Source organism: Streptomyces sp. NPDC036984 (genome assembly GCF_055607665.1).
In genome coordinates this window covers 111,913-167,614 of the sequence record NZ_JBVJRL010000016.1, presented here as the reverse complement: position 1 = coordinate 167,614, position 55,702 = coordinate 111,913, and the positions used below count along the sequence as shown (strand labels likewise).

The following is a 55,702-nucleotide window of genomic DNA, read 5'->3' as shown; positions in this document are numbered from 1 at the left end:
CCCGGCCGCGACCCTCTCGCCGGGCGAACGCACCCGCGCCGCGCTCGCCCTGCTCCAGGGCCGGGGCGTCAACCTCCTCGTCCTGGACGAGCCGACGAACCACCTGGACCTGCCGGCCATCGAGCAACTGGAGTCGGCCCTCGACGCCTACGAGGGCACCCTGCTGCTGGTCACCCATGACCGGCGCATGCTGGACGCGGTCCGGGTGACCCGGCGCCTGGAGGTGGCGGACGGCAAGGTGACGGAGTGCTAGTCCCCGCGCGCGGCGGCTTCCTGCGCGGCCCGTTCGACCCGGCCGAGGTGTTCCGGGTCGTGGGGCGCCACATTCAGGCCGTCCGGCCGCTGCCCCACGGCCCCGTCGACGAGCTCGCGCACGATGTCCGCGTGTCCCGCGTGCCGCTGCGTCTCGGCGACCATGTGGGTGAGGATCCGGTGCAGCGTCGTCTCGCCCGGCGCGCCCGGCACCCGGCCCACCGCGTCCAGGGGAAGCGCCGCGATGGTCTCGTCGGCGTGGGCCCATGCCCGCCGGTACCGCCCGACGATGTCCTCCCGGGTCTCGTCGCCCCGCGCCCACAGGTCCGCGTCCGGTTCGGCGTCGCCGGTGATCCACAGGGGCGTACCGGGGAAGGGCCGGCCGAAGGTCGCGCCGAAGTACAGCGCCTCGGCGCCCGCCAGGTGCTTGACCAGGCCCAGCAGGTTGGTGCCGGTGGGCGTCAGGGGACGCCGGATGTCGTACTCCGGCAGGCCGTCGAGCTTCCAGAGCAGTACATCGCGGGCGTCCTGGAGATACACCTGCAGGTCGGCTTTGGGATCTGATCGCGTCATCCGACGAGTCTGACGATCAGGTGACCTTTTGGCACGGCTTTTTCGGCCACGCGCTTTCGTCCACGAACCTTGACCAGGTGCTTTGTCCACGGGCGTCCGTCCAGGGACCTTTGCCACAGGCTTTCGTCCCCCGGCTTCACGGGGCCGGGCCGGGCCCGGTGAGTCGCCCGGCCCGGCCCCGCTCGTCAGCGCTTCTTCGGGTCCAGCAGGCCCGCGCGGCGCAGCGCGTCCGCCATCGCGCTGTTGGCCGGCGCCGGGGCCTGCCGTCCGCCGCGGTCACCGCCACGGTCACCGCCGCGGCCCTGCCGCTGGCCACCGCCCTGCCGCTGGCCACCGCCCTGCCGCTGGCCACCGCCCTGCCGCTGCTGGGGCGGCCGGGCACCGCCGCCGCGCTGCTGCCGGCCGCCGCCCTCGCCCTGCGGGGCCGCCTCGTCGTCCAGACGCAGCGTCAGCGCGATCCGCTTGCGCGGGATGTCGATGTCCAGGACCTTCACCTTGACGATGTCACCGGGCTTCGCGACATCGCGCGGGTCCTTGACGAAGGACTTGGACATCGCCGACACGTGCACCAGACCGTCCTGGTGGACGCCGATGTCCACGAACGCGCCGAAGGCGGCCACATTGGTGACCACGCCCTCCAGGATCATCCCGGCGGACAGGTCGGAGATCTTCTCCACGCCCTCCTTGAAGGTGGCCGTCTTGAAGGCGGGACGCGGGTCGCGGCCCGGCTTCTCCAGCTCCTTGAGGATGTCCGTGACGGTCGGCAGACCGAAGGTGTCGTCCACGAAGTCGGCCGGGCGCAGCGAGCGCAGCGCGCCCGTGTTGCCGATCAGCGACGCCACCTCCTGGCCCGTGGTCTTCACCATGCGGCGGACCACCGGGTACGCCTCCGGGTGCACGCTGGAGGCGTCCAGCGGGTCGTCGCCGCCCCGGATGCGCAGGAAGCCCGCGCACTGCTCGTACGCCTTCGGGCCGAGCCGCGCCACCTTCTTCAGCTCGGAGCGCGACCTGAACGGCCCGTTCGCGTCCCGGTGCGTCACGATGTTCTCGGCGAGGCCGGCGGAGATGCCGGACACCCGCGCAAGCAGCGGGACGGACGCCGTGTTGACGTCCACCCCGACGCCGTTCACACAGTCCTCGACCACGGCGTCCAGCGAGCGGGACAGCTTCACCTCGGACAGGTCGTGCTGGTACTGGCCGACGCCGATCGACTTCGGGTCGATCTTCACCAGCTCGGCCAGCGGGTCCTGAAGGCGCCGGGCGATGGAGACCGCGCCGCGCAGCGACACGTCCATCTCGGGCAGTTCCTGCGAGGCGTACTGCGAGGCCGAGTACACCGACGCACCCGCCTCGGACACCATCACCTTGGTGAGCTTCAGCTCCGGGTGCTTCGCGATGAGTTCACCGGCCAGCTTGTCGGTCTCCCGGGACGCCGTGCCGTTGCCGATCGCGACCAGCTCGACCGCGTGCTCCTTGGCCAGCCGGGCCAGCTTCGCGAGGGCCTCGTCCCACTTGTTGGCCGGGACGTGCGGGTAGATCACGTCGGTGGCCACCACCTTGCCGGTGGCGTCGACCACGGCCACCTTCACGCCCGTACGGAAACCCGGGTCCAGGCCGAGTGTCGCGCGCGTGCCCGCCGGAGCGGCGAGCAGCAGGTCGCGCAGGTTCGCCGCGAACACGTTCACCGCCTCGTCCTCGGCGGCCGTGCGCAGCCTGAGGCGCAGATCGATGCCCAGGTGCACCAGGATCCGGGTGCGCCAGGCCCAGCGGACCGTGTCCGTCAGCCACTTGTCGGCCGGCCGGCCCCGGTCGGCGATCCCGAACCGGGCGGCGACGATCCCCTCGTACGAGGACGGCCCCTGCGTGGGTTCCTCCGGCTCCAGGACGAGGTCCAGGACCTCCTCCTTCTCGCCGCGCAGCATCGCCAGGATGCGGTGCGAGGGCAGCTCGGTGAACGGCTCGGCGAAGTCGAAGTAGTCGGCGAACTTGGCACCCGCCTCCTCCTTGCCCTCCCGCACCTTCGCGGCCAGCCGCCCGCGCACCCACATGCGCTCGCGCAGCTCGCCGATCAGGTCGGCGTCCTCGGAGAACCGCTCGGTGAGGATCGCCCGCGCGCCCTCCAGCGCGGCCTGCGGATCGGCGACGCCCTTGTCCGCGTCCACGAACGCGGCGGCCGCGGCCGGCGGTTCGACCGTCGGGTCGGCCAGCAGCCCCTCCGCGAGCGGCTCCAGACCCGCCTCCCGCGCGATCTGCGCCTTGGTGCGCCGCTTGGGCTTGTACGGCAGGTAGATGTCCTCCAGGCGCGCCTTCGTCTCGGCGCCCCGGATCCGGGCCTCCAGCTCCTCGGTGAGCTTGCCCTGCTCGCGTACCGACTCCAGGATCGCGGTCCGCCGCTCCTCCAGCTCCCGCAGATAGCGCAGCCGCTCCTCGATCGTGCGCAGTTGCGCGTCGTCGAGCATCTCGGTCGCTTCCTTGCGGTAGCGAGCGATGAAGGGCACCGTCGAGCCGCCGTCGAGCAACTCCACCGCGGCCTTCACCTGCCGCTCCCGTACGCCGAGCTCCTCGGCGATCCTGCCTTCGATGGACCCTGCTCCGAGGGACCCAGGTGTCGTCACGATCCGGTACCGCCTTCTCCACTCAAGGTTGCGCGGCAATTGTGGCAGGTGACACCGACAACCGGGGATCAGGGCGGCGCCCGGCGGGCCGCCGGGCCCGGCGTCAGGCCCGGCTCCCGCGCGTGGCGGAGGACGCTCCGCCGAACAACCGGGCGACCGCCCGGAACGGCAGCGTGACCACCGTGGCCACGGCCCCGCCGATTTGCCGCAGTACGTCTGCGATGGCACGGAACACGGATCCCTCTCCTCTCCGCCCGATCCCGGTGACCGGGCCGGAACCCGGGTACCTCGGCGCGCCGGCGTGGAACCCCGGATGGCCGAAAAGGTGGGAAGGGCGTCATTGCGGCCATCCCCGGGCCCGCGAACAATCGAGGCCATGGCACAGCGAACCGTGCTCATCACCGTCTTCGACGGCCTCCAGAGCCTCGACGTCACCGGACCCATGGAAGTCTTCGCCGGTGCCGAACAGCACACCCCCGGCTCGTACCGCATCCGGACGGCCTCCCTGGACGGCGGACCCGTACGCAGCTCCAGCGGACTGACCCTCGTACCGGACGGATCCCTGGCCGACGCGGCCGATCCCGACACCCTGCTGGTCCCCGGCGGGGCGGGCACCCTCGACCCGGACCCGCGGCTGGTGGAGTGGCTGCGGGTGCACGGCCCGCGGGCCCGGCGCCTGGTCTCCGTCTGCACCGGCGCCATCCCGCTGGCCCGGGCCGGACTCCTGGACGGCCGACGCGTCACCACCCACTGGGCGTACGGCGAGCAACTCGCCCGGGACCACCCCGCCGTCCGGGTCGACCCCGACCCGATCTTCGTCCGGGACGGACACGTGGCCACCTCGGCCGGGGTCACCGCGGGCATCGACCTCGCCCTCGCGCTGGTGGAGGAGGACCTGGGCCGCCAGGCAGCGCTGAGCGTCGCCCGCCACCTCGTGGTGTTCCTGCGCAGGCCGGGCAACCAGGCCCAGTTCAGCGCCCAGCTCGCCGCCCAGACGGCCCGGCGCGAACCCCTCCGGGACGTCCAGCAGTGGATCACCGAGCACCCGGACGCGGACCTCGGCGTCGAGGCGCTGGCCGCCCGCGCCGCGCTCTCCCCGCGCCACTTCGCCCGCGCCTTCCAGGCCGAGACCGGGATGACACCCGGCCGGTACGTCGACCGGGTCCGCCTCGAACACGCGCGCCGCCTGCTGGAGGACACCGGCGACGGCGTCGAGCGGATCGCCCGCGCCAGCGGCTACGGCACGCCGGAGGCCATGCGCCGCGCCTTCCTGCGCACCCTCGGCGCCTCCCCGGCCGAGTACCGCCGGCGCTTTCGCCCCGCACCCGTGACCTGATCCGCCGTCAGCGCCGCCCTGAGGAAAGGGAATCCCATGCAGATCGCCGTCGTCCTCTACGACCGCTTCACCGCCCTCGACGCCGTCGGCCCCTACGAGACGCTCGGCCGGCTTCCGGATTCCGAGACCGTGTTCGTCGCCGAGCGCACCGGGCCCGTCCGCACCGACACCGGGAACCTGGCGCTCACCGCCGACCGGACCCTTGCCGACGTACCGTCCCCGGACATCGTGATCGTGCCCGGCGGCCCCGGCCAGGCGCAGCAGATGGACAACCCCGTCCTGCTGGACTGGGTGCGCGCGGCCGACGCCACCAGCGTGTGGACCACCTCGGTCTGCACGGGCTCACTGCTGCTGGCCGCCGCCGGGCTGCTGCGGGGCCGCCGTGCCACCTCGCACTGGCTGGCCCTGGAGCAACTGCGCGGCTTCGGGGCCGAGCCGACGGGGGAGCGGGTGGTCGTGGACGGCAAGTACGTCACCGCGGCGGGCGTGTCGTCCGGCATCGACATGGGACTCACGCTGCTCGGCACCATCGCCGGGGACGACGTCGCCCAGTCCGTCCAGCTGTTGACCGAGTACGACCCCCAACCGCCGTACGACGCCGGTTCTCCGCGGAAGGCACCGGCGCACCTGGTCGAGAAGTGGCGTGCCGGGGCCGCTTCAGCCTGACGCGGTCACGGTCCAGGTGAAGCGTGGCTGCCTGCGCTCCAGGAACGCGGCGACTCCCTCCGCGGCGTCGCCGCTGCCGCGCGCCTGAGCGGTCCAGTGGGCGTCCCGGTCGGTGCGGCCGGCCGCGAACTCCTTGGCGGCGGCCTGGGTGAGCTGCGAGCGGGACACGAGGACCCGGGCCAGCTCCACGATCCGCTTGTCCAGTTCTCCCCCGGGCAGCACCTCGTCCACGAGGCCGGTGCGCAGCGCCCGCCCGGTGTCGATCAACTCGGCCGTGAACAGCAGGTACTTGGCCGTGGCCGGGCCGACCAGGGACACCAGCCGGCGGGTCGAGGAGGCCGGATAGACGATGCCGAGCCGTGCCGGCGTCACCCCGAACAGCGCCCCGTCCTCCGCCAGGCGCAGATCGCAGGCCGCCGCGAGCTGCGCCCCACCGCCGACGCAGTGCCCGCGCACCGCGGCGACGGTCGGCTTGGGGAACGCGGCCAGGGCCTCCTCGGCCGCCACCGCGAGGCTCTGTGCCTCCTCCGGCGAGCCCCGGAGCGTGGAGATGTCGGCGCCCGCGCAGAACGTGTCGCCCTCACCGGTCAGCACCAGCGCGCGTACGCCCGGGTCGGCTGCCAGCGTCTCCAGCAGCGGAGGCAGGGCCCGCCACATGGCCGCCGTCATGGCGTTGCGCTTGGCGGGATGACGGATGACCACGGTGGCGACGGAGTCGGTGACCTGGTGGGACAGCTGGGGCTCCATGCGGCGGATCGTATCGGAGGGCGTCTTCGCGGCCCGGGGCGGAGGGGCGAGGTGCGTCACGGCGTCCCGTGCTCCGGGGAGGCCGAACCCGTACAACCCGACTAGTTCGCGAACCGGCGCCCGGGCAACAGGAACAGTCCCGACCGCGACCGGGTCATACGCATTCGGTCAGAAACCGCTCGATACCCGCTGACTTGTGTTCAGGCATGCGGAACCGAGCGGATCGTTACCAACACTCGACGTGTGGTGACAATCGAGCGTGAGGGTGGCGACCGGACGATGGACAACCACGGGCGCGGGGACGACCCGAGCCCAGCGGGGAGCGGCGAACGGCCGCCGGATCCACTGCCGTACGAAGGCGTCTGGCGGTTCACCGCGGCGGCGGTGGACGCCTCTGTCCCGCAGGCCCGGCACGCGGTCCGGGACCTGCTGCTGCGCCAGGGCGTGCCGGTCTCCGACGACCTGGTCCACGGCCTGCTGCTGATCGTCTCCGAACTGGTCACCAACGCGGTCCGGCACGCGGCGCTGCTGTCGCCGACGCTGGCCCTCGAGGTCGCCGTCGGAGCCGAGTGGGTGCGGGTGTCCGTGGAGGACAGCCACCCCTACCGCCCCACCGCACTGGAGGCCGACCACGGTCAGACCGGCGGCCGGGGACTGCTCCTGGTCCGCGAGGTGGCCCGGGAGGCGGGCGGAGTGGTCGATGTGGAGCACACCGCGAGCGGCGGCAAGGTGATCTGGGCCGCCCTGCCGCTCAAGCCCGCGGCGCTCTCGTAACCGGACCGGGAAAGGGTCACCAGCCCGCGGACGGGCCCGTCAGCTCGCGGACCGCCGGGCGGGCCGCGTCCAGCACGGTCATGAACCAGGACGAGAACGGCTCCCGGGCGTGCCGCTCGGCCAGCTCGGCCGCCGTCACGAAGACGGTCGAGGCGACCTCCTCCGGGTCCGGCGTGAGCGGCGCCTGCACCAGACCGACGAACAGGTGGTTGTACTCCTGCTCCACCAGGCCCGAGACCGGGTCCGGGTGGTTGTAGCGGACCGTGCCGGCCTCGGCGAGCAGCGACGGCGACACGCCCAGCTCCTCGAAGGTGCGCCGGGCCGCCGCCGCGAACGGCGCCTCACCGGGGTACGGGTGACCACAGCACGTGTTGGACCACACACCGGGGGAGTGGTATTTGCCGAGCGCCCGCTGCTGGAGCAGCAGCCGGCCCTGCTCGTCGAAGAGGAAGACGGAGAACGCCCGGTGGAGCTGCCCGGGCGGCTGATGGGCGGCGAGCTTCTCCGCCGTACCGATCGTCACACCCTTCTCGTCGACCAGTTCCAGCAAAATCGCCTCTGCGGTGCCCTCCGACGAGCTGTGCGTCGCGGTGGCAGGTGTGATCGGCATACCCATCCTTCGCCTCGGTCTTCGCACCCCAAGTCTGCCGTACGGATCCGGCACTCCCGGCACGTCCACATGCCCGCGCGGCGCGGCACCGGAAGTCGGACCCGGTAGATCATCGTGCCCGGCGACCGCGGCCGGGAACCGTCCGAGGGTGCGCCGAACGGGAGTGCGTACGGTCAGTGGCACAGCCGCGCTTCGTGCTCCGCGTGGCCGCCCGGCTCCAGCTGGAACGTGCAGTGCTCCACGTCGAAGTGGTCGCCCAGGCAGCCCTGGAGCTCGTGCAGCATCTTCTCGTTGCCTATGGCGTTCAGCACCTCGGAGCTGACCACCACGTGCGCCGACAGCACCGGCATGCCCGAGGTGATCGTCCAGGCGTGCAGGTCGTGTACGTCCTCCACGCCGTCCAACTCCAGGATGTGCGCCCGGACCTCGGCCATGTCGACGCCCTTGGGCGCCGCCTCCAGCAGCACGTCCAGCGTCTCGCGCAGCAGCTTCAGGGTCCGCGGCACGATCATCACCCCGATGACCAGCGAGGCGACCGGGTCCGCCGCCTGCCAGCCGGTGGTCAGGATCACCGCCGCCGAGATCAGCACCGCCACCGAGCCCAGCGCGTCGGCCGCCACCTCCAGGAAGGCGCCGCGCACGTTCAGGCTCTCCTTCTGGCCGCGCATCAGCAGCACCAGGGAGACACAGTTCGCGACCAGGCCGACCAGGCCGAACCCGACCATCAGGGCGCCCCGGGTGGGCACCGGCTCGACGAACCGCTGGACCGCCTCGTACAGCACGTATCCGCCGACGCCGAGCAGCAGCAGACAGTTGGCCAGGGCCGCGAGTATCTCGGCGCGGGCGTAGCCGAAGGTGCGGTTGGTGCTCGGCGGCCGGTTCGCGAAGTGGATCGCCAGCAGGGCCATGCCGAGGCCCACCGCGTCGGTCGCCATGTGGGCCGCGTCCGCGATCAGCGCGAGCGACTCCGCGACCAGACCGCCGACGATCTCCACCACCATGACCGTGAGCGTGATGCCCAACGCGATCCGCAGCCGGCCCCGGTACGCGGCCGTGGCCGTACCCGTGGCCGGCGCGTGGGAGTGCGCGTGCCCGTGGTCGTGCCCTGCCCCCATGACTACCGCCTTCCGTGTGCCCTCCGGAAGGCCAGTCAACTACGGGCGGGGGGTATGGGGCAACGCGGTACTGAACACCGTTGTCATCTGCCCTGACCTGCGGAAACGTTCCGCAGGTCAGGGGTGGTCGGCCTGTTCGGTCAGCCGCCGTGGTGCAGCCGCCAGCCCGCCCAGGCCGACTCGACCATCTCCCGCACCCCGCGCCCGGCCCGCCAGCCGAGCGTCTGCGCGGCCCGCTCGGCCGAGGCCACCGCGCGCGGCGCGTCCCCCGGGCGGCGGCCCTCCACCACGGGCGCCCGGTGATCCCCGGTGACCTCCCCGATCACCGTGATCAGCTCGCGCACCGAGACGCCCTCGCCCCGGCCGATGTTCAGCGTCAGATCGCCCGCGGAGTCCTGGCCGGCGAGCCGCCGGGCCGCCGCCAGGTGGGCCTCCGCGAGATCGGCGACGTGGATGTAGTCCCGGATGCAGGTGCCGTCCGGCGTCGGATAGTCGTCGCCGAAGATCCGCGGGGCCTCGTCGCGGGTGAGCCGGTCGAAGACCATCGGCACGATGTTGAACACACCCGTGTCCGCCAGCTCCGGCGCCGCCGCCCCCGCCACGTTGAAATAGCGCAGGCAAACCGTGGAGATTCCGTGCGCCCGCCCGGCCGCCCGCACCAGCCACTCCCCGGCCAGCTTGGTCTCGCCGTACGGGTTCACCGGGGCGCACGGGGTGTCCTCGGTGATCAGGTCCACGTCCGGGTTGCCGTACACCGCCGCCGACGAGGAGAACAGCAGCCGGCCGATGCCCGCCTCCCCGACCGCGTCCAGCAGCGTGGCCAGGCCGCCCACGTTCTCCCGGTAGTAGCGGGTGGGCTGGGCCACCGACTCCGCGACCTGCTTGCGCGCGGCGAGGTGGACGACGCCCGTCACGTCGTACTCCGCGAAGACCCGCTTCAGCAGCGGCCCGTCGAGCGTCGAGCCCTGGACGAGCGGGACGTCCGCCGGGAGCCGCGCGGGCACGGCGGCCGACAGGTCGTCCAGCGCCACCACGCTCTCCCCGGCGCCCGCCATGGCCCGTGCCACATGCGCCCCGATGTATCCGGCTCCGCCGGTGATCAGCCACGTCATGGTCGCCCACCCTATGCCGAGCCGCCCGCTGTCCCGGTTGCCCGGGTCTGCCCCCATGGGTTTGTGGGCCGGGCCCCGGATCCCCGATGATGATCGCGGCAAAGGCCGGGGCAGCCCCCGTGGGCCGGGCCGTGAACGGCCGGTGAACACGGGCTCCGGCCCATCCGATAGCCTCTGCCGACATGCCGCCCGGGTGCCGCAGGCAGGGGCGCCCCACCACGCAGAAGACCGGCGCCCGCGCGCCGGCACCCAGGGAGTGAGTTCGGTTGTCGACCGCCATCGTCACCGGTCAGCCGGTGCCCGGATCGTCACTCGAGAACGATCTGCGGTCCCTCGGCTTCGACGTGCGTGTGGCCGCCGACGCCGCCGAGACGGAGGCCCAGCTCGCGGCCGTGCCGGCCGACCGGCGCGTGGCCCTGGTGGACGCCCGCTTCGTCGGGCACGTGCACGCGCTGCGCCTCGGCCTGACCGACCCGCGCTTCCCGCTCGCCGCCGTCCCGGGCGCCGTCACCGCTCAGCCGGCCGCCCGGCAGGCCCTCACCCGGGCCGTGGCCCGCGAGACCTCCGCGAGCGGCGGTACGGCCGCGGCCCGCGGAGCCGAGGGCGGCGCCCCCGCGCTCGCCGTGGACAGCCTCGCCGACCACGTCGCCGCCGCTCTCGACGCCGACGCCGACGGCGGCGCGGTGCACCGGCCCGAGCTGGGCAGCCTGGTCGCCACCGTGCCCGCCGACCCGCAGGCCCGCAACGAGGCCCGGCAGGCCGTCTCCGCCGTCGACGACGAGGCCGTACGCCTGAAGTCGGCCGTGAAGGCCCGCGACGGCTTCTTCACGACGTTCTTCATCAGCCCCTACTCGCGCTACATCGCGCGCTGGTGCGCCCGCCGCGGCCTCACCCCGAACCAGGTCACCACGGCCTCGCTGCTCACGGCCCTGATCGCGGCCGGCTGCGCGGCCACCGGCACCCGGGGCGGCTTCATCGCGGCCGGTGTGCTGCTCATCGCGTCCTTCGTCCTGGACTGCACCGACGGCCAGCTCGCCCGCTACGCCCTGAAGTACTCCACCCTCGGCGCCTGGCTGGACGCCACCTTCGACCGGGCCAAGGAGTACGCCTACTACGCCGGCCTCGCCCTCGGCGCGGCCCGCGGCGGCGACGACGTGTGGGCCCTCGCCCTGGGCGCGATGATCCTCCAGACCTGCCGGCACGTGGTCGACTTCTCCTTCAACGAGGCGAACGCCGGAGACCCTGCCGCCACCGCGAACACCAGCCCCACCGCCGCCCTCTCCGACAAGCTCGACAGCGTCGGCTGGACGGTCTGGGTGCGCCGCATGATCGTGCTGCCGATCGGCGAGCGCTGGGCGATGATCGCCGTCCTCACAGCGGTCACGACCCCGCGGATCACCTTCTACGCGCTGCTCATCGGCTGCGCCTTCGCGGCGACGTACACGACGGCGGGCCGGGTGCTGCGGTCCCTGACCCGTAAGGCGCAGCGGACCGACCGCGCGGCCAGGGCCCTGGCGGACCTCGCGGACAACGGCCCGCTCGCCCAGGCGCTGAGCCGCGTCGCGCTGCCCCTGCGGGCCCCGCTGGTCTCGGCGGTGACGGGCACCGCCGCGATCCTTCTCGCCGCCTGGCTCGCCCCCTACGGCAGCCGGGTGACCGTCGTGTGCGCCGTCTTCTACGTCGCCTTCGCCGCCCTCGCCGGCACCGCCGCCCGCCCCCTCAAGGGCGCCCTCGACTGGCTCGTCCCCCCGCTCTTCAGGGCCGCCGAGTACGGCACCGTCCTCGCCCTGGCGAGTAAAGCCGGGGTAAACGGCGCCCTCCCTGCGGCTTTCGGCCTGGTGGCCGCCGTCGCCTACCATCACTACGACACGGTGTACCGCATCCGCGGCAACGCCGGTGCGCCCCCGGCCTGGCTGGGGCGCACCATCGGGGGGCACGAGGGGCGGACGCTGCTCGTCACCGTGCTGGCCGCGGTGCTCACCGCTTCGCAGTTCAAGGTCGCGCTCACGGTCCTCGCCGTGGCCGTCGCCCTGGTGGTGCTCGTCGAGAGCATCCGCTTCTGGGTGTCCGCCCACAGGGGCGGCGCGCCCGCCGTACACGATGAAGGAGAACCCGCATGATCGGCCTCGTGCTGGCGGCCGGCGCCGGACGGCGTCTGCGCCCCTACACCGACAGCCTTCCCAAGGCTCTGGTGCCGGTGGGGCCCGCGGGCATAGAGGGCGAACCCACGGTTCTCGACCTGACGCTCGGCAACTTCGCCGAGATCGGGCTGACCGAGGTCGCGATCATCGTCGGCTACCGCAAGGAGGCCGTGTACGCGCGCAAGGCGGCGCTGGAGGCGAAGTACGGCCTCAAGCTCACCCTCATCGACAACGACAAGGCCGAGGAGTGGAACAACGCCTACTCCCTGTGGTGCGGCCGTGACGCCCTCAAGGACGGCGTGATCCTCGCCAACGGCGACACCGTGCACCCGGTCTCCGTCGAGAAGACGCTGCTCGCCGCGCGCGGCGAGGGCAAGAAGATCATCCTCGCCCTGGACACGGTGAAGAACCTGGCCGACGAGGAGATGAAGGTCGTCGTCGACCCCGAGAAGGGCATGACGAAGATCACCAAGCTGATGGACCCGGCCGAGGCCACCGGCGAGTACATCGGCGTCACCCTGATCGAGGGCGACGCCGCGCCGGAGCTGGCCGACGCGCTGAAGGCGGTCTGGGAGACCGACCCCCAGCAGTTCTACGAGCACGGCTACCAGGAGCTGGTCAACCGGGGCTTCCGCATCGACGTGGCGCCGATCGGCGACGTCAAGTGGGTGGAGATCGACAATCACGACGATCTCGCCCGTGGACGGGAGATCGCGTGCCAGTACTGACCCGGCTCATTCCCTCGCCGGTCGTCGTGGACATCCGCCCGGGTGCCCTGGACGACCTGGCCTGCGTCCTCGCCGACGAGCGCATCTCCCAGTCGGGCCGGCTCGCCATCGCGGTCAGCGGCGGCTCCGGCGCCCGGCTGCGCGAGCGGATCGCCCCCTCGCTGCCCGGCGCCACCTGGTACGAGGTCGGCGGCGGCACCATCGACGACGCGGTCCGGCTGGCGAGCGACATAAAGGCCGGCCACTACGACGCGGTCGTCGGCCTCGGCGGCGGAAAGATCATCGACTGCGCCAAGTTCGCGGCGGCCCGGGTGGGCCTGCCGCTGGTCGCCGTCGCCACCAACCTCGCGCACGACGGTCTGTGCTCCCCGGTCGCGACGCTGGACAACGACGCGGGCCGCGGCTCGTACGGCGTGCCGAACCCGATCGCGGTGGTCATCGACCTCAACGTGATCCGCGAGGCGCCCGTGCGATTCGTCCGGTCCGGCATCGGTGACGCCATCTCCAACATCTCCGCGGTCGCGGACTGGGAGCTGGCCAACCGGGTCAACGGGGAGAAGATCGACGGCCTCGCCGCCGCCATGGCCCGCCAGGCCGGCGAGGCGGTGCTCCGGCACCCCGGCGGCGTCGGCGACGACGGCTTCCTCCAGGTGCTGGCCGAGGCGCTGGTCCTCACCGGCATCGCCATGTCCGTGTCGGGCGACTCCCGCCCGTCCTCCGGCGCCTGCCACGAGATCAACCACGCCTTCGACCTGCTCTACCCCAAGCGGGCAGCCGCCCACGGCGAGCAGTGCGGCCTCGGCGCCGCCTTCGCGATGTACCTGCGCGGCGCCCACGAGGAGTCGGCGTACATGGCCGAGGTGCTGCGCCGGCACGGGCTCCCGGTGCTGCCGGAGGAGATCGGCTTCACGGTGGACGAGTTCGTCCGCGCGGTGGAGTTCGCCCCGGAGACCCGGCCCGGCCGCTACACGATCCTCGAACACCTCGACCTCAAGACGAACCAGATCAAGGACATCTACGCCGACTATGTCAAGGCCATCGGTAGCTGAACTCCGTCCGGTCGTCCACCCCGCGGGGGTGAAGGACCGGCGCAGCGGTGAGCACTGGGCGGGACGCCTCTACATGCGCGAGGTGTCCCTGCGCGTCGACCGCTACCTGGTGAACACCAGGGTCACGCCCAACCAGCTCACGTACCTGATGACCGTCTGCGGGGTGCTCGCGGCCCCGGCCCTGCTGGTGCCGGGGATCGCGGGCGCCGTGCTCGGTGTGGTCGCCACCCAGCTGTACCTGCTGCTGGACTGCGTCGACGGCGAGATCGCCCGCTGGAAGAAGCAGTACTCGCTCGGCGGGGTCTACCTGGACCGCGTCGGCGCCTACCTCACCGACGCGGCCGTCCTCGTGGGCCTCGGCCTGCGCGCCGCCGACCTGTGGGGCAGCGGCCGTATCGACTGGCTGTGGGCCTTCCTCGGCACCCTTGCCGCGCTCGGCGCCATCCTGATCAAGGCCGAGACCGACCTGGTCGGTGTCGCCCGGCACCAGACCGGCAAGCCGCCGGTGCAGGAGGCGGCCTCCGAGCTGCGCTCCTCCGGCATGGCGCTGGCCCGGCGGGCCGCCTCGGCGCTGAAGTTCCACCGGCTGATCCTCGGCATCGAGGCCTCGCTGCTCATCCTGGTCCTCGCCCTCGTGGACCAGGCCCGCGGCGACCTGTTCTTCACCCGCCTCGGTACGGCCGTCCTCGCGGGCATCGCGATGCTGCAGACCCTGCTGCACCTGGTGTCCATCCTCGCCTCCAGCAGGCTGAAGTGAGTGCGCCCATGAAGGTCGGCGCCGTCATCATCACCATGGGCAACCGGCCCGAGGAACTGCGGGCTCTGCTCGACTCGGTCGCCAAGCAGGACGGCGACCCGGTCGAGGTGGTCGTCGTCGGCAACGGCTCGCCCGTCCCGGACGTGCCGGAGGGTGTGCGCACCATCGAGCTGCCCGAGAACCTGGGCATCCCCGGCGGGCGCAACGTCGGCATGGAGGCGTTCGGGCCCAGCGGCCGCGATGTCGACATTTTGCTCTTTCTCGACGACGACGGCCTGCTCGCCCGGCACGACACCGCGGAGCTGTGCCGCGCGGCCTTCGCCGCGGACCCGCAGCTCGGGATCATCAGCTTCCGGATCGCCGACCCCGACACCGGTGAGACCCAGCGCCGGCACGTGCCCCGGCTGCGCGCCTCCGACCCGATGCGTTCCTCCCGGGTCACCACGTTCCTCGGCGGTGCCAACGCCGTGCGCACCCGCGTCTTCGCGGAAGTCGGCGGGCTCCCGGACGAGTTCTTCTACGCGCACGAGGAAACCGACCTGGCATGGCGGGCCCTCGACGCCGGCTGGATGATCGACTACCGGTCGGACATGGTGCTGTACCACCCGACGACCGCGCCCTCGCGGCACGCGGTCTACCACCGTATGGTGGCCCGCAACCGCGTCTGGCTCGCCCGCCGCAACCTCCCCGCCCTCCTGGTCCCGGTCTACCTGGGGGTCTGGCTGCTGCTCACCCTGCTCCGCCGCCCCTCGCGGCCGGCCCTGAGGGCCTGGTTCGGCGGATTCCGGGAAGGCTGGACGACACCGTGCGGTCCCCGCCGCCCGATGCGCTGGCGTACGGTGTGGCGACTCACCCGACTGGGCCGTCCCCCGGTCATCTGACAAGCTCGTCCCTGAGCGCCCGCGTACGGGCGCCGCACGACGAACTCGAACGCGAACCCGAAGACGAAAGTTTCCACACCTGTGAGTGAGACCACGCACGACGGCACGGTCGCGGTGACGGCCGCCCCGTCGCCCGACGAGGGACTGACGGCGGCCGAGCTCGCCGCCAAGTACGGGCTCTCCGTGAGCGGCGCCCGGCCCTCGCTCGTGGAGTACGTCCGTCAGCTGTGGGGGCGCCGCCACTTCATCCTCGCCTTCTCCCAGGCGAAGCTGACCGCGCAGTACAGCCAGGCCAAGCTCGGCCAGCTCTGGCAGGTGGCCACACCACTGCTGAACGCGGCCGTGTACTTCTTCATCTTCGGGCTGATCCTGCACGCCAGCCGCGGCATGTCCCAGGACGTCTACATCCCGTTCCTGGTCACGGGCGTCTTCGTCTTCACCTTCACGCAGAGCTCGATCATGTCGGGCGTCCGCGCGATCTCCGGCAACCTCGGCTTGGTGCGCGCCCTGCACTTCCCGCGCGCCTCGCTGCCGGTCTCCTTCTCGCTCCAGCAGCTCCAGCAGCTGCTGTTCTCGATGATCGTGCTGTTCATCGTGGCGGTCGGCTTCGGCAGCTACCCGAGCCCGTCCTGGCTGCTGATCGTGCCGGTGCTGGTGCTCCAGTTCCTGTTCAACACCGGGCTCGCGCTGATCGTTGCCCGCATGGGCGCCAAGACGCCGGACCTCGCGCAGCTGATGCCGTTCCTGCTGCGGACCTGGATGTACGCGTCCGGAGTGATGTTCTCCATCCCGATCATGCTGGAGGACAAGCCGCAGTGGATCGCGACGGTCCTGCAGTGGAACCCGGCCGCCATCTACATGGATCTGATGCGCTTCGCCCTGATCGACGGCTACGGCGCCGAGAACCTGCCCGACCACGTCTGGGCCGCGGCCGCAGGCTGGGCCGTGCTCTTCGCCGTGGGCGGTTTCGTGTACTTCTGGAAGGCGGAGGAGCGGTACGGCCGTGGCTGAGCAGAACGCCGAGCAGCACATCCAGGACCGGCGCCCGACGGTCATTGCGGACGACGTGCACATCGTCTACCGGGTCAACGGCGCCAAGACCGGCAAGGGCAGCGCGACGGCGGCCCTGAGCCGGATCCTCAGGCGAGGCTCCGACGACGCGGCGCGGGGCGTGCGCAAGGTGCACGCCGTGCGCGGGGTGTCCTTCATCGCCTACCGGGGCGAGGCCATCGGCCTGATCGGTTCCAACGGCTCCGGCAAGTCCACCCTGCTGCGCGCCATCGCGGGCCTGCTGCCCGCCGAGCAGGGCAAGGTCTACACCGACGGCCAGCCGTCCCTGCTGGGCGTCAACGCGGCCCTGATGAACGACCTCACCGGCGAGCGCAACATCATCCTGGGCGGTCTCGCCATGGGCATGTCCCGGGAGCAGATCAAGGAGCGCTACCAGGACATCGTGGACTTCTCGGGAATCAACGAGAAGGGCGATTTCATCACCCTGCCGATGCGCACGTACTCCTCGGGCATGGCGGCCCGGCTCCGTTTCTCCATCGCCGCCGCCAAGGACCACGACGTGCTCATGATCGACGAGGCACTCGCCACCGGTGACCGCAAGTTCCAGAAGCGCTCCGAGGAGCGGATCCGGGAACTGCGCAAGGAAGCCGGAACGGTCTTTCTGGTGAGTCACAACAACAAGTCGATCCGCGACACCTGCAACCGTGTGCTGTGGCTGGAGCGCGGTGAACTCCGCATGGACGGACCCACCGACGAGGTGCTGAAGGAATACGAGAAGTTCACGGGCAAGTAAACCCATTTCGGCCAGGGCCCCGCGGACGTCGTCCGGCGGGGCCCTGCGTCTGCAAAGGAAACGTCAACTCCGGCCGCTCTGAGGAATCTTGGAGCCAATCGGTGTGTTGTTGTGATGTGCAGGACACCCCGACGGTCGGTGCTGCGTTGTACAACGTAAGCTGTACCGGTGCCGGAAAGCGGCAAGTGGGGCGATAATGCGCGACACCCTTCGCCGGGGCGGCCCCGCGCAGTACCGGGCGGCGTGTCCGAAATAGTGTGTATTGGGTCGGCAGTGTAGAACGGGAGATGTGACGGCAATGGCTACGGAAACTCCCCTGCTCACCGCAGCATGTGCCGTCCCCGCCCCGGGCAGCGCCCGATGACGGCCGCCGACACGGCGCCCGACCTGGAACGCGCCACGCTGGCCAAGGCCGCGAGCGAGAACTTCCCCGTCGCCCCCTTCTTTCTGCCCCGGGCCTGGCGCGACGACCTCATGGCCGTCTACGGCTTCGCCCGTCTCGTGGACGACATCGGCGACGGCGACCTCGCCCCCGGCGGAGCCGACGCCCGCATCCTCGGCGTGTCGGCCACCGAGGCCGAGGACCGGCTGGCCCTCCTCGACGCCTTCGAGGCCGACCTGCGCCGCGTCTTCGACGGCACCCCGCACCACCCGCTGCTGCGCCGCCTCCAGACCACCGTCCGCCGCCGCGCCCTCACCCCCGAACCGTTCCTCGGACTGATCGCCGCCAACCGCCAGGACCAGCTCGTCACCCGGTACGAGACCTACGACGACCTTCTGGCCTACTGCGAACTGTCCGCCAATCCCGTCGGCCGCCTCGTCCTCGCCGTCACCGGCACCTCGACCCCCGAGCGGATCCGGCTGTCCGACGCCATCTGCACGGCCCTCCAGATCGTGGAGCACCTCCAGGACGTCGCCGAGGACCTCGGCCGTGACCGGATCTACCTGCCCGCGCAGGACATGAAACGCTTCCACGTCCAGGAAACGGACCTCTCCGCGAAAACCGCGGGCGCATCGGTGCGCGCCCTGGTTGCATACGAAGCACAACGCGCCCGCGATCTGCTGGATGAGGGCGCCCCCCTGGTGGGTAGCGTCCACGGCAGGCTCAAGCTGCTGCTCGCGGGATTCGTGGCGGGGGGAAAGGCGGCGATCCGGGCGATCGCCGCCGCCGAATACGACGTACTTCCCGGCCCGCCCAAGCCCGGCACGGTCCAGTTGCTGCGCGAGGCGGGCGTGATCCTGCGAGGAGAGGGGTGATCCGGACCGTGGATTCTCCGCCGCACGTGTCCGCACCGGTACTCGCCGCCTACAGCTACTGCGAGGCCGTCACCGGGCAGCAGGCCCGTAACTTCGCGTACGGCATCCGGTTGCTGCCGAATGCAAAGCGCCGCGCCATGTCGGCGCTGTACGCGTTCTCCCGGCGCGTGGACGACATCGGCGACGGCGACCTGGCCGACGAGGTCAAGCTGGCCCGGCTGGAGGACACCCGGGCGCTGCTCACCCGGATCCGCGACGGCGAGGTCGAGGAGGACGACACCGACCCGGTGGCCGTCGCCCTCAGCCATGCCGCGCGCGCCTTCCCGATCCCGCTCGGCGGCCTGGACGAGCTGATCGACGGCGTCCAGATGGACGTGCGCGGGGAGACCTACGAGACCTGGGACGACCTGAAGGTCTACTGCCGGTGTGTCGCCGGTGCCATCGGACGCCTCTCGCTCGGCGTGTTCGGCACCGAACCCGGGGCCCGCGGCGCCGAACGCGCGGCCGAGTACGCCGACACGCTCGGCCTCGCTCTCCAGCTCACCAACATCCTGCGCGACGTCCGCGAGGACGCGACGGGCGGCCGTACCTATCTGCCCGCCGACGACCTCGCCAAGTTCGGCTGCTCGGCCGGATTCCACGGGCCGACCCCGCCGGACGGTTCGGACTTCGCCGGCCTCGTCCACTTCGAAGTGCGGCGCGCCCGGGCCCTGTTCGCCGAGGGCTACCGGCTGCTGCCCATGCTCGACCGGCGCAGCGGCGCCTGTGTGGCCGCGATGGCCGGCATCTACCGCCGGCTGCTGGACCGCATCGAGCGCGACCCGGAGGCCGTGCTGCGCGGCCGGGTCTCGCTGCCCGGACACGAGAAGGCCTACGTCGCCGTGCGCGGCCTGTCCGGACTCGACACCCGGCACGTGACCCGGCATGTCTCCCGGCGTGCCGTCAGGAGGCGCGTCTGATGGAGGTCACCGAACCAGACGGCATGCGACAGGCAACCCTCCGCTGCGGCGTGGCGTCCCTGACTGCGACGGCCGGGCGTGCACCGTTCAACCAGCACGCTCGGCACGCACGGAAGGACGCACGATGAGCGACGGCTCACCCCCCGCACCGGGGCACGCCGGCACCCCGCGGACGGCAGGCCGCACCGCGGTCGTGGTCGGTGGCGGACTCGCCGGCGTCACCGCGGCGCTCGCCCTCGCCGACGCGGGCATCCGGGTCACCCTGCTCGAAGGCAGGCCCAGGCTGGGCGGCCTCGCCTTCTCCTTCCAGCGCGGCGAACTGACCGTCGACAACGGCCAGCACGTCTACCTGCGTTGCTGTACCGCCTACCGCTGGTTCCTCGACCGGATCGAGGGCGCGGCGCTGGCACCGCTCCAGGACCGCCTGGACGTGCCCGTCGTCGACGTCACCAAGCCCGAGGGCCGGCGGCTCGGCAGACTGCGGCGCGACCCGCTGCCCGTCCCCCTCCACCTGGGGCGCAGCCTGGCCGCCTATCCGCACCTCTCGCTCGCCGAGCGTGCCGCGGTCGGGCGGGCCGCGCTCGCGCTGAAGGGGCTCGACCTCGGCGATCCGGCCCTGGACACCCAGGACTTCGGCAGCTGGCTGGCCGCGCACGGCCAGTCGGCACGCGCCGTCGAGGCCCTGTGGGACCTGGTCGGGGTCGCCACCCTCAACGCGGTCGCGGGCGACGCCTCGCTGGGGCTCGCCGCGATGGTGTTCAAGACCGGTCTGCTGTCCGACCCGGGCGCGGCCGACATCGGCTGGGCCCGCGTCCCGCTGGGCGAACTGCACGACCGGCTGACCCGCAAGGCGCTCGACTCCGCGGGCGTCCGTACCGAGGTCCGTACACGCGTCACCTCCGTCTCCAACAACGGGAACGGAGCCTGGAGCGTTCAGGTTCCCGGAGAGACGCTTTCCGCCGACGCGGTCGTCCTCGCCGTACCCCAGCGCGAAGCCCACGAACTGCTGCCGACCGGCGCCCTGGACGCGCCCGAGCGGCTGCTGGAGATCGGCACCGCGCCGATCCTCAACGTCCATGTCGTCTACGACCGCAAGGTGCTCGCGCGGCCCTTCTTCGCCGCCCTCGGCACCCCCGTCCAGTGGGTCTTCGACCGCACACACGCCTCCGGGCTCGGCGAGGGGCAGTACCTGGCGCTGTCCCAGTCGGCCGCGCAGGACGAGATCGACACGCCGGTCGCCGACCTCCGCGAGCGCTATCTGCCCGAGCTGGAACGGCTCATCCCGGGTACGCGCGCGGCCGAGGTGAAGGACTTCTTCGTGACCCGGGAGCGCACGGCCACGTTCGCCCCCGCCCCCGGCGTCGGGCGGCTGCGGCCCGGCGCCCGCACCAAGGCCCCCGGCCTCTACCTGGCCGGAGCGTGGACCGCCACCGGGTGGCCCGCGACCATGGAGAGTGCGGTCCGCAGTGGAGTGAGCGCGGCCGACGCCGCGCTCGGCGCCCTGGGCCGGCCCCGCCCCCGCCACCTCTTCGAGTTCGAGGAGGCGGCCTGATGTCCGATGGGCAGGCGGACGGCTCCCGCACCCCCGGTACCGCAACAAGAGGAGAGACTGTGCCCACTGTGCCCCCGGCCGCGACGCCCGCTCGGAGGCCCGCGGTGGACGTGACCGCGCTTCTGGAGCGCGGCCGGACCCTGGCCACGCCGGTGCTGCGCGCGGCCGTCGACCGCCTGGCGCCGCCCATGGACACCGTCGCCGCCTACCACTTCGGCTGGATCGACGCCGCCGGCAACCCCGCCGACGGCGACGGCGGCAAGGCCGTCCGCCCCGCGCTCGCCGTGCTCTCCGCCGAGGTCACCGGCGCCGCACCCGAGGTGGGCGTCCCGGGCGCGGTCGCCGTCGAACTCGTGCACAACTTCTCGCTGCTGCACGACGACCTGATGGACGGCGACGAGCAGCGCCGGCACCGCGACACCGTCTGGAAGGTGCACGGCCCCGCCCAGGCCATCCTGGTCGGTGACGCCCTGTTCGCCCTCGCCAACGAGGTCCTGCTGGAACTCGGCACCGTCGAGGCCGGCCGCGCCACCCGCCGGCTGACCACGGCCACCCGGGCCCTGATCGACGGTCAGGCCCAGGACATCTCCTACGAGCACCGCGACCGCGTGAGCGTCGAGGAATGCCTGGAGATGGAGGGCAACAAGACCGGCGCCCTGCTCGCCTGCGCCTCCTCCATCGGCGCGGTCCTCGGCGGCGCGGACGACGCCACCGCCGACGCGCTGGAGCGGTACGGCTACCACCTCGGCCTCGCCTTCCAGGCCGTGGACGACCTGCTCGGTATCTGGGGCGACCCGGAGGCCACCGGCAAGCAGACCTGGAGCGACCTGCGCCAGCGCAAGAAGTCCCTGCCGGTGGTGGCCGCGCTCGCGGCCGGCGGCTCCGCCTCCGAGCGGCTCGGCGAGATCCTCGCGGCCGACGCCAAGAGCAGCGACTTCGACACCTTCTCCGAGGAGGAGTTCGCGGCCCGCGCCGCCCTCATCGAGGAGGCCGGCGGCCGTGAGTGGACGGCCGAGGAAGCGCGCCGTCAGCACACCATCGCCATCGAAGCCCTCGACGCCGTCGACATGCCCGACCGGGTGCGGGACTCCTTCACGGCGCTCGCCGACTTCGTCGTCGTACGAAAGAGATGATCCCTATCGGCTCGATTCGCCGCGCGTAGTCGCCGGCCGGTGTCACACGACCCAGGACACCGGCCGACGGCGGACCCACAGCAGCACGACTCGCACGACTGCACGAAGGGGAAGCCATGACAGCGACGACCGACGGAAGCACCGGGGCGACCTTGCCGTCCCGAGCTGCCGCGGCCAGCGACACCACCCTCATCACCATCCCCGAGGCGGCCGGGGTACAAGAAGCCGCCGCACGCGCCGCACGGCGCGCCACCGACTTCCTGCTCGCCGGCCAGGACGCCGAGGGCTGGTGGAAGGGCGACCTGGAGACCAACGTCACCATGGACGCCGAGGACCTGCTGCTCCGTCAGTTCCTGGGCATCCTGGACGAGGAGACCACCCAGGCCGCCGCGAAGTTCATCCGCGGCGAGCAGCGCGAGGACGGCACCTGGGCCACCTTCTACGGCGGGCCCGGCGAGCTGTCCACCACCATTGAGGCATACGTCGCCCTGCGGCTGGCCGGCGACGCGCCTGAGGCACCTCACATGGCCCTGGCCGCCGCCTGGATCCGCGAGCGCGGCGGTATCGCCGCCGCCAGGGTCTTCACCCGGATCTGGCTCGCGCTGTTCGGCTGGTGGAAGTGGGAGGACCTGCCCGAACTCCCGCCGGAGCTGATCTACTTCCCCTCCTGGATGCCGCTCAACATCTACGACTTCGGCTGCTGGGCCCGGCAGACCATCGTCCCGCTCACCATCGTCTCGGCCAAGCGCCCGGTGCGCCCCGCGCCCTTCCCGCTGGACGAGCTGCACACCGACCCCGCCCAGCCCAACCCGCCGAAGCCGCCCGCCCCGCTGGCCAGTTGGGACGGCGCCTTCCAGCGCCTGGACAAGGCGCTGCACCAGCTGCGCAAGGTCGCCCCGCGCAGACTGCGCCGGGCCGCGATGAACTCCGCCGCCCGCTGGATCATCGAGCGACAGGAGAACGACGGCTGCTGGGGCGGTATCCAGCCCCCGGCCGTGTACTCGATCATCGCCCTGCACCTGCTCGGCTACGACCTCCAGCACCCGGTGATGCGCGAGGGCCTCGCCTCGCTGGACCGTTTCGCCGTCTGGCGCGAGGACGGCGCCCGGATGATCGAGGCCTGCCAGTCCCCGGTGTGGGACACCTGTCTCGCCACCATCGCCCTCGTGGACGCCGGTCTGCCCGTCGACCATCCGCAACTGGTCAAGGCGGCCGACTGGATGCTCGGCGAGGAGATCGTCCGGCCCGGCGACTGGGCCGTGAAGCGTCCGCACCTTCCGCCGGGTGGCTGGGCGTTCGAGTTCCACAACGACAACTACCCGGACATCGACGACACCGCCGAGGTCGCCCTCGCGCTGCGCCGGGTGCGGCACCACGACCCCGAGCGCGTGGACCGGGCGATCGGCCGGGCCGTCCGCTGGAACCTGGGCATGCAGTCGAAGAACGGCGCCTGGGGCGCCTTCGACGTCGACAACACCAGCCCGTTCCCGAACCGGCTGCCCTTCTGCGACTTCGGCGAGGTCATCGACCCGCCGTCCGCGGACGTCACCGCGCACGTCGTGGAGATGCTCGCAGCAGAGGGCCTGGCCAACGACCCGCGCACCCGGCGCGGCATCGACTGGCTGCTGGCCGAACAGGAGCCGGACGGCTCGTGGTTCGGCCGCTGGGGCGTCAACTACATCTACGGCACCGGTTCCGTGGTGCCCGCGCTGACCGCGGCCGGCATGCCCGGCTCGCACCCGGCGATCCGGCGGGCCGTGGCCTGGCTGGAGAGCGTCCAGAACGACGACGGCGGCTGGGGCGAGGACCTGCGCTCCTACAAGTACGCCAAGGAGTGGAGCGGCCGCGGCGCCTCCACCGCCTCGCAGACCGCGTGGGCGCTGATGGCGCTGCTCGCGGCCGGGGAGAAGGGCTCCAGGGCCGTGGAGCGCGGCGTCACATGGCTGGCCGAGACCCAGCGGGAGGACGGCACCTGGGACGAGCCGTACTTCACCGGCACCGGCTTCCCCTGGGACTTCTCCATCAACTACCACCTGTACCGGCAGGTGTTCCCGCTCACCGCGCTCGGCCGGTACCTGCACGGCGACCCCTTCGAGCGGAAGCTGCTCGCCCCGGCCGAGAAGGCCGCCGCGCGGGCCACGGGGAGCTGAATTGAGCAACCAGCCCGTCCCGGCCCCGCTGCTGATCGCCTGCGCGCTCGGCATCGAGCACCTCGCCCTGCGCACCGGCGACCGCAGCGGTGCCGGCGGGCCGGTGACGTTCCTCCGTACGGGCATGGGCCCCCGCGCGGCGGAACGCTCCGTCACCCGGCACCTCGCCGGTCCGGCGGCGGCCGGGGCGGCCGTCCTGGCCACCGGCTTCTGCGCCGGGCTCGCCCCCGGGATGCACCCCGGCGATCTGGTCGTCGCCGAGGAGACCCGGGACCCGCGCGGGACCGTCCCGTGCGTGGGCACCGAACTGCTGGTCAAGGAACTCGCGCGCCTGCTGCCCGGGCGCACGGTGCACACCGGCCCGCTCACCGGCTCCGACCACGTCGTCCGGGGGCCCGAACGGACCGATCTGCGCGCCACCGGCGCGATCGCGGTCGACATGGAGTCCGCGGCCACGCTTCTGACCGCCGTCCGCACCGGCGAGCGCCCGGTTTCGGCTGTCCGGGTGGTCGTGGACGCCCCGGAACACGAGCTCGTCCGGATCGGCACGGTGCGCGGTGGAATATCGGCTTTCCGCGTTCTTCGTTCCATCCTTCCTGCATTTTTCGAATGGCACCGTTCTTTGCTGCTCCCCCGGAGGTGAGCCAGATGGCCATGCCGTTGCGCCAGTCCATCAAGGTCGCTACATACCTGGCTGAACAGAAGCTGCGCAGGCGGGACAAGTTTCCGCTCATCGTCGAGCTGGAACCGCTCTTCGCCTGCAATCTGAAGTGCGAGGGCTGCGGCAAGATCCAGCATCCGGCCGGTGTGCTCAAGCAGCGCATGCCGGTCGCCCAGGCCGTGGGAGCGGTGCTGGAATCCGGTGCGCCCATGGTGTCCATCGCCGGTGGCGAACCGTTGATGCACCCTCAGATCGACGAGATCGTGCGGCAGTTGGTGGCCAAGAGGAAGTACGTCTTCCTGTGCACCAACGCCCTGCTGCTGCGCAAGAAGATCGACAAGTTCACGCCCTCGCCCTACTTCGCGTTCGCCGTGCACATCGACGGGCTGCGCGAGCGGCACGACGAGTCCGTTGCGAAGGAGGGGGTCTTCGACGAGGCGGTGGAGGCCATCAAGGAGGCCAAGCGGCGCGGCTTCCGGGTGACCACCAACTCCACCTTCTTCAACACCGACACCCCGCAGACCATCATCGAGGTGCTCAACTTCCTCAACGACGACCTCAAGGTCGACGAGATGATGATCTCGCCCGCCTACGCCTACGAGAAGGCGCCCGACCAGGAGCACTTCCTCGGCGTCGAGCAGACCCGTGAACTGTTCAAGAAGGCCTTCGCGGGCGGCAACCGCAGGAAGTGGCGGCTCAACCACTCCCCGCTCTTCCTGGACTTCCTGGAGGGCAAGGTCGACTTCCCGTGCACCGCGTGGGCGATCCCGAACTACTCGCTCTTCGGCTGGCAGCGCCCCTGCTACCTGATGAGCGACGGGTACGTGCCGACGTACCGCGAGCTCATCGAGAAGACCGACTGGGACAAGTACGGCCGCGGCAAGGACCCGCGCTGCGCCAACTGCATGGCGCACTGCGGCTACGAGCCGACCGCCGTCCTCGCCACCATGGGCTCCCTGAAGGAGTCGCTGCGGGCCATGCGCGAGACCGTCTCCGGAAACCGGGAGTGAGGCCATGACCGCCGTGCCCCTGGGCGTTCCCGAGGTACCGGCCCGTCCGGTCGCGCCGCGGCGGCGGTCGCGGCAGATCCACGTCGGGCCGGTGGCGGTCGGGGGCGGAGCCCCGGTGTCGGTGCAGTCGATGACCACGACCCGCACGTCGGACGTCGGCGCCACCCTCCAGCAGATCGCCGAACTCACGGCGTCCGGCTGCCAGATCGTCCGCGTCGCCTGTCCCACGCAGGACGACGCGGACGCCCTCGCGACCGTCGCCCGCAAGTCGCAGATCCCGGTGATCGCGGACATCCACTTCCAGCCGAAGTACGTGTTCGCGGCCATCGAGGCCGGCTGTGCGGCGGTCCGCGTGAACCCCGGCAACATCAAGAAGTTCGACGACCAGGTGAAGGAGATCGCGCGGGCCGCCAAGGACCACGGCACGCCGGTCCGGATCGGCGTCAACGCGGGTTCCCTGGACCGGCGGCTGCTGAAGAAGTACGGCAAGGCGACCCCGGAGGCGCTGGTCGAGTCGGCGCTGTGGGAGGCGTCGCTCTTCGAGGAGCACGACTTCCGGGACATCAAGATCTCGGTCAAGCACAACGACCCGGTCGTGATGATCGAGGCCTACCGGCAGCTCGCCGAGCAGTGCGACTACCCCCTGCACCTGGGGGTCACGGAGGCGGGACCGGCCTTCCAGGGCACGATCAAGTCGGCCGTCGCCTTCGGTGCCCTGCTCTCCCGGGGCATCGGCGACACCATCCGCGTGTCGCTGAGCGCGCCGCCGGCCGAGGAGGTCAAGGTCGGCATCCAGATCCTGGAATCCCTGGGCCTGCGGCAGCGGCGGCTGGAGATCGTCTCGTGTCCGTCCTGCGGCCGGGCCCAGGTGGACGTGTACAAGCTCGCCGAGGAGGTCACCGCGGGCCTGGACGGCATGGACGTACCGCTGCGGGTCGCGGTGATGGGGTGTGTGGTCAACGGTCCGGGCGAGGCCCGCGAGGCCGACCTCGGGGTTGCCTCGGGCAACGGCAAGGGGCAGATCTTCGTCAAGGGCGAGGTCGTCAAGACCGTCCCCGAGTCGAAGATCGTGGAGACCCTCATCGAGGAGGCCATGAAGCTCGCCGAGCGGACGAGCTCCCCGGACCAAGTGAGTTGAGGCAAGGCACGGACCGAGAGGGGGCCCAGCGTGACGATTCTGGAGAGCATTCGGGGACCACGCGACCTGAAGGCGCTGTCCGAGGCGCAACTCGGCGAACTGTCCGAGGAGATACGTGAGTTCCTGGTACAGGCGGTGTCGAGGACCGGCGGTCACCTCGGCCCCAACCTGGGCGTGGTGGAACTGTCCATCGCGCTCCACCGGGTCTTCGAGTCACCGGTCGACCGCATCCTGTGGGACACCGGCCACCAGAGCTATGTGCACAAACTGCTGACCGGCCGTCAGGACTTTTCGAAGCTGCGCGGCAAGGGCGGCCTGTCCGGCTACCCCTCGCGCGAGGAGTCCGAGCACGACGTCATCGAGAACAGCCACGCCTCCACCGCCCTCGGCTGGGCGGACGGCCTCGCCAAGGCCCGTCAGGTGCAGGGCGAGACCGGCCATGTGGTCGCGGTCATCGGTGACGGCGCGCTGACCGGCGGCATGGCCTGGGAGGCGCTGAACAACATCGCCGCCGCCAAGGACCGGCCGCTGATCATCGTCGTCAACGACAACGAACGCTCGTACGCGCCCACCATCGGCGGCCTCGCCGACCACCTCGCCACCCTGCGCACGACCGACGGCTACGAGAAGGTCCTCGCCTGGGGCAAGGACGTGCTCCAGCGCACTCCGGTCGTCGGCAACACGCTCTACGAGTCCCTGCACGGCGCGAAGAAGGGCTTCAAGGACGCCTTCGCCCCGCAGGGCATGTTCGAGGACCTGGGCCTGAAGTACCTCGGCCCGATCGACGGCCACGACCTCGAGGCCGTCGAGTCGGCCCTGCACCGTGCGAAGCGCTTCCACGGTCCGGTCCTGGTCCACTGCCTCACCGAGAAGGGCCGCGGCTACGAGCCGGCCCTCGCGCACGAGGAGGACCACTTCCACACCGTCGGCGTGATGGACCCGCTCACCTGCGAGCCGCTCGCCCCGTCCAAGGGGCCCTCCTGGACGTCGGTCTTCGGCGACGAGATCGTGAGGATCGGGGAGCAGCGCGAGGACGTCGTCGCGATCACGGCGGCCATGCTGCACCCGGTCGGCCTCGGCCGGTTCGCCGAGCGCTTCCCGGACCGGGTCTGGGACGTGGGCATCGCCGAGCAGCACGCGGCCGTGTCGGCGGCCGGGCTCGCCACCGGCGGGCTGCACCCGGTCGTCGCCGTCTACGCCACCTTCCTCAACCGCGCCTTCGACCAGCTGCTGATGGACGTCGCCCTGCACCGTTGCGGGGTCACCTTCGTCCTGGACCGGGCCGGCGTCACCGGCGTGGACGGGGCCTCCCACAACGGCATGTGGGACATGTCGATCCTCCAGGTCGTCCCCGGGCTGCGGATCGCCGCACCGCGCGACGCCGACCAGCTGCGCGCCCAGCTGCGCGAGGCGGTCGCCGTGGACGACGCGCCCACCCTGGTCCGCTTCCCGAAGGAGTCCGTCGGTCCGAGGATCCCGGCGCTCGACCGGGTCGGCGGCATGGACGTCCTGCACCGCGCCGAACGCCCCGAGGTGCTGCTGGTGGCCGTCGGCGTGATGGCACCGGTGTGCCTCCAGGCCGCCGAGCTGCTCGAAGCCCGCGGCATCGGCTGCACGGTGGTGGACCCGCGGTGGGTCAAGCCGGTCGACCCCGCGCTGCCCGGCCTCGCGGCCGCCCACCGCCTGGTGGCCGTGGTCGAGGACAACAGCCGCGCCGGGGGCGTCGGTTCGGCCGTGGCCCTGGCCCTCGGGGACGCCGACGTGGACGTGCCGGTACGGCGGTTCGGCATCCCGGAGCAGTTCCTCGCCCACGCCAAGCGCAGCGAGGTGCTGGCCGACATCGGCCTCACGCCCGTCGAGATCGCCGGGCGGATCAGCGCGAGCCTCGCGGTGCGGGACGCCGAGAGCGCGGAAGGAAGTGCCGAGGAAGGCCGTACAGCGTCTGCGGCGCCGTCGGGGCCGGTCGCGCCCACGCGGCGGTAGCCGCACATCGACATGGCCCCCGCCCCTTCGGGGCGCCGACAAGGAGAGTGAATGACCACCGAGTTCGACCTCGGCGCCCTGCTCGCCGAGCGCGGCGCCGAACGCTACGGGCTGCACGCGAAGTACCTCAACCCGCAGCTCCCGCGCATGCTGCACACCATCGGCTTCGACAAGGTCTACGAACGGGCCGAGGGAGCGCACTTCTTCGACAAGGACGGCAACGACTACCTGGACATGCTCGCCGGGTTCGGGGTGATGGGTCTGGGACGCCATCACCCGGTCGTCCGCAAGGCGCTGCACGACGTCCTGGACCTGAGCCTCGCCGACCTCACCCGCTTCGACTGCCAGCCGCTGCCCGGCCTGCTCGCCGAACGGCTGCTCGCGCACAGCCCGCACCTGGACCGGGTGTTCTTCGGCAACAGTGGCACGGAGGCGGTCGAGACGGCCCTGAAGTTCGCCCGGTACGCCACCGGCAGGCCCCGCGTCCTCTACTGCGATCACGCCTTCCACGGCCTGACCACCGGCTCGCTGTCGGTCAACGGCGAGACCGGCTTCCGCGACGGCTTCGCCCCGCTGCTGCCCGACACCGCCGTACCGCTCGGCGATCTGGACGCGCTGGCGCGGGAGTTGAAGAAGGGCGACGTGGCCGCGCTGATCGTGGAACCGATCCAGGGCAAGGGCGTGCACGAGGCACCGCCCGGTTACCTGCGGGCCGCCCAGGAGCTGCTGCACAAGCACAAGGCGCTGCTCATCGCCGACGAGGTGCAGACCGGCCTCGGCCGTACCGGCGACTTCTACGCCTACCAGCACGAGGACGGCGTCGAACCGGACCTGGTGTGCGTGGCCAAGGCCCTCTCCGGCGGCTATGTGCCCGTCGGCGCCACCCTCGGCAAGGACTGGATCTTCAAGAAGGTCTACTCGTCCATGGACCGGGTGCTGGTGCACTCGGCGAGCTTCGGCTCCAACGCGCAGGCGATGGCGGCCGGCCTCGCGGTGCTGTCGGTCATGGAGAACGAGCAGATCGTCGCCGGGGTGCGCAGGAGCGGGGAACTGCTCAAGTCCCGGCTCACCGCGCTGATCGACACATACGAGCTGCTCGCCGACGTCCGCGGCCGGGGCCTGATGATCGGCATCGAGTTCGGCCGGCCGTCCTCGCTGAAGCTGCGCAGCCGCTGGACCATGCTCCAGGCGGCCCGCAAGGGCCTGTTCGCCCAGATGGTCGTCGTACCGCTGCTCCAGCGGCACCGGATCCTCACCCAGGTCTCCGGTGACCACCTGGAGGTGATCAAACTCATCCCGCCGCTGGTCATCGACGAGGCCGACGTGGACCGGTTCGTGGACGCCTTCACCGCGGTGATGGACGACGCGCACGGCGGGGGCGGCCTGATGTGGGACTTCGGCAAGACCCTGATCAAGCAGGCGGTGGCGAACCGCTGACCGTGGTCGTTCACAGCGTCAGGACGAGGACGAAGGGGTAGCCCAGTCCGATCGTGCCCAGCAGGGCTCCCGTCACCGCGGTCCACAGCCGGCCGACGCCACGGACGGCGTGGTGGACGCCCATCAGGCCGAAGGTGACGGCGAGCCCGCCGGCGATGAGCATCACGGGCAGCAGGCCGAGCGTGAGCGTCGGCCAGACGCCCGCCGCGGCCACGATCCCGAGGACGAGTGCGGTGGGACCGAGGGCACCGGCGGGTGTGTCGGCTCGGTCGGGCGTGGTGTGCGCAGGCATGAGACCCCCTTATTTGAACGTGTTCAAATCCTGGTCGTGATCGTAGCAGGGGGCGGCGAAGGGCGCAGGAGCGGTGTCGCGCAGCGAAGAGCGCGGGATCCGGCCGGGCCCGGGTGGGCCGGGTTTGCCTCTGAGGCAAGAAAATTGCCGTACAGGCAAGGATCCGGCTCAATGGAGGCATGAACGCCTCAGACGCCGCGCCGTCGCCGGCTCCGGACGACGCGCTGCCCGCCGTCGCGCCGCAGTTGCGCGCCCTGCGCCGGCGCGCCGGCCTCACGCTGGAGGCCGCGGCCCGCACGGCCGGGCTCTCCCCGGCCCATCTCTCCCGTCTGGAGACAGGGCAGCGTCAGCCGTCGCTGCCGATGCTGCTCGCGCTCGCCCGTGTCTACGGTACGACCGTCTCGGAGCTGCTCGGCGAGACGGTCGCCGACCGGGACGCGATCGTGCGGGCCGCCGACATGGAGCCGACCCGGGTGGGCGGGTGGACGTACGTCCAGGCCGGGGCGCCCGGCCGTGGCATGCAGGCCCTGCGGGTGCGCGTGCCGTACGGCTCGCAGGGCGACATCGTGCGCGTCCATCCCGGCGAGGAGTGGCTCTACGTCCTCAAGGGGCGCCTGCGTCTGCGGCTCGGCGACACCGCGCACCTGCTCGGGCCCGGTGACAGCGCGCACTTCGACTCGCTCACCCCGCACCGCCTCGCCGCCGAGGACCACGACGGCGTGGAGCTGCTGTTCGTCCACACCCTGCTCCAGAGCCCCACGGCCACGCTGTGCCTGGGCCCGCTGAACGGAGAGCTGCCATGAGCGACTTCGAGACCAAGTTCCCCCGCTCCCTGTGGATCCGGCTGATCATCTACATCGCCCTCGGCCACGTCCTGGCCGCGTTCCTCTACCTGCTGTTCGCGGTGGGCGGCAAGGGCTGACGCGGCCGGACGGGGTGGCAGGATGTGCGGATGCCCGTGCCCCCTGACCCGCCCGGCTCACCGGTGCCGGTCGTCCCCGCCGCCGGCCGGCGACCGGCCGAGGAACAGGACGGGTCGAACGTCATGTGCAGACCGGCGAGCGCCGGGCCCGGGCGGAGGTTCTCCTCGACGATCCGTTCCAGTGGCCGGACAGCTCGATCGGGGCAGCCTGGACGGGCTGCTGACAGGCTCTCGGGTCAGTCCAGCAGGCGTTCGCGCAGCCGCTCCCGGGAGGCGGGGGAGAGGCCGAGGCCCTGGGTCAGGTAGGTGTCGACGCCGCCCCAGGTCTCCTCGATGCTCGCGAACGCCGCCTCCAGGTACTCGACGCGCGCGTCGAAGAGCGGGTCGAGCAGCTCCATCACCTCGGGGGTGTAGGCGGTCTCGGCGCTGCCGCTGCGACGGACCTTGTAGCGGCGGTGCTTGGCGTTGGACTCCAGGTAGTCGGCGACGATCGCCTCGCGCTCCACGCCGAGGGCGAGAAGTGTCACGGCTATCGAGATGCCCGCACGGTCCTTGCCGGCCGCGCAGTGCATCAGCGCGGGCACGCTGTCCCCGGCGAGCGCGTGCAGCACCCGCGAGTGCTCGGCGGTGCGCTGCCTGATGATCTGCCGGTACGAGGCGATCATCCGGGCCGCGCCCTTGCCGTCGTCCAGGATTGAGCGCAGCTGGTCCAGGTCGCCGTCGCGGACCATCTTCCAGAACTCCGCGCCGTCCGCCGGGTCGCTCAGCGGCAGGTTCACATTCCGCACGCCGGGCAGCTCGACGTCCGGGCCCTCCAGCCTCTGGTCGGCGGCGTTGCGGAAGTCGAAGATCGTGTGCAGGTCCAGGGAGGCGAGGAAGGCCGCGTCCTGCGCGGTGGCGTGCGCGAGGTGGCCGCTGCGGAACAGCACTCCGTGGCGCACCCGCCGCCCGTCCACGGTCGGTAGTCCGCCCACATCGCGGAAATTGCGCACTCCGGCCAGCTCGGGCTCGGTCGACGGGACCTGCTGCGTCACGGGGGCTCCTCCCGGTCGGTTGCGTCGGCGCGGCTCGCCGACGGGCGCTCAGTCGACCATACGGCATCGATTTCCTCGGGCAATGAGTTGTCCACAGGCATTGTCAGGGGGTCCGCAGCCCTCGATGATGTTGGCACTTGAGCGGATCTGTTGGCACCTGTGAGGTCTCGATGGTGGACATCGCCGAAGACGGTCGTACCTGGCTCCTGTCGGGGCCCACCAGCAGCTATGCCCTGCATCTCACCGAGGCGGACGAACTGCTGCACCTCCATTGGGGTCCGCGGATCGCGCTCGCGGACGCCGAGGCCCTGGCAGCGCACCCGCTGCCCGGCTACCGGCCCTTCGAATCCCCCCTCGACGGCCGCGAGGAGTACCCCGTCGAGGGCGGAACCCGCTTCGTCCGCCCCGCCCTGTCCGTCCGCACCGAGGAGCGGCGCGGCACCGAGTGGCGCTTCGTGTCGTACGACACCGAGAGCGGGGCGGAGGGACTGCGGCTGCGCTTCGACGACGACGGTGCCGCGATCACGCTGCACTACCGGATGCGCGGGGATGTGGTCGAGCGCTGGGCGACCGTCGAGAACGGCGGACACACGCGCGTGGAGCTGCTGCGGGCCGACGCGGCCACCTGGACCCTGCCCGACCGCGAGGGCTGGCGGCTGTCCCAGCTGCACGGCCGGTGGGCCGCCGAGTCCCGGCTCACCACCGCTCCCCTCACCTACGGCGAGAAGATCATCGGCAGCCGCCGCGGCCACACGGGCCACCAGCACCTGCCCTGGGTCGCCCTGGACACCGACGCCACCGAGGAGCGCGGCGAGGTCTACGGCTGCGCGCTCGGCTGGTCCGGTTCGTGGCGGATCGCCGTCGCCCAACTCCCGGACGCACGCGTGCAGATCACCGGAGGCGCCGGCTATGACGACTCCGGCCTGCTGCTCCTCGACCCGGGGGAGTCCTACACCAGCCCCGTCTTCGCCGGCCTGTGGAGCGACGGCGGCTTCGGCGGCGCGAGCCGCACCTGGCACGCCTACCAGCGGGCGCACGTCATCCCGGACGCGGAGCGGGACCGGCCCGTGCTGTTCAACTCCTGGGAGGCGACGTACTTCGACATCTCCGAGGAGCAGCAGGCCGCCCTCGCTCGCCGGGCCGCCGAGATCGGTGTGGAGCTGTTCGTGGTGGACGACGGCTGGTTCGGCGCCCGCACCAGCGACCGCGCCGGCCTCGGTGACTGGACGCCCAACCCCGACCGCTTCCCGCACGGGCTCAAGCCCCTCGCCGACCAGGTGCACGGCCTGGGCATGCAGTTCGGCATCTGGGTAGAGCCCGAAATGGTCAACCCGGACAGCGACCTGTACCGCGCCCATCCCGACTGGGTGCAGTACCAACCGGGACGAAGGAGGTCGGAGCTACGCAATCAGCTCGTCCTCAACCTCGCCCGTGAGGACGTGCAGGAGTACCTGTGGGGGCAGCTGGACGCGCTGCTCTCCAGCGCCCCGATCGACTATGTGAAGTGGGACTTCAACCGCTGTTTCACCGACGCCGGCTGGCCCGGTGAGCCGTACCCGCAGCGCCTGTGGGTGGACCACGTCCGCGCCCTGTACACCCTGCTGGACCGGCTGCGCGCCGCACACCCCGGGGTTGCCTTCGAGTCCTGCTCGGGCGGTGGCGGCCGGATCGACCTCGGCGTGATGAGCCGCACCGACCAGGTGTGGACCTCCGACAACACCGACCCGCTGGACCGGCTCGCCATCCAGCACGGCTTCACGCAGATCCACCCCGCGCGCGTGATGGCGGCCTGGGTCACCGACAGCCCGAACACCCAGCTCAACGGCCGGGTCAGCACGCTGCGCTTCCGCTTCGTGAGCGCGATGGCGGGCGTCCTCGGCGTCGGCGGCGACCTCACCGAGTGGACGGCCGAGGAACTGGCCGAGGCCCGGCGGTGGGTGGAGCTCTACAAGGAGATCCGGCCGATCGTGCAACGCGGGGAGCTGTACCGGCTGCGGCCCCCGACGGGCGGCTTCAGCGCCGTGCAGTACATGCGGGGGGAGGAGGCCGTGGTCCTCGCCTGGCTCCAGGCGCAGAGCTACGGCGAGCCGGTGCCGGCGGTGCGGCTGCGCGGACTCGACCCGACGGCGTCGTACGAATGCCGCGAAACGGGCGAAGTGTACCGAGGTGTGGTCCTGCTGCATCACGGACTGCGTACAGGACTCAAGGGTGACCTGGATGCGACGGTTCTCCGACTCCGCCGCATCTGAGCCGTCTGTCTGAATTGCTGCCTTCGGACCAACTGGCTGGGAAATAGGGCGTCGTGGCGGAAGGTCGCGTGAGCAGCGTCATATCCGTGACCGAGCGTCGCGCGTCATGTCCACGTAATAAGCCCACGGAAAAGGGAAATCAGACGGTGGACGGTGCGGGAATTCACGCTGGGTGACCATGAATTCCCGTAACCGATCACCCGAAACCCGAACAACGGGAACCTGCTGCTTGTTTCCGTACGTCTTGCTCGCTTACGTTCGCCACCAATCCGGACGGAACGCCGAATCCTGCCGCCGCCCGGAGTCCCCACATCCATGACCCGCGTTCGGCAGGAGCGGGGGACCCACCAGGTACGACTGCCTGTCCCGGTCTCCGCGACAGGCTAGGGGTGCAGCCGTGCGCGCACGGCCGGGCAGCTCCAGCCCGAACCCGACAGCTGACCTCGCAGGCGCCGGAGAGGAATGCGCCATGCCCGCGAAGGGTAAGCACCGACGTCCCAAGACCCCGCGTTTTTCCCGCTCCATCGCCGTCGCCGGAACCGGTGGCGCCGCCTTGGCCCTTCCGCTTCTCGGGGCCACCGGAGCGCACGCGGCCACCCCCGCGCAGGCGGTTACCGGAAAGGCCGTGCAGTCCCTTCCGGGCACGGTGAAGAAGGCCACCGCGCAGACGAATGCGACGGTGCGCACCTACACGGTGAAGTCCGGCGACTGCCTGGCGGCGATCGCCGACCAGCAGCACGTCGGCGGTGGCTGGCAGCGGCTCTACGACGACAACCGGCAGGCCATCGGCGACAACCCCGGGCTGATCCACCCGGGCCTCGAGCTGACGCTCGGCAAGAAGGCCGCGCCGGCCCGCACCGAGTCCGCCGCCCCGAAGCCCTCGGCCGCCCCGAAGTCCTCGCCCGCCCCGAAGTCCGCGTCCGCGCCCAAGTCCCCGGCGGCCAAGCCGGCCGCCGTCACCGCGCAGACCGCCGCCACCGGCTACACCCTCCCGGTGGCCGGCGCCACCATCGGCACCGCCTACCACGTGGCCGGCAGCATGTGGTCCAGCGGCTACCACACCGGCGTCGACTTCGTCGTACCCACCGGCACCTCCCTCAAGGCCGTCGCCGCGGGCACCGTCGTCTCCGCCGGCTGGGGCGGCGCGTACGGCAACCAGGTCGTCATCAAGCTGAACGACGGCTACTACGCCCAGTACGCCCACCTCTCGCAGCTCTCCGTCTCGGCCGGCCAGACCGTGACCGCGGGCCAGCAGATCGGCCTGTCCGGCGCCACCGGCAACGTGACCGGCCCGCACCTGCACTTCGAGATCCGCACCACGCCGGACTACGGCTCCGACATCGACCCGGTGGGCTACCTCCGCCAGCACGGCGTCGCCGTCGGCTGACGCCCGCTCGCTTCACCACCTGCCTGACACGCCGCCGAAGGCCGGACCCCGATCCCCGGGTCCGGCCTTCGGTGTGCCGACAGCCGTATTCCTGAATTGCAAATTCTTTAAGAGTGTCTCATCTCACCGTTCGTCAACCCCGCCTTACGGTCGCGTAAGTCACATCCGAAGGTGAATCATGGTCCGACGTGGCAGACGATTCGAAGAATGACAACAGATCAGTGATCGGGTCGTACGTGGCGGTGGGGGACAGCTTCACCGAGGGCGTCGGCGACCCCGGGCCCGACGGGGCGTTCGTGGGCTGGGCCGACCGGTTCGCGGTACTGCTCGCCGACCTCCGCCCCGAAGGCGACTTCCAATACACCAACCTCGCCGTGCGCGGGAAGCTGCTGGACCAGATCGTGGCCGACCAGGTCCCGCAGGCCGTCGACATGGCCCCCGACCTCGTGTCCTTCTGCGCGGGCGGCAACGACATCATCCGCCCGGGCACCGACCCCGACGAGGTGGCCGAACGCTTCGAGCGCGCCGTGGCCCGGCTGACCGAGGCCGCGGGCACGGTGATGGTGACGACCGGCTTCGACACCCGCGGCGTCCCCCTCCTCAAGCATCTGCGCGGCAAGATCGCCACCTACAACGGGCACGTCCGCGCCATCGCCGACCGGTACGGCTGCCCCGTGCTCGACCTGTGGTCCCTCAAGTCCGTGCAGGACCGCAGGGCCTGGGACAGCGACCGGCTGCACCTCTCGCCCGAGGGGCACACGCGGGTGGCGCTGCGGGCCGGGCAGGTTCTCGGCCTGGACGTCCCGGCCGACCCGGAGCAGCCGTGGCCGCCGCTGCCGCCCCGGGGCACCCTGGACGTCCGCCGCGACGACGTCCAGTGGGCCCGCGAGTACCTCGTCCCGTGGATCGGGCGCCGGCTGCGCGGCGAGTCCTCCGGGGACCACGTGACCGCGAAGGGCACGTTGTCGCCGGACGACATCAAGATGCGGATCGCCTCCGTGGCCTGACGCCCCGCCGTCCGCGCCCCGGACCGCGCACGCGCGCGATCCGGGGCGCACACGCGCGCGTGCTCAGCGCTCCCGCTCGGTCAACGCCGTCCGGTCCAGGCCCAGTTCCCGGGCGAGGGCGTCGTCCACCCACTCCTGCGCCCGGGACCGCGGCACCGCGCCCGGGTACGACGTGAGCTGCACCGCCAGCCCGTCCAGCAGCGCGGTCAGCCGCAGCGCCGCACCCGAAGGGTCCGCGCACACGAACTCGCCGGCCGCCACGCCCTCGGCGATGACCTCCGCGATCGCCGCCTTCCACTGCCGGTCCAGCCCCCGGCTGACCTCCCGCAGGGCGGGCTCGCGCAGGGCCACGGCCCAGCCCTCGATCCACAGCCGCCAGCCCTTGGCCTGCCCGGTCGGCGCGTACCAGCGCACCGCGGCCCGCAGTCGGCGCAGCGCGGTGGTCCGCCGCCCCAACAGCCTGCGCAGGTGCGCGAGGTCGTCCTCGGCCGCGTACGCGAACGCGGCGGCGACCAGCTTCTCCTTCGTCGAGAAGTGGTACAGCACCAGCGCGTTGCTCACACCGAGGGCCGAGGCCACGTCGGCGATCCTGACCGCCGCCACGCCCCGCGCCTCGATCTGCTCGATGGCGGCCCGCAGCAGTTCCTGCCGCCGCTCCGCCACGCTCAACCGCACTCTCGCCACGCGGTCACCCTAGTCGCTGCACCCGGTGCCACCGAAGTCGTGCGCCGGCCCCACGTCACACACACCCGCGCCGACCGCCGGCCCGGGCGGGCGGGGCCGCGGCCGGAGCGAGCGGAGCGCGCCCGGTCACCGGTACCACCCGAAGCGTTCCGCGATCACCGGCAGCCGGTCGGTCACCAGGGCGTGCGCCGCCGCCCGCGGGGTCGTACCGTCGGCCTCCGCCCGGTCGAGCACCAGGCCGACCAGGGCGCGCATGGAGCGCCGGAGGTACCCGAACGCCTCCTCGGCGTCCGCGCCGATGTCGCCGAACAGGGTCCACCACCACCAGGCGTTCGTCCCGGAGTTGACCACCACGTCCGGCAACACCGTCACCCCGCGCGCGGCCAGCAGCGCCTCCGCCTCGGGTACGACGGGCATGTTGGCGGCCTCGACGATCCAACGGGCCCGGATCCGCTCCTGGTTCCCGCGGTCGACCGCGTACGACACGGCGGCCGGCACCAGCACCTCCGCCTCCGCGGACAGCCAGGCGTCGCCGGGCAGTTCGCGGTCGCCGGGGCCCAGCACACCGCGGTCGAGGGTGCCGTAGCCGTCCCGCGCCGCCAGCAGCGCCTCGACGTCGAGCCCCGCCGGGTTGGCGATGGTGCCCTTGATGTCGGCGACGGCCACCACCGTCAGGCCGGCGCGCGCGAGGAAGCGCGCGGTGGCCCCGCCCATCGTGCCGAGACCCTGCACGGCGACCCGCGTGCCCGCGTACGGCACCGCCGCCCGGTCCAGGGCCGCCAGTACCGACTCGGCGACCCCGCAGCCCCCGGCCAGCTCGTCCAGGCCGATGCCGTCCACCTCCACCGCGAAGGCGTCCGCGAGCCGCTGCCGGGCCGCCGACTCGTCGTCGAGCAGCGGATACACCGCCTGGACGGAGGAGACCAGGCCCGCCTCGGCCGCCGCGCGGTCCACCAGCTCCTGGGTGAGGCCCAGATCCTCGCCGGTGGTCCAGAAGCTCTCGATGTACGGCCGCATCGCGCGCAGATACCGGACGAGGAGCCCGTAGGCCCCCGGGTCCCGCGGGTCGCAGTCGATGCCGCCCTTCGCGCCGCCGAGCGGGATGTAGCGGCCCGCGGGGTTGTAGTGCAGGGCCTCCTTCATCGTCATGCCGCGGGCGAGTCCGGCCACCTCCTCCAGCGTGCAGCCGGGCCGCATGCGCAGCCCGCCACTGGCCACGCCCCGCACCAGCCGGTCCACGACCAGGAAGCCGTGGCGGCCGGTGACGTGGTCGGTCCAGACGAGCGACATCAGGGGGGCGGTCATGGGGTCTCCCGGGAGGTGATCACTGAGTCGCGCGTCAGTGTTCGGGGCGGGTGCGGCCTGCGTCAACGTGCTGAGTCGCTGTTCAGCAAGGTGTGCCGGGCGCCGGCCTGCGACTCCCGCGGCACCGGACTGTCGGAGGGGCCGACCATAATGGAGGACCTCAGCGACTCCACCTGGAGGTACCGTGACCGGTTTGCGTTCCCAGAGCTTCGGGCTCGGCGTGTTGCGGCCCGAGGCCTTCGGCGCCGAACCGGACGGTGAGCGCCTCGCTCGCATCCGCCGCTCGCCGCACTTCAAGGACGGCGTCTTCCAGAACCCCGGCGGCCACGCGCGGACCCGGCCCACCGCCTCGACGCTGGACCTCGCCAAGGTGTTCCTCGACAAGGACACCCGGCCCCTGCGCGCGCCCAAGGGCACCGTCCCGGTGCACCCCACGACCTTCGCCGATCTGGCCCAGCCGGCCGCCGGCGGACTGCGGCTGACCTGGATGGGCCACTCCAGTGTGCTCGCCGAGATCGACGGCCACCGGGTCCTGTTCGACCCGGTGTGGGGCGAGCGCTGCTCACCGTTCCCCTTCGCCGGGCCCAGGCGGCTGCACCCGGTGCCGCTGCCGCTGGCCGCGCTCGGCCCGGTCGACGTCGTCGTCATCTCGCACGACCACTACGACCACCTGGACCTGCCCACCGTCAAGGCGCTGGCCGGCACGGACACCCTGTTCGCCGTGCCGCTCGGCGTCGGCGCCCACCTCGAACGCTGGGGCGTCTCCGCGGACCGGCTGCGCGAGCTGGACTGGCACGAGTCCACCCGGGTCGGCGGGCTCACCCTCACCGCCACCCCGGCCCGCCACTTCTGCGGCCGGGGCCTGCGCAACACCCAGCACACCCTCTGGGCGTCCTGGGCCGTGGCCGGCGAGGAGCACCGGATCTACCACAGCGGTGACACCGGGTACTTCGAGGGCTTCAAGGACATCGGCGCCGCGCACGGGCCGTTCGACACCACAATGATCCAGATCGGGGCGTACAGCGAGTTCTGGCCCGACATCCACATGACCCCGGACGAGGGTCTGCGCGCCCACCTCGACCTTCAGGGCGGAGCGCCGCACGGCGTGCTGCTGCCGATCCACTGGGGCACCTTCAATCTCGCCCCGCACCCGTGGGCCGAGCCGGGGGAGTGGACGAAGGAGGCCGCCGAGGAGGCCGGCCAGGCGGTGGCCCTGCCCCGGCCGGGCGAGCCCTTCGAAGCTGCCGGCAAGCTGCCGGCCGAGGCGTGGTGGCGGGGCGTGTCCGGTGACGTCCGGCGGACCTGGCGCGCGGTCGGCGCCCTGGTCGCCGAGCCGCCCGCGCGCGGCCATGCCAGGCGCATGGGCTGATGCCGGCGGGGACCCGGCCTGCCGTCCACCCAGGCCGCCGGGGCTCCTGAAAGGCTCCGTTTTCGCGAACAAAACGTACGATTGTGAATGAAACGTACGATGTAGACGGAGCCCGGCCATGGCAGAGCGCGGCAGAGCGGAACGGCGGCGGCGTCTCAGCCGCCCCGTGGTGCTGGCCGCCGCCTTCACCCTCGTGGACCGGGAGGGGCTGCCGGCCCTGACCATGCGCCACCTCGCGGCCGACCTGGGTGTGGAACCGATGGCCCTCTACCGGTACACCGACGGCAAGGAAGGGCTCCTCGACGGCTTGGTGGAGGCGTTCTTCGCCGAGGTCAACGAACGGCTGCGCACCTCGGTCGAGCAGGTCCGCGCCGACTCCGATGCCCAGCCCGCGGAACCGCACTGGCGGACCGAACTGCGCCGTATCGCGCGGGCGTTCGCCGGCGCCGTACACGCCCATCCCGAAGTCCTGCCCGTGGTGGCAGCCCGCCCGCTCGCCGTGCCCGTGGTTCGGCGGCCCGAGCCCTGGCTCCAGCTCACCGAGCACATGTTCGCCGTTCTCGCCCGCGCCGGCTTCGACGACCCCACCGCGTTGACGATCTACCGCACCTTCGTGTCCTGGACCCTCGGCTGTCTGCTCGTCGACAAGCGCCAGGTCGTGGACAACCCGGACGAGCCGGACCCCATGCTGCGCCTCGGCCTGCACCGGCTGTCCGCCGCCGACTACCCACGGCTGCGCGCCCTCGTCCCGCACTTCGCCGACTACGACGACGAACGCGAACTGACCGACGGCCTCGACAGCCTGCTGAACCGCCTGCCCGAGGCGCCTCTTGACGCGTTCTACGGGCGCGACGCACCCTGAGAGTACGGCGTACACATCGGTCATATAGCTCTGAACCAGTCAAGACTTTGCGTGTATCGCAGACTCGCGCCGCCGGTCCGGCCTGAGGCGCCCCCCGACGGTGCCGGAAGAAGCCGTCATGTCCAGCACTTCGCAGTCCGTCCTGCGCGTGATCGTCACCGCCCGGGATGTCGAAACCCTGCGCGCACTTCTGCGCGACGCCCGGCCCGACATCGGCGGGCTCGCCCGCCGTGCCGACGACGGCAGTTGCTCCGTCGAAGCCTATGTGTCCCCCGAGCAGGCCGAGGCGCTCAAGCGTGACGGAGTGTCCGTCACCACGATCGAGGACGCCACGGCCGTGGGCCGGGCCCGCCAGGCCGAGGTCGGCCACGGCGACCGGTTCGCCCCCGCCGACGCGGTGCCCCACGGACTGGCCGACAAGGTCTAGGGCGCCGGGAGGAACACCATGTCGTATCTGAACATCACCGAGGTCGAATCGGCCGTGACCAGCCTGGCCACCGCCTTCCCGGCCATGTGCGAGCTGATCGACCTGCCCGAGCCCTCGGCCGAGGGCCGGGCCTGCCACGCCCTGCGCATCGGATCCATCCCGGCCGGGACCAACGACTGCGCCGTGCTGATCGGCGGGGTGCACGCCCGTGAGTGGGGCAGCTGCGAAATCCTCGTCCACCTCGCCGCCGACCTGCTGGAGGCGTACGACGCCGGCACCGGTCTCGGATACGGGGGCACCAGCTTCACCGCCGACGACGTCCGCAAGATCCTGCGCGAACTGGACCTCGTCGTCTTCCCGTTGGTCAATCCGGACGGCCGGCGGTACAGCCAGAACGCCGAGCCGATGTGGCGCAAGAACCGCAACCCGGCGCAGTCCGGCGGCGATCCCGACCGTATCGGCGTCGACATCAACCGCAACTACGACTTCCTGTTCGACTTCGACACCGCCTTCGACCCCGCCGCGGCTCCGCGTGTCTCCTCGGATCCCGGCGACCTCGTGTACCAGGGACCGCGACCCTTCTCCGAGCCGGAGACCCGCAATGTCCGCTGGCTGTTCGACACCTGGCCGCGCACCCGCTGGTTCGTGGACGTGCACAGCTACTCCGAGGACATGCTGACCGTCTGGGGAGACGACGAGCACCAGTCCCACGACCCGTACCAGAACTTCCTCAACCCCGCCTGCGACCGTCAGCGCGGCCTCGGCGCGGACGCCTACGCGGAGTACCTCTCGAAAGCGGACGCCGACGACTCCGTCGTGCTCGCCGAACAGTTCTGCGCCGCACTGCACGGGGTACGCGGCCGTACCTACCGCCCGATGTCCGGCTACCAGCTGTACCCCACCTGCGGTACCAGCGACGACTACGCGTACTCCCGGCACATCGTCGACGAGCGGAAGGGCAGGATCCTCAGCTTCACCATCGAGTGGGGCGACCAGGCCGGCGGCTTCCACCCGCCCTGGGCCGAGATGAAGCGCATCGTCCTCGACGTCGACGCAGGGCTCGTCCAGTTCTGCCTCACGGCACTCGCCTGACGAGGCGCAAGACCGTCGTACACCTACGCGGTACATCTACGCACGCCACAGGATGGCAAGGCCAAAGCAGGTACTCTCCGTGACGATCCGGTGATGACGGCCTGCCCGGAGAGCGGGTCGTGGGCCGCTGCGGCGGGGAGCGAGAGGCGACCGGTGGCGCCCTTGTTCGTCGTTTCGCGGGGCGGCGCGCGGCCCGGGAGGATCGGCCCCGCGTTCCGCTTCTGACCGCTTCTGAACAGGACGGACCGGTCTTGGCTGCACTCGGGTCGTGCATCGAGGGTTGGTGATCGCACCTTCGTGCGATGCCTCATACCAGAGTGGGACGCTCCTCGGGGGAGTTTGTCAACTGCCCACCGCACATGATGCGCAGGCAACTACTGTGAGTGTCCGTCGGGCGGCACGCGGCCGGGTTCGCCGGTCCCGTCGGCCGACGCCGCGGTGACGCACGCCCGCATCGACGCATGCCCGCGGCGCGCACCGCACGAGGACACACCCGACGGATCAGTACGAGGACGCAGATGTCTCACCTCCGAGCACCGGCCGCCCGCGCCGACCGCCGCGAGGGCGGCCGGCACGGGCGACCGGTCGCCCGACCCGCTCCCGCACTGCCCGAAACGCACATACGGCCCCAGCTCATGCGGCTCGCCGTGCTGCCACCCCTCGCGGTCGCGCTGAGCGCCACCGCCGCCCTGCTGTTCAGCATCCGCTCCACCGGCGCGCACACCGGTCCCGTCCTGTGGGCCGTGCTCGCCGGGGCGGCCGGCGTGGCCGTCGCCGGCATCCTGATCGCCGCCGTCGCCGCCGACCGCGCCGCTTGCTCGGTCACCGACCGCGTCGACGCACTCCGCCGCACCGCCGCGCGCGGCGAGGCCGATCTGCACGCGCTGGTGGACGCCCTCCGGCAGGGTGAGACCCCGCCGCAGCGCGGCCCGCGCCGCCGGCCGCCCGCGGACGCCGACGACTTCGAGCTGCTCGCCGCCGACCTGGCCCGCGCGCACGACGGCGCCGTCACCGCCGTCGTGCGGGCCGCCCAGCTCTCCAGCCAGACGGGCAGCGAACAGAAGCTGGAGGTCTTCGTCAACCTCGCGCGCCGGCTTCAGTCCCTCGTGCACCGGGAGATCTCGATCCTCGACGACCTCGAGAACGAGATCGAGGACCCCGACCTGCTCAAGGGCCTGTTCCACGTGGACCACCTGGCCACCCGCATCCGGCGGCACGCCGAGAACCTCGCCGTCCTCGGCGGCGCGGTCTCCCGGCGGCAGTGGAGCAACCCGGTCAGCATGACCGAGGTGCTGCGTTCCGCCATCGCCGAGGTCGAGCAGTACTCCCGGGTCAAACTGGTGCCGCCCATCGACGGCGAACTGCGCGGCCACGTCGTCGCCGACGTCATCCACCTGCTCGCCGAACTCGTGGAGAACGCCACGGTGTTCTCGGCCCCGCACACCCAGGTACTGCTCCGCGCCAACCTCGTCACCTCCGGGCTCGCCGTCGAGGTCGAGGACCGCGGGCTGGGCATGCCCGTGGCCGAGCAGAACCGGATGAACGCCCTGCTCGCCGACCCGGACCAGGTCAACGTCGCCAGCCTGCTGGCCGACGGCCGCATCGGCCTCTACGTCGTCTCCCAGCTCGCCCGCCGGCACGGCATCCACGTGCGGCTCCAGACCAACATCTACGGCGGTGTGCAGGCCGTACTCGTCGTCCCGCAGGCGCTGTTGGGCAGCGTGCCGGGCGTGCCGGGTGCGCCGGGCGTACCGGCCGTGGGTGCGGGGCCGGCCGCGGCGCAGCCGCAGCAGCACCCGGCGGACACCGGGGCGTCGCCGCAGGTACGGGCCTCCGTGCCGCCGCCCGGGCAGGCACCGGGAGTCCGGCCGGGGACGGGGGCTGCCGCCCACGGCGGAGCGGGTGGCGGCGCCGGCGGGACCGTGGGCCTGAGTGGGCCCGGGACCGTGAGCGTGAGTGGGCCCGGGACCGTGGCCGATAGCGGGGCCGGGAGTGCTTCCGCCGCAGGGAGTGCCGCCGGAGCCGGGAACACGGGCGAGGCCCGGAGCACCGCCGGCTCCGGCGCCGGATCCGAGGCCGGGGCGGGTGCCGGGCAGCCGCCCGCCACCGGCCGCCGGCGGCACGCCCAGCGCGGATCCGGGCGGCGCGGTGCGGAGAGCGGTGCAGGGCGGGCCGTGGCCGACGGCGGATCCGGCCGACGGGGGACCGAGAGCGGTGCACATGGACGGCATGAAGGTGCCCCGGCCCCGCTTCCCGTGCGCGGCGCCCATGAGACGCGCCCCACTCCCGCCGAGGCCGTCCCCGGCATCAACGCCGAGGACCGGGTGGCGGTGGAAGCCCACGCGGGCATCCTGCCCACCCCGCGCGTCGACACCGTGCGCGGCACCATGGACAAGCCCCAACTGCCCCGTCGCCGCGCCCAGGAGCACATCGTGCCCCAGCTCCGCGGCGGCCCCGCGCCCCGCCAGGACGCCGACACCGTGGCCGGGCACGACCCCGGTCTGATGGCCGCCTTCCAGCGCGGGATCGGGCTCGCCGAGACCCAGCAGAGCCTGGAGTCGGAGTACGAGAAACCGGAGTACGAGAAACCGGCGCACGGCGGATCGGCGTACGGGGAGTCGGGTTCGGCGCCCATGGGCTCCGGCACGGAAGCCGCGCACGGCCACATCGACACCGCGCACAGCGACCCGCACCACATGAGCCCGGAACACATGGGTTCGCACCACATGGGCTCGGACCACACGCCTCCCGACCGCACGGGCGCGCAGCACCCGACCGCCGACCTTACGGGGGAGCAGCACAGGGCCGCCGACCCCATGGCGCCCGACCCCACGGTCTCCGACCACATGGGCCCCGACCAGATGGGCCCCGACCACATGGCCCACGCCCCCATAACCCAGGCGCACGCCCACGCGCCCGTGGCCGACGGCATCCGCGGTAGCGGCCGGACCGAGGGGAGCACCCCGGCCGGATGACCGCTCCCGCCCCCGTACGCCGTACCCCCACCCCCAGCGCCCCCACAGATCTTCGTACCCCAAGGAGTCGATCCACCATGGCGAGCCATGCGCCGACCGTCCACGCATCCGACCTCGACTGGCTGCTGAGCGGCCTCGTGCAGCGCGTACCGCACACCACCAGCGCGGTGCTCCTGTCCTGCGACGGACTGGTGAAGTCCGTGCACGGCCTGGACGCCGACAGCGCCGACCACATGGCGGCCCTGGCCTCCGGCCTGTACTCCCTCGGCCGCAGCGCGGGCATCCGGTTCGGCGACGGCGGGGACGTCCGCCAGGTCGTCGTGGAGCTCGACGCGACCCTGCTGTTCGTCACCACCGCGGGCTCCGGCACCTGCCTCGCCGTGCTCGCCGGCCGCGAGGCCGACGCGGCGGTGCTCGGCTACGAGATGGCGATGCTGGTCAAGAGCGTCCGCCCCTACCTCGTGACCGCTCCCCGGCAGCACGCCGTCGAATCCACGGCGACGAGGCCTTGAGCGTGGCCGCAGCCGGCGACGGGCCCTGGCTGGACGACGCGGCCGGGCGGCTGGTGCGTCCCTTCGCGGTCAGCAACGGCCGCACCAAGCCCAGCATCGCCCTCGACCTGATGTCGCAGGTGATGGCCACCGGCGTCACCCCGCTCGGCTACCTCGGCCCCGAGCACGCGCAGGCCCTCGACCTGTGCCGCGCGCCCGTCTCGGTCGCCGAGATCGCCGCCCAGCTGAAACTGCCCGCCGTGGTCACCAAGGTGCTGCTCTCGGACCTGGTCGACTGCGGCGCGCTGACCACCAAGCCGCCCGCGTACCACCACACTCCCACTGACCGGTCTCTGCTGGAGGCAGTGCTCGATGGACTACGACGACAGCTCTGACCCGTTCCCGACCGCCCTCAAGATCCTGGTGGCGGGCGGGTTCGGCGTCGGCAAGACGACCTTCGTGGGCGCGGTCAGCGAGATCGCGCCGCTGAGCACGGAGGAGCTGCTCACCACGGTCAGTGTCGGCACGGACAGTCTCGACGGCGTCGAGAACAAGATGGAGACCACGGTCGCCATGGACTTCGGCCGGATCACCCTCGATCCGGAACATGTGCTGTACCTGTTCGGCACACCCGGGCAGGAGCGGTTCTGGTTCATGTGGGACGAGCTGTCGGAGGGCGCGCTCGGCGCGGTGATCCTCGCCGACACCCGACGGCTCCAGGACTGCTTCGCCGCCGTGGACTTCTTCGAGGAGCGCGGGCTCGCCTTCATCGTCGCCCTCAACGAGTTCGACGGCGCCCACCGCTACGCCCCCGACGAGGTCCGGGCCGCGATCGACCTCGACCCGGAGGTCCCGGTGGTGCGCTGCGACGCCCGGATCTCCAGCTCCGGCGTGCAGACCCTGCTCGTTCTCGTACGCCACCTCCTCGCCCACGCCCCGGCGACCGCGCCCAGCCACGGCGCCCACATGTGATCCCGCACTACCGCCCACGGAGCCCCATATGAGGTACGCCCACAGCGACGGAGCCCGGCCATGAGCTACGAGCCGCCCCGGCCGGTCCGCGGTCTGCTGCTCACCCCCGAGGACAAGGAGGCCCCCGCCCGCGAACAACGGCTGCGCAGTCTCGGCCTGGTGGACCGGCCCGACCCCGGGCTCGACGTCTTCGCCGGCCACCTCGCCCAGCTCACCGGCGCGCTCTACGCCATGGTCAACTTCATCGGCGAGAACCAGCAGTTCTTCGCCGGCCTGAGCGCCCCCGCCATCGCCCCGGTCGTGCGGGAGGACGGCAGCAGGGCGGTGATCGGCCGGGTGCTACCGCGTGACCACGGCTTCTGCCCCCATGTGGTGGTGCGCCGTAAGGCACTGGTCCTGGAGGACGTCCGCGACTATCCGCGGTTCGCGGGCAACCCGGTCGTGGACGAGTACGGCATCCGCTCCTATCTCGGCGCCCCACTGATCGACCGCTCCGGTATGGCGCTCGGCACCGTGTGTGCCGCCGACACAGCGCCCCGCGCCTGGGGCAGGCCGGGCCTGGAGACCATCAAGGCGCTCGCCGCCGATCTCGTCGTCCGCCTCGAACGGAGCGCGGAGGACGGCCTGCCGCTCTGACGTGCGGGGTGTCCCGAGGGGCGTGAAGGAAAGCTGAGGCGGCGGTTAAGAAAAGCTCGATGGACCACGGCTCGCGCATACGGCAGATTGCAGGGTGATTTCACCCCTCTGACCCGGTGCGGGCTCCTTCGGCATGCCCGCGCGCCGGGCCCCCTCACCCACAGGAGCCGTAGCGTTGAAGGCGCTGGTCAAGGAGAAGGCGGAGCCGGGACTCTGGCTGACAGACGTCCCGGAGCCGGCCATCGGCCCCGGTGACGTACTGATCAAGGTCATGCGGACCGGTATCTGCGGCACCGATCTGCACATCCGGTCCTGGGACGGCTGGGCCCAGCAGGCGATCCGCACGCCCCTCGTGGTCGGTCACGAGTTCGTCGGGCAGATCGTCGAGGTCGGGCGGGACGTGACCGACCTCCGGGTCGGCGACCGGGTCAGCGGCGAGGGCCACCTGGTGTGCGGCAAGTGCCGCAACTGCCTGGCCGGCCGCCGTCACCTGTGCCGGGCCACCGTCGGCCTCGGCGTCGGCCGGGACGGCGCGTTCGCCGAGTACGTCGCCCTGCCCGCGTCCAACGTCTGGGTGCACCGGGTCCCCGTCGACCTCGACGTCGCCGCGATCTTCGACCCGTTCGGCAATGCCGTGCACACCGCGCTCTCCTTCCCGCTGGTCGGCGAGGACGTGCTGATCACCGGCGCGGGCCCGATCGGCCTGATGGCCGCCGCGGTCGCCCGGCACGCGGGCGCCCGCAACGTCGTCATCACCGACGTCAGCGAGGAGCGCCTGGAGCTGGCCCGGAAGATAGGGGTGAGTCTCGCCCTGAACGTCGCCGAGTCCACCATCGCCGACGGACAGCGCGAGCTCGGGTTGCGTGAGGGCTTCGACATCGGCCTGGAGATGTCCGGCCGCCCCGAGGCCATGCGGGACATGATCGCCAACATGACGCACGGCGGCCGGATCGCCATGCTGGGCCTGCCCGCCCAGGAGTTCCCGGTCGACTGGTCCCGCATCGTCACGTCGATGATCACCATCAAGGGCATCTACGGCCGCGAGATGTTCGAGACCTGGTACGCGATGTCGGTGCTGTTGGAGGGCGGCCTGGACCTCGCCCCCGTGATCACCGGCCGGTACGACTACCGCGACTTCGAGGCGGCCTTCGCCGACGCGGCGAGCGGCAAGGGCGGCAAGGTCATCCTGGACTGGACCGCGTAGGCCCCGGCACGCGCAACCCCCCTCACCCCGTCAGAACTTTCAGGAGCCCTCATGTTCGAAACCGTCCGCGACGACCTGCGCGCCACCCTGGACGAGATCCGGGCCGCCGGCCTGCACAAGCCCGAGCGGGTCATCGGCACTCCGCAGTCCGCGACCGTCGACGTCACCGCCGGCGGCCGCCCCGGCGAGGTCCTCAACTTCTGCGCCAACAACTACCTCGGCCTCGCCGACCACCCCGAGGTGATCGCCGCCGCCCACCAGGCCCTGGACCGCTGGGGCTACGGCATGGCCTCCGTCCGCTTCATCTGCGGCACGCAGGAGGTGCACAAGGAGCTGGAGGCCCGGCTCTCGGCGTTCCTGGGCCAGGAGGACACAATCCTCTACTCCTCCTGCTTCGACGCCAACGGCGGTGTCTTCGAGACCCTGCTCGGCGAGGAGGACGCGGTGATCTCCGACGCCCTCAACCACGCCTCCATCATCGACGGCATCCGCCTGTCCAAGGCCCGCCGTTTCCGCTACGCCAACCGTGACCTCGAGGACCTGGAGACCAAGCTCAAGGAGGCGTCCGACGCCCGGCGCCGCCTGATCGTCACCGACGGCGTGTTCTCCATGGACGGCTACGTGGCCCCGCTCGCGGAGATCTGCGACCTCGCCGACCGCTACGACGCGATGGTCATGGTCGACGACTCGCACGCCGTCGGCTTCGTCGGCCCCACCGGCCGCGGCACCCCCGAGCTGCACGGCGTCATGGACCGCGTCGACATCATCACCGGCACCCTCGGCAAGGCCCTCGGCGGCGCGTCCGGCGGTTACGTCGCCGCCCGCGCCGAGATCGTCGCCCTGCTGCGCCAGCGCTCCCGCCCGTACCTGTTCTCCAACACCCTCGCCCCGGTGATCGCCGCCGCCTCGCTCAAGGTCCTCGACCTGCTCGAGTCGGCCGACGACCTGCGCGTCCGGCTCGCCGAGAACACCGCGCTGTTCCGCCGCCGGATGACCGAGGAGGGCTTCGACATCCTGCCCGGCGACCACGCCATCGCCCCCGTCATGATCGGCGACGCGGCCAAGGCGGCCCGCATGGCCGAGCTGCTCCTGGAGCGCGGGGTCTACGTGATCGGTTTCTCGTACCCCGTCGTTCCGCAGGGCCAGGCCCGTATCCGCGTCCAGCTGTCCGCCGCGCACTCCACGGACGACGTCAACCGCGCGGTCGACGCGTTCGTCGCGGCCCGCGCCGAGCTGACGGCCTGACCAGGGCAGATCGCCTGGGATAATTGAGGGCATGATCGAAGCACGGCGGCTCCACATCCTCCGTGCGGTGGCCGACCACCGCACGGTCACCGCGGCAGCCGCCGCGCTCTATCTCACCCCCTCCGCCGTCTCCCAGCAGCTGACGGCGCTGGAACAGGAGACCGGCCACCGTCTGGTCGAGCGCAGCGCCAAGGGCGTACGGCTCACCCCGGCCGGCGAGATCCTGCTCAGCCACACCAACGCGGTCCTCGCCCAGCTGGAGCGCGCCGAGGCCGAACTGGCCGCGTACGGTTCGGGTGAGGCCGGCACGGTCACCGTGGCGGCCTTCGCGACCGGCATCGCTCAGGTCGTGGCCCCGGCCGTGGCCCGCCTCGCCACCGCCGCGCCCGGCATAAGGATCCGTGTCCAGGACGCGGAGGGCGACGCCAGCCTGCCCATGGTCCTGGACCGGCAGGTCGATGTCGCGGTCGCCGTCGAGTACCGCGGCGCGCCGTCGGCCGACGACCCCCGTCTCACCCACGTCCCGCTCTACGCCGAGCCGTTCGACGCGGTCGTCCCCGTCGGCCACCGCCTCGCCGACGCCGCCGAGGTGCCCCTCGCGGAACTGGCCAAGGATCCCTGGATCGGCCCGTACCCGGGCAACCCCTGCCACGACGTGGTGGTCCTCGCCTGCGAGAGCGCCGGCTTCCAGCCCCGCCTCGAACACTCCTCGGACGACTTCCGGGCCGTCGTCGCCCTCGCCTCGGCCGACGCGGGCGTGGCCCTCGTGCCGCGCTCCGCGCTGCGCGGCATGGACCTCGCCGGCGTGGTGGTACGCCCCGTCGACGGGGTCGCCCCGACCCGCCGGGTCTTCGCCGCCGTCCGCCGCGGAGCCGAGGGGCACCCGCTGATCCGCCCGGTGCTGGAGGCACTCGGCGAGGCGGCGCAGGCGTGAGGCTTCCGTAACCCTGCCGTCTCATATCCGGGATAGCGTCCCGGATATGAGAAGCGAGGATGCTGTCGATCTCCTCATCGGAGCCCGGCTCGCGGAGCTGCGCGCCCAGCACGGCTGGTCGCTCGGCGAGTTGGCGGAGCGCAGCGGAGTCAGCCGGTCGACGCTGTCCCGTGCCGAACGCGCGGAGACCAGCCCCACCGCCGCGCTCCTGAACCGGCTCTGCCATGTCTACGGCCGGACCATGTCCCAGCTGCTCAGCGAGGTCGAGGCGGCACCGGCACCGCTGGTCCGGGCCGCCGACCAGCAGGTGTGGGAGGACCGCGCCTCCGGCTTCGTACGCCGGTCCGTGTCCCCGCCGCACACCGGGCTGCGCGGCGAACTGGTCGAGGGCCGGCTCACCCCGGGCGCGGACATCGCCTACGACCGCCCGCCCGTGCCCGGCCTGGAACAGCACCTGTGGCTGCTGGAGGGGGCGCTGGAGGTGACCGTCGGCGACCAGGTCCACCGGCTCGACGCGGGCGACTGTCTGCGGATGCGCGTGTCCGGCGCGACCCGGTTCCGCTGCGCGGGGCCCGGCGAGGCACGGTACGCGCTGGCGGTGGTCCGGCCATGAGGGTGGAGCGCTGGAACGGCGACCAAGCGCACGAGCGCGCCGGGGACTTGGCGGCGCTGCTGAGGGACACCGTGGACTCCGGTGCCTCCGTCGGCTTCCTCGCGCCGCTCGGTCACGCGGAGGCGGTCGCCTGGTGGCGGGAGCGGGCGGACGCCGCGGCGGCGGGCCACCTCGCCGTCTGGGCGGCCGTGGACCCCACGGACCGGGTGGCCGGCACGGTCAGCCTGGCCTTCCCCGACAAGCCGAACAGCGGGCACCGCGCCGAACTGGTCAAGCTGATGGTGCACCGCTCGGCCCGGGGGCAGGGCCTCGGCCGCCTCCTCCTCGGCACCGCAGAGCAGGCCGCCGCTGCCGCCGGCCGCACCCTGCTCCACCTCGACACCGAGACCGGCAGCCCCGCCGAGCGCCTGTACCGTTCGGCCGGCTGGAGCCCGGCCGGCACCATCCCCGACTACGCGGCCACTCCCGCGGGCGAGCTGCGTCCCACGAGCCTCTACTACAAGCGGCTGGCTGCTCCGGGCGGGTGACTGTCAGTGGCGCGGGCTACGGTGCGTTGCATGCCGGATGCAGAAGACGTACGCCGAATCGCCCTCTCCCTGCCGGACACCACGGAAAAGGTCGCGTGGAGCATGCCCACGTTCCGGGTGGCCGGGAAGATGTTCGCCACCCTGCCCGAGGACGAGACGTCCATCGCCGTGCGCTGTCCCAAGGAGGAGCGCGACGAACTGGTGCTGGCCGAGCCGGAGAAGTTCTGGATCGCCGACCACGAGGCCCAGTTCGCCTGGGTGAGAGCGAGACTCGGCGCGCTGGAGGACGAGGACGAGCTGCGGGACATCCTGGCCGACTCCTGGCGCCAGGCCGCCCCGCCCCGACTCCTGGAGGCATACCCCGAGTTGGGGCTCCCGACCGGGGAGTGAAAACCCGGTGGACGCGGCCGGGGCGTGGCATGATCCCGCGTGATGGCGCACGGGCACGGTGATCGGGGCCTGCCCGCCCTCCGGCTGCGCCCCCGCCGTCACCCGCCGGCCCGGGAGATCACCGGGGCACCCCCGCCGTCACCCTCCGCTCCGGGGTTCACCGGTTCACCCCAGCCGTCACCCGCCCCGTGCCCACGAACCGCCCGATCCGGTCCCGGAGGGTGGCCGGGTCCAGGCCGTGGGCGGCCACGTGCTCCTCGATGGTGCCGTAGCGGCGCAGCTCCCGGCGGGCCACGCCGAGGGCGAGGATCCGGTGCGGGACATCGGACAGCGCCTCGCTCGCCGCGGGCGTCGACGTTCCGGCCAGGTACGGCTCGACCAGGACCACGTCGGTGCCGGCCGTCTCCGTGGCCCGGCGCAGCCCGGCCGCGTCGAAGGGCCGTACGGTCGTCGCGTAGAGCACGGTCACGTCCAGGCCCTCCGTGGCGGCGAGGACGGCGTCCAGCACCGGGCCCACGGCGACGACCACCCCCGAGCGGCCCTCGCGGACCGTGACGAAGTGCTGCCCGTCGATCACCCGGCCCTGCCGGTTGGACTGCACGGACAGCCGCACGTAGACCTTGTCGTCGCCGGCGGCGACCGCGTGGTGCAGTAGCGTCTCGGCCTCGTCCGGATGTCCGGGCACATGCACGGTCCAGCCGTCCAGCGTGTCGAGGAGGGCTACATCGCCCGGGGCCATGTGCGTGAAGCCGCCGGCCGGCCAGTCGAAGGAGGCGGCGGCGCTCACCAGCACCGCTCCCGCGTCCTGGTGCCCCAGATCCAGCTTGACCTGCTCGAACGGCCGCTCCACGAGGAAGCTGGCGAAGGTGTGCACGACGGGCCGCAGCCCGGTGAGCGCCAGCCCCGCCGCCGCCCCGACCAGGAGCTGCTCGCGAATGCCGACGTTGATCACCCGATCGGGGTGTCGGTGCATGGCTTCCGTGAAGCCGTCCTTGCCGATCTCGGCGAGGACGACCGCGACCCGCGGGTCCTCGTCCAGCATCCGGGAGACGACGGGGGCGAAACGGTCACGCATGGTGTCCATCAGAGAGACCCTTTCCAGGGAGTTCCAGAGGGGCGGGAATGGGCGACGCGGTCAGGCGTTCTTCGGCTCGACCCGGGCCACGACCACGTGCGGCCGGCCCGGGTGCGGGGCGGTGAAGGCGGCGTACAGCGCCTCGTGGTCGCGCCCGTCGACGGTCACCGCGGACCAGCCCGCGGCCTCGAAGCGGGCGGCGATTCCGCCGGGCAGCGCATGGCTGGCGGAGGAGTTGTCGATCACGACGGTGTGCAGCCGGTCCAGTCCGGCGGGCCCGGCGAAGGCGATCGCCTCGTGGTTGCTGCCCTCGTCCAGCTCGGCGTCCCCGATCAGCACCCAGACCGCCGGACCGGGCCGGCCCTGTGCCCGCAGGCCCAGCGCGGTGCCCACGGCGATCGGCAGCCCGTGCCCGAGAGACCCGCTGCCGATCTCGGCGCCCGGCACCAGCACGCGGTCCGGGTGATGGCCGAGCGGGGAGTCGTACGAACCGAAGTCCGGCAGCCACTCCACCGGCAGGAAGCCCTTCGCGGCCAGCACCGCGTAGTAGGCCATGGGCCCGTGGCCCTTGCTCAGCAGGAAGCGGTCCCGCTCCGGGTCGTCCCGCCGCTCCGGAGCGACCCGGAGCACCCGGTCGTAGAGCACCCAGAGCACATCGAGCGTGGAGGTGGCCGCCGGGCCGTGCTTCTCGTCGCCCGTCATCAGCCCCATCAGCCGGGGCAGGTCGTCATAGCCGTACGTGGAGCGTTCGTCCGCTGCGATCTTCATGCCGAAGATCGTGCAACCTCAACCAAACTTGAGGTCAACAACGAAAGGGGCGCGCGACCACCGATCCGAGTGCGGTATTGTTTCTGTGCGCGTTCGGCCGGGGAAACCCCAGGTCAAACGGCACCGGGACGTGGCGCAGCTTGGTAGCGCACTTGACTGGGGGTCAAGGGGTCGCAGGTTCAAATCCTGTCGTCCCGACTTGTGAGAGTCGCGGGTCAGGGCCGGCTTCGGAAACATCCGAAGCCGGCCCTCGATCGTTATCGGAGCCCCCGGGCTCCGGCGGCTGTCCTCGGTCAGGAAGTCGGCTTGTCCGCCTTGGTGCCGTCGATCACCTGTCCCGCCGGCGGAGGTGCCGCCTCGACCGGCTTCTCGTAGTCCGAGAAGACGATGGTGCCGGGAGTCCCGCCGCCCGACTGGTCGAGCTTGCGGCAAGGGCCCACAGGCCGCCGCGGTCACCTCGCTGACCCGCTACACCCTGCGCGCCGCCGCACTGCACGACCCCGATCCGGTGTCGGCTCTGACCACCCTCAACACGGTGCTCCACGAGCGCTACGCAGGCAGCGGCGACCCGCGCTACCGCACCGCCGTCTTCGGCTGGCTCCAGCCGGACCCGGCGACCGGCGAGGTCACCGTGCACCTCGCCTCGGGCGGCCACCCTCCGGTCCTCATCCTGCGCGCCGACGGCACGGCCGACTTCCTGCCCACCCCCGGCGGCCTCCTCGTCGGCATACTGCCCTCCGCACCCTTCACCACCGCCACCACCCTGCTCGCCCCGGGCGACACGATGCTGCTCCACACCGAC

The 55,702-nt window shown here is 72.0% G+C and carries 56 protein-coding genes, 1 tRNA gene, 1 pseudogene and 1 riboswitch (2 of these 59 running past the window's edge); of the genes and pseudogenes, 44 read left to right on the top strand and 14 right to left on the bottom strand.

Annotated elements, in window-relative coordinates; genetic code table 11:
* Positions 1-253, top strand: partial view of an ABC-F family ATP-binding cassette domain-containing protein gene (locus ACZ7DL_RS27145; RefSeq protein ID WP_470777891.1) — the 3' portion only. It extends 1,388 nt beyond the left edge of the window; the window shows 253 of its 1,641 coding nt (coding positions 1,389-1,641); its start codon lies beyond the left edge, outside the window; its stop codon occupies positions 251-253.
* Here ACZ7DL_RS27145 and ACZ7DL_RS27140 read toward each other — a convergent pair.
* The 3 genes from ACZ7DL_RS27140 to ACZ7DL_RS27130 all read right to left on the bottom strand — a co-directional run bounded on the left by ACZ7DL_RS27140 (position 250) and on the right by ACZ7DL_RS27130 (position 3,675).
* Complete coding sequence (locus ACZ7DL_RS27140) at positions 250-825, bottom strand: DinB family protein (protein ID WP_470777889.1); 576 nt, start codon at positions 823-825, stop codon at positions 250-252. The two genes, ACZ7DL_RS27145 and ACZ7DL_RS27140, sit on opposite strands and share 4 nt — an antisense overlap.
* Before the next feature lie 185 nt (positions 826-1,010).
* Positions 1,011-3,440 (bottom strand): Tex family protein, encoded by a 2,430-nt coding sequence (locus ACZ7DL_RS27135; RefSeq protein WP_470777888.1) that lies wholly within the window; start codon positions 3,438-3,440, stop codon positions 1,011-1,013.
* A 103-nt stretch (positions 3,441-3,543) separates the two neighbouring features.
* Positions 3,544-3,675 carry an LPFR motif small protein gene (locus ACZ7DL_RS27130; protein WP_470777887.1) on the bottom strand — a complete coding sequence of 44 codons (132 nt, stop codon included), beginning with the start codon at positions 3,673-3,675 and terminating at the stop codon, positions 3,544-3,546.
* Positions 3,676-3,816: 141 nt separating this feature from the next.
* Here ACZ7DL_RS27130 and ACZ7DL_RS27125 point away from each other — a divergent pair, with 141 nt between their 5' ends.
* Together ACZ7DL_RS27125 and ACZ7DL_RS27120 are read left to right on the top strand one after the other, a co-directional pair.
* Positions 3,817-4,776, top strand: coding sequence for a GlxA family transcriptional regulator (locus tag ACZ7DL_RS27125; RefSeq protein WP_470777885.1), 960 nt, complete (start codon positions 3,817-3,819; stop codon positions 4,774-4,776).
* A 36-nt stretch (positions 4,777-4,812) separates the two neighbouring features.
* The gene (locus ACZ7DL_RS27120; protein ID WP_470777883.1) at positions 4,813-5,442 is read left to right on the top strand and encodes a DJ-1/PfpI family protein; all 630 of its coding nucleotides are present in this window, start codon (positions 4,813-4,815) and stop codon (positions 5,440-5,442) included.
* Here the strand turns inward: ACZ7DL_RS27120 and ACZ7DL_RS27115 are convergent.
* Positions 5,434-6,189 carry an enoyl-CoA hydratase/isomerase family protein gene (locus tag ACZ7DL_RS27115; RefSeq protein WP_470777881.1) on the bottom strand — a complete coding sequence of 252 codons (756 nt, stop codon included), beginning with the start codon at positions 6,187-6,189 and terminating at the stop codon, positions 5,434-5,436. The genes ACZ7DL_RS27120 and ACZ7DL_RS27115 overlap by 9 nt on opposite strands.
* Before the next feature lie 279 nt (positions 6,190-6,468).
* Here ACZ7DL_RS27115 and ACZ7DL_RS27110 point away from each other — a divergent pair, with 279 nt between their 5' ends.
* Positions 6,469-6,963: an ATP-binding protein gene (locus tag ACZ7DL_RS27110; RefSeq protein WP_470777965.1), complete on the top strand. Its 495-nt coding sequence runs from the start codon at positions 6,469-6,471 to the stop codon at positions 6,961-6,963.
* 16 nt (positions 6,964-6,979) lie between these two features.
* On the opposite strand, the gene idi is transcribed toward ACZ7DL_RS27110, so the two are convergent.
* The 3 genes from idi to galE all read right to left on the bottom strand — a co-directional run bounded on the left by idi (position 6,980) and on the right by galE (position 9,800).
* Positions 6,980-7,573 carry an isopentenyl-diphosphate Delta-isomerase gene (gene idi / locus ACZ7DL_RS27105; RefSeq protein ID WP_470777880.1) on the bottom strand — a complete coding sequence of 198 codons (594 nt, stop codon included), beginning with the start codon at positions 7,571-7,573 and terminating at the stop codon, positions 6,980-6,982.
* A gap of 173 nt (positions 7,574-7,746) precedes the next feature.
* Positions 7,747-8,688, bottom strand: coding sequence for a cation diffusion facilitator family transporter (locus ACZ7DL_RS27100; RefSeq protein WP_470777878.1), 942 nt, complete (start codon positions 8,686-8,688; stop codon positions 7,747-7,749).
* Positions 8,689-8,828: 140 nt separating this feature from the next.
* Positions 8,829-9,800 carry a UDP-glucose 4-epimerase GalE gene (gene galE, locus ACZ7DL_RS27095; RefSeq protein WP_470777876.1) on the bottom strand — a complete coding sequence of 324 codons (972 nt, stop codon included), beginning with the start codon at positions 9,798-9,800 and terminating at the stop codon, positions 8,829-8,831.
* 266 nt (positions 9,801-10,066) lie between these two features.
* Between galE and ACZ7DL_RS27090 the strand changes: the two genes are divergently transcribed.
* From ACZ7DL_RS27090 to ACZ7DL_RS27005, 18 genes are all read left to right on the top strand, one after another.
* Positions 10,067-11,920 (top strand): DUF5941 domain-containing protein, encoded by a 1,854-nt coding sequence (locus tag ACZ7DL_RS27090; protein ID WP_470777874.1) that lies wholly within the window; start codon positions 10,067-10,069, stop codon positions 11,918-11,920.
* Entirely contained in the window at positions 11,917-12,669 is a 753-nt protein-coding gene (locus ACZ7DL_RS27085) for a phosphocholine cytidylyltransferase family protein (protein WP_470777873.1), read from the top strand. The genes ACZ7DL_RS27090 and ACZ7DL_RS27085 overlap by 4 nt, the downstream gene beginning before the upstream one ends.
* Positions 12,657-13,718 carry an iron-containing alcohol dehydrogenase family protein gene (locus ACZ7DL_RS27080; RefSeq protein WP_470777871.1) on the top strand — a complete coding sequence of 354 codons (1,062 nt, stop codon included), beginning with the start codon at positions 12,657-12,659 and terminating at the stop codon, positions 13,716-13,718. Before ACZ7DL_RS27085 ends, ACZ7DL_RS27080 begins: the two co-directional genes overlap by 13 nt.
* On the top strand, positions 13,696-14,475 hold the full coding sequence (locus ACZ7DL_RS27075) for a CDP-alcohol phosphatidyltransferase family protein (protein WP_470777869.1): 780 nt from the start codon (positions 13,696-13,698) through the stop codon (positions 14,473-14,475). The genes ACZ7DL_RS27080 and ACZ7DL_RS27075 overlap by 23 nt, the downstream gene beginning before the upstream one ends.
* 8 nt (positions 14,476-14,483) lie before the next feature.
* Positions 14,484-15,356, top strand: a complete 873-nt coding sequence (locus tag ACZ7DL_RS27070) for a glycosyltransferase family 2 protein (protein ID WP_470777868.1) — start codon at positions 14,484-14,486, stop codon at positions 15,354-15,356.
* 81 nt (positions 15,357-15,437) lie between these two features.
* Entirely contained in the window at positions 15,438-16,367 is a 930-nt protein-coding gene (locus ACZ7DL_RS27065; RefSeq protein ID WP_470777866.1) for an ABC transporter permease, read from the top strand.
* Positions 16,360-17,160, top strand: coding sequence for an ABC transporter ATP-binding protein (locus ACZ7DL_RS27060; RefSeq protein WP_470777864.1), 801 nt, complete (start codon positions 16,360-16,362; stop codon positions 17,158-17,160). The genes ACZ7DL_RS27065 and ACZ7DL_RS27060 overlap by 8 nt, the downstream gene beginning before the upstream one ends.
* Before the next feature lie 360 nt (positions 17,161-17,520).
* On the top strand, positions 17,521-18,417 hold the full coding sequence (gene hpnC / locus ACZ7DL_RS27055; RefSeq protein WP_470777863.1) for a squalene synthase HpnC: 897 nt from the start codon (positions 17,521-17,523) through the stop codon (positions 18,415-18,417).
* Entirely contained in the window at positions 18,414-19,376 is a 963-nt protein-coding gene (gene hpnD / locus ACZ7DL_RS27050; protein ID WP_470777861.1) for a presqualene diphosphate synthase HpnD, read from the top strand. Before hpnC ends, hpnD begins: the two co-directional genes overlap by 4 nt.
* Positions 19,376-19,504 (top strand): DUF6380 family protein, encoded by a 129-nt coding sequence (locus ACZ7DL_RS27045; protein ID WP_470777859.1) that lies wholly within the window; start codon positions 19,376-19,378, stop codon positions 19,502-19,504. The genes hpnD and ACZ7DL_RS27045 overlap by 1 nt, the downstream gene beginning before the upstream one ends.
* On the top strand, positions 19,501-20,928 hold the full coding sequence (gene hpnE, locus ACZ7DL_RS27040) for a hydroxysqualene dehydroxylase HpnE (RefSeq protein WP_470777857.1): 1,428 nt from the start codon (positions 19,501-19,503) through the stop codon (positions 20,926-20,928). Before ACZ7DL_RS27045 ends, hpnE begins: the two co-directional genes overlap by 4 nt.
* A gap of 68 nt (positions 20,929-20,996) precedes the next feature.
* Positions 20,997-22,061 carry a polyprenyl synthetase family protein gene (locus ACZ7DL_RS27035; protein WP_470777963.1) on the top strand — a complete coding sequence of 355 codons (1,065 nt, stop codon included), beginning with the start codon at positions 20,997-20,999 and terminating at the stop codon, positions 22,059-22,061.
* Between the two features lie 116 nt (positions 22,062-22,177).
* The gene (shc, locus tag ACZ7DL_RS27030; protein WP_470777856.1) at positions 22,178-24,211 is read left to right on the top strand and encodes a squalene--hopene cyclase; all 2,034 of its coding nucleotides are present in this window, start codon (positions 22,178-22,180) and stop codon (positions 24,209-24,211) included.
* Between the two features lies 1 nt (position 24,212).
* Positions 24,213-24,854 (top strand): phosphorylase family protein, encoded by a 642-nt coding sequence (locus ACZ7DL_RS27025; RefSeq protein ID WP_470777854.1) that lies wholly within the window; start codon positions 24,213-24,215, stop codon positions 24,852-24,854.
* A 5-nt stretch (positions 24,855-24,859) separates the two neighbouring features.
* Positions 24,860-25,882, top strand: coding sequence for an adenosyl-hopene transferase HpnH (gene hpnH / locus ACZ7DL_RS27020; protein WP_470777852.1), 1,023 nt, complete (start codon positions 24,860-24,862; stop codon positions 25,880-25,882).
* 4 nt (positions 25,883-25,886) lie between these two features.
* Positions 25,887-27,020: a flavodoxin-dependent (E)-4-hydroxy-3-methylbut-2-enyl-diphosphate synthase gene (gene ispG / locus ACZ7DL_RS27015; RefSeq protein WP_470777850.1), complete on the top strand. Its 1,134-nt coding sequence runs from the start codon at positions 25,887-25,889 to the stop codon at positions 27,018-27,020.
* Positions 27,021-27,050: 30 nt separating this feature from the next.
* Positions 27,051-29,003, top strand: a complete 1,953-nt coding sequence (gene dxs / locus ACZ7DL_RS27010; protein WP_470777848.1) for a 1-deoxy-D-xylulose-5-phosphate synthase — start codon at positions 27,051-27,053, stop codon at positions 29,001-29,003.
* A 51-nt stretch (positions 29,004-29,054) separates the two neighbouring features.
* Complete coding sequence (locus tag ACZ7DL_RS27005) at positions 29,055-30,440, top strand: aspartate aminotransferase family protein (RefSeq protein ID WP_470777846.1); 1,386 nt, start codon at positions 29,055-29,057, stop codon at positions 30,438-30,440.
* A 10-nt stretch (positions 30,441-30,450) separates the two neighbouring features.
* On the opposite strand, the gene ACZ7DL_RS27000 is transcribed toward ACZ7DL_RS27005, so the two are convergent.
* Positions 30,451-30,732: a hypothetical protein gene (locus tag ACZ7DL_RS27000; protein WP_470777845.1), complete on the bottom strand. Its 282-nt coding sequence runs from the start codon at positions 30,730-30,732 to the stop codon at positions 30,451-30,453.
* A 179-nt stretch (positions 30,733-30,911) separates the two neighbouring features.
* On the opposite strand from ACZ7DL_RS27000, the gene ACZ7DL_RS26995 reads away from it, so the two are divergent.
* Positions 30,912-31,535: a helix-turn-helix domain-containing protein gene (locus tag ACZ7DL_RS26995; RefSeq protein WP_470777843.1), complete on the top strand. Its 624-nt coding sequence runs from the start codon at positions 30,912-30,914 to the stop codon at positions 31,533-31,535.
* Positions 31,532-31,654, top strand: a complete 123-nt coding sequence (locus ACZ7DL_RS26990; RefSeq protein ID WP_037656302.1) for a DUF6126 family protein — start codon at positions 31,532-31,534, stop codon at positions 31,652-31,654. The genes ACZ7DL_RS26995 and ACZ7DL_RS26990 overlap by 4 nt, the downstream gene beginning before the upstream one ends.
* A 236-nt stretch (positions 31,655-31,890) precedes the next feature.
* Here ACZ7DL_RS26990 and ACZ7DL_RS26985 read toward each other — a convergent pair whose 3' ends face one another.
* The gene (locus tag ACZ7DL_RS26985) at positions 31,891-32,688 is read right to left on the bottom strand and encodes a tyrosine-protein phosphatase (RefSeq protein WP_470777841.1); all 798 of its coding nucleotides are present in this window, start codon (positions 32,686-32,688) and stop codon (positions 31,891-31,893) included.
* A 170-nt stretch (positions 32,689-32,858) separates the two neighbouring features.
* On the opposite strand from ACZ7DL_RS26985, the gene ACZ7DL_RS26980 reads away from it, so the two are divergent.
* From ACZ7DL_RS26980 to ACZ7DL_RS26970, 3 genes are all read left to right on the top strand, one after another.
* The gene (locus tag ACZ7DL_RS26980) at positions 32,859-34,937 is read left to right on the top strand and encodes an alpha-galactosidase (protein ID WP_470777961.1); all 2,079 of its coding nucleotides are present in this window, start codon (positions 32,859-32,861) and stop codon (positions 34,935-34,937) included.
* Between the two features lie 308 nt (positions 34,938-35,245).
* Positions 35,246-35,402: riboswitch (cyclic di-AMP (ydaO/yuaA leader) on the top strand.
* Positions 35,403-35,406: 4 nt separating this feature from the next.
* Entirely contained in the window at positions 35,407-36,324 is a 918-nt protein-coding gene (locus ACZ7DL_RS26975) for a M23 family metallopeptidase (RefSeq protein WP_470777839.1), read from the top strand.
* Between the two features lie 221 nt (positions 36,325-36,545).
* Positions 36,546-37,331, top strand: a complete 786-nt coding sequence (locus ACZ7DL_RS26970; RefSeq protein ID WP_470777959.1) for an SGNH/GDSL hydrolase family protein — start codon at positions 36,546-36,548, stop codon at positions 37,329-37,331.
* 63 nt (positions 37,332-37,394) lie between these two features.
* Here the strand turns inward: ACZ7DL_RS26970 and ACZ7DL_RS26965 are convergent, their stop codons facing one another.
* Entirely contained in the window at positions 37,395-38,015 is a 621-nt protein-coding gene (locus tag ACZ7DL_RS26965; protein WP_470777837.1) for a TetR/AcrR family transcriptional regulator, read from the bottom strand.
* Positions 38,016-38,141: 126 nt separating this feature from the next.
* Positions 38,142-39,320, bottom strand: a complete 1,179-nt coding sequence (locus ACZ7DL_RS26960; RefSeq protein WP_470777835.1) for a glutamate dehydrogenase — start codon at positions 39,318-39,320, stop codon at positions 38,142-38,144.
* A 184-nt stretch (positions 39,321-39,504) separates the two neighbouring features.
* Between ACZ7DL_RS26960 and ACZ7DL_RS26955 the strand changes: the two genes are divergently transcribed.
* The 15 genes from ACZ7DL_RS26955 to ACZ7DL_RS26885 all read left to right on the top strand — a co-directional run bounded on the left by ACZ7DL_RS26955 (position 39,505) and on the right by ACZ7DL_RS26885 (position 53,057).
* Positions 39,505-40,689: an MBL fold metallo-hydrolase gene (locus ACZ7DL_RS26955; protein WP_470777833.1), complete on the top strand. Its 1,185-nt coding sequence runs from the start codon at positions 39,505-39,507 to the stop codon at positions 40,687-40,689.
* A gap of 118 nt (positions 40,690-40,807) precedes the next feature.
* Entirely contained in the window at positions 40,808-41,551 is a 744-nt protein-coding gene (locus ACZ7DL_RS26950) for a TetR/AcrR family transcriptional regulator (protein WP_470777831.1), read from the top strand.
* A gap of 118 nt (positions 41,552-41,669) precedes the next feature.
* The gene (locus ACZ7DL_RS26945; RefSeq protein WP_470777829.1) at positions 41,670-41,978 is read left to right on the top strand and encodes a hypothetical protein; all 309 of its coding nucleotides are present in this window, start codon (positions 41,670-41,672) and stop codon (positions 41,976-41,978) included.
* Positions 41,979-41,996: 18 nt separating this feature from the next.
* The gene (locus tag ACZ7DL_RS26940; RefSeq protein ID WP_470777827.1) at positions 41,997-43,070 is read left to right on the top strand and encodes a M14 family metallopeptidase; all 1,074 of its coding nucleotides are present in this window, start codon (positions 41,997-41,999) and stop codon (positions 43,068-43,070) included.
* Between the two features lie 518 nt (positions 43,071-43,588).
* The gene (locus ACZ7DL_RS26935) at positions 43,589-46,045 is read left to right on the top strand and encodes a sensor histidine kinase (RefSeq protein WP_470777825.1); all 2,457 of its coding nucleotides are present in this window, start codon (positions 43,589-43,591) and stop codon (positions 46,043-46,045) included.
* A gap of 77 nt (positions 46,046-46,122) precedes the next feature.
* On the top strand, positions 46,123-46,557 hold the full coding sequence (locus ACZ7DL_RS26930) for a roadblock/LC7 domain-containing protein (RefSeq protein WP_470777823.1): 435 nt from the start codon (positions 46,123-46,125) through the stop codon (positions 46,555-46,557).
* 2 nt (positions 46,558-46,559) lie between these two features.
* On the top strand, positions 46,560-46,931 hold the full coding sequence (locus ACZ7DL_RS26925) for a DUF742 domain-containing protein (protein WP_470777821.1): 372 nt from the start codon (positions 46,560-46,562) through the stop codon (positions 46,929-46,931).
* Entirely contained in the window at positions 46,909-47,508 is a 600-nt protein-coding gene (locus tag ACZ7DL_RS26920) for a GTP-binding protein (RefSeq protein WP_470777819.1), read from the top strand. The genes ACZ7DL_RS26925 and ACZ7DL_RS26920 overlap by 23 nt, the downstream gene beginning before the upstream one ends.
* Positions 47,509-47,568: 60 nt before the next feature.
* Positions 47,569-48,144: a GAF domain-containing protein gene (locus ACZ7DL_RS26915; protein ID WP_470777817.1), complete on the top strand. Its 576-nt coding sequence runs from the start codon at positions 47,569-47,571 to the stop codon at positions 48,142-48,144.
* A gap of 175 nt (positions 48,145-48,319) precedes the next feature.
* Positions 48,320-49,348 carry an L-threonine 3-dehydrogenase gene (gene tdh, locus ACZ7DL_RS26910; RefSeq protein WP_470777815.1) on the top strand — a complete coding sequence of 343 codons (1,029 nt, stop codon included), beginning with the start codon at positions 48,320-48,322 and terminating at the stop codon, positions 49,346-49,348.
* Between the two features lie 51 nt (positions 49,349-49,399).
* Positions 49,400-50,593 (top strand): glycine C-acetyltransferase, encoded by a 1,194-nt coding sequence (locus tag ACZ7DL_RS26905; RefSeq protein ID WP_470777813.1) that lies wholly within the window; start codon positions 49,400-49,402, stop codon positions 50,591-50,593.
* Between the two features lie 31 nt (positions 50,594-50,624).
* Complete coding sequence (locus ACZ7DL_RS26900) at positions 50,625-51,527, top strand: LysR substrate-binding domain-containing protein (RefSeq protein ID WP_470777811.1); 903 nt, start codon at positions 50,625-50,627, stop codon at positions 51,525-51,527.
* Positions 51,528-51,573: 46 nt separating this feature from the next.
* Positions 51,574-52,140, top strand: a complete 567-nt coding sequence (locus ACZ7DL_RS26895) for a helix-turn-helix domain-containing protein (RefSeq protein ID WP_470777810.1) — start codon at positions 51,574-51,576, stop codon at positions 52,138-52,140.
* On the top strand, positions 52,137-52,667 hold the full coding sequence (locus ACZ7DL_RS26890) for a GNAT family N-acetyltransferase (protein ID WP_470777808.1): 531 nt from the start codon (positions 52,137-52,139) through the stop codon (positions 52,665-52,667). The genes ACZ7DL_RS26895 and ACZ7DL_RS26890 overlap by 4 nt, the downstream gene beginning before the upstream one ends.
* Before the next feature lie 30 nt (positions 52,668-52,697).
* Positions 52,698-53,057: an MmcQ/YjbR family DNA-binding protein gene (locus tag ACZ7DL_RS26885; protein WP_470777806.1), complete on the top strand. Its 360-nt coding sequence runs from the start codon at positions 52,698-52,700 to the stop codon at positions 53,055-53,057.
* Positions 53,058-53,214: 157 nt separating this feature from the next.
* Here the strand turns inward: ACZ7DL_RS26885 and ACZ7DL_RS26880 are convergent, their stop codons facing one another.
* Positions 53,215-54,141: a transketolase family protein gene (locus ACZ7DL_RS26880; protein WP_470777804.1), complete on the bottom strand. Its 927-nt coding sequence runs from the start codon at positions 54,139-54,141 to the stop codon at positions 53,215-53,217.
* 51 nt (positions 54,142-54,192) lie between these two features.
* Positions 54,193-54,900 (bottom strand): transketolase, encoded by a 708-nt coding sequence (locus ACZ7DL_RS26875; RefSeq protein ID WP_470777802.1) that lies wholly within the window; start codon positions 54,898-54,900, stop codon positions 54,193-54,195.
* Positions 54,901-55,024: 124 nt separating this feature from the next.
* On the opposite strand from ACZ7DL_RS26875, the gene ACZ7DL_RS26870 reads away from it, so the two are divergent.
* A tRNA-Pro gene (locus ACZ7DL_RS26870) sits at positions 55,025-55,098 on the top strand.
* 95 nt (positions 55,099-55,193) lie between these two features.
* Here ACZ7DL_RS26870 and ACZ7DL_RS26865 read toward each other — a convergent pair.
* Positions 55,194-55,340, bottom strand: a complete 147-nt coding sequence (locus ACZ7DL_RS26865; protein WP_470777970.1) for a hypothetical protein — start codon at positions 55,338-55,340, stop codon at positions 55,194-55,196.
* On the opposite strand from ACZ7DL_RS26865, the pseudogene ACZ7DL_RS26860 reads away from it, so the two are divergent.
* Positions 55,316-55,702 (top strand): annotated as a pseudogene (locus ACZ7DL_RS26860) (PP2C family protein-serine/threonine phosphatase) (its annotated part continues 258 nt past the right edge of the window); the annotation flags it as partial. The gene ACZ7DL_RS26865 and the pseudogene ACZ7DL_RS26860 sit on opposite strands and share 25 nt — an antisense overlap.

Bases quoted from the DNA above. Each gene is read 5' to 3' on its own strand.
- ACZ7DL_RS26900 (WP_470777811.1), top strand. From the start codon at position 50,625: ATGATCGAAGCACGGCGGCTCCACATCCTCCGTGCGGTGGCCGACCAC.
- ACZ7DL_RS26880 (WP_470777804.1), bottom strand. From the start codon at position 54,141: ATGGACACCATGCGTGACCGTTTCGCCCCCGTCGTCTCCCGGATGCTG.
- ACZ7DL_RS27140 (WP_470777889.1), bottom strand. From the start codon at position 825: ATGACGCGATCAGATCCCAAAGCCGACCTGCAGGTGTATCTCCAGGAC.
- ispG (WP_470777850.1), top strand. From the start codon at position 25,887: ATGACCGCCGTGCCCCTGGGCGTTCCCGAGGTACCGGCCCGTCCGGTC.
- ACZ7DL_RS27115 (WP_470777881.1), bottom strand. From the start codon at position 6,189: ATGGAGCCCCAGCTGTCCCACCAGGTCACCGACTCCGTCGCCACCGTG.
- ACZ7DL_RS26915 (WP_470777817.1), top strand. From the start codon at position 47,569: ATGAGCTACGAGCCGCCCCGGCCGGTCCGCGGTCTGCTGCTCACCCCC.
- ACZ7DL_RS26920 (WP_470777819.1), top strand. From the start codon at position 46,909: ATGGACTACGACGACAGCTCTGACCCGTTCCCGACCGCCCTCAAGATC.
- ACZ7DL_RS27100 (WP_470777878.1), bottom strand. From the start codon at position 8,688: ATGGGGGCAGGGCACGACCACGGGCACGCGCACTCCCACGCGCCGGCC.
- shc (WP_470777856.1), top strand. From the start codon at position 22,178: ATGACAGCGACGACCGACGGAAGCACCGGGGCGACCTTGCCGTCCCGA.
- galE (WP_470777876.1), bottom strand. From the start codon at position 9,800: ATGACGTGGCTGATCACCGGCGGAGCCGGATACATCGGGGCGCATGTG.
- hpnE (WP_470777857.1), top strand. From the start codon at position 19,501: ATGAGCGACGGCTCACCCCCCGCACCGGGGCACGCCGGCACCCCGCGG.
- ACZ7DL_RS26935 (WP_470777825.1), top strand. From the start codon at position 43,589: ATGTCTCACCTCCGAGCACCGGCCGCCCGCGCCGACCGCCGCGAGGGC.
- ACZ7DL_RS27120 (WP_470777883.1), top strand. From the start codon at position 4,813: ATGCAGATCGCCGTCGTCCTCTACGACCGCTTCACCGCCCTCGACGCC.
- ACZ7DL_RS26895 (WP_470777810.1), top strand. From the start codon at position 51,574: ATGAGAAGCGAGGATGCTGTCGATCTCCTCATCGGAGCCCGGCTCGCG.
- ACZ7DL_RS26975 (WP_470777839.1), top strand. From the start codon at position 35,407: ATGCCCGCGAAGGGTAAGCACCGACGTCCCAAGACCCCGCGTTTTTCC.
- ACZ7DL_RS27110 (WP_470777965.1), top strand. From the start codon at position 6,469: ATGGACAACCACGGGCGCGGGGACGACCCGAGCCCAGCGGGGAGCGGC.
- idi (WP_470777880.1), bottom strand. From the start codon at position 7,573: ATGCCGATCACACCTGCCACCGCGACGCACAGCTCGTCGGAGGGCACC.
- ACZ7DL_RS26905 (WP_470777813.1), top strand. From the start codon at position 49,400: ATGTTCGAAACCGTCCGCGACGACCTGCGCGCCACCCTGGACGAGATC.
- ACZ7DL_RS27125 (WP_470777885.1), top strand. From the start codon at position 3,817: ATGGCACAGCGAACCGTGCTCATCACCGTCTTCGACGGCCTCCAGAGC.
- ACZ7DL_RS26930 (WP_470777823.1), top strand. From the start codon at position 46,123: ATGGCGAGCCATGCGCCGACCGTCCACGCATCCGACCTCGACTGGCTG.
- ACZ7DL_RS26950 (WP_470777831.1), top strand. From the start codon at position 40,808: ATGGCAGAGCGCGGCAGAGCGGAACGGCGGCGGCGTCTCAGCCGCCCC.
- hpnH (WP_470777852.1), top strand. From the start codon at position 24,860: ATGGCCATGCCGTTGCGCCAGTCCATCAAGGTCGCTACATACCTGGCT.
- ACZ7DL_RS27075 (WP_470777869.1), top strand. From the start codon at position 13,696: ATGTCAAGGCCATCGGTAGCTGAACTCCGTCCGGTCGTCCACCCCGCG.
- ACZ7DL_RS27070 (WP_470777868.1), top strand. From the start codon at position 14,484: ATGAAGGTCGGCGCCGTCATCATCACCATGGGCAACCGGCCCGAGGAA.
- ACZ7DL_RS26990 (WP_037656302.1), top strand. From the start codon at position 31,532: ATGAGCGACTTCGAGACCAAGTTCCCCCGCTCCCTGTGGATCCGGCTG.
- ACZ7DL_RS26940 (WP_470777827.1), top strand. From the start codon at position 41,997: ATGTCGTATCTGAACATCACCGAGGTCGAATCGGCCGTGACCAGCCTG.
- hpnC (WP_470777863.1), top strand. From the start codon at position 17,521: ATGACGGCCGCCGACACGGCGCCCGACCTGGAACGCGCCACGCTGGCC.
- ACZ7DL_RS27085 (WP_470777873.1), top strand. From the start codon at position 11,917: ATGATCGGCCTCGTGCTGGCGGCCGGCGCCGGACGGCGTCTGCGCCCC.
- ACZ7DL_RS26980 (WP_470777961.1), top strand. From the start codon at position 32,859: ATGGTGGACATCGCCGAAGACGGTCGTACCTGGCTCCTGTCGGGGCCC.
- ACZ7DL_RS26875 (WP_470777802.1), bottom strand. From the start codon at position 54,900: ATGAAGATCGCAGCGGACGAACGCTCCACGTACGGCTATGACGACCTG.
- ACZ7DL_RS26960 (WP_470777835.1), bottom strand. From the start codon at position 39,320: ATGACCGCCCCCCTGATGTCGCTCGTCTGGACCGACCACGTCACCGGC.
- ACZ7DL_RS26945 (WP_470777829.1), top strand. From the start codon at position 41,670: ATGTCCAGCACTTCGCAGTCCGTCCTGCGCGTGATCGTCACCGCCCGG.
- ACZ7DL_RS27000 (WP_470777845.1), bottom strand. From the start codon at position 30,732: ATGCCTGCGCACACCACGCCCGACCGAGCCGACACACCCGCCGGTGCC.
- ACZ7DL_RS27005 (WP_470777846.1), top strand. From the start codon at position 29,055: ATGACCACCGAGTTCGACCTCGGCGCCCTGCTCGCCGAGCGCGGCGCC.
- ACZ7DL_RS26890 (WP_470777808.1), top strand. From the start codon at position 52,137: ATGAGGGTGGAGCGCTGGAACGGCGACCAAGCGCACGAGCGCGCCGGG.
- ACZ7DL_RS26885 (WP_470777806.1), top strand. From the start codon at position 52,698: ATGCCGGATGCAGAAGACGTACGCCGAATCGCCCTCTCCCTGCCGGAC.
- ACZ7DL_RS27045 (WP_470777859.1), top strand. From the start codon at position 19,376: ATGGAGGTCACCGAACCAGACGGCATGCGACAGGCAACCCTCCGCTGC.
- ACZ7DL_RS26995 (WP_470777843.1), top strand. From the start codon at position 30,912: ATGAACGCCTCAGACGCCGCGCCGTCGCCGGCTCCGGACGACGCGCTG.